This is a genomic window from Nonomuraea bangladeshensis, from assembly GCF_039529455.1.
GTDB classification, from domain to species: domain Bacteria; phylum Actinomycetota; class Actinomycetes; order Streptosporangiales; family Streptosporangiaceae; genus Nonomuraea; species Nonomuraea bangladeshensis.
Window position 1 is genome coordinate 105976 of record NZ_BAAAMV010000005.1, and the last position, 55998, is coordinate 161973.

A 55998-nucleotide genomic window follows, 5' to 3' on the forward strand; every position below is an offset into this window, starting at 1 on the left:
CGCGCAGATCCGCGGCTGGGCCCCGGACCCGCTGCTGGACACCTACGAGGCCGAACGCCGTCCGGTCGCCGAGGACGTCCTGGACAACACCCGCGCCCAGACGGAACTGCTGTCCCCCGAGCCCGGCCCGCAGGCCGTACGCAGGCTGCTCACCGAACTGATGGACTTCGAGGAGGTGAACCGCCATCTGATCGAGAAGATCATCGCGACCGCCGTCCGCTACGACCTCGGCCCGGGCCCCGACCTCCTCGGCCGTCGCCTGCCCGACCTCGCCGTGCGACAGGGCCACCTCTACGACCTGCTGCACCGCGGCCGCGGCCTGCTGCTGGACCGCACCGGACACCTGACCGCCGGCGACTGGTCCGACCGGGTCGACCACCTCACGGACCCCTCTGCGGAACTGGACGTCCCGTGCGTCCTGCTCCGCCCCGACGGCCACGTCGCCTGGATCGGCGACGACCAGCAGGACCTGGACGACCATCTCTTCCGCTGGTACGGCAAGCCCGCCGCCCAGGCGCCCACGATCAGTTGAGGCCGGTGAGATCGTACGCGACGTCGGCCAGCCTGATCGCGCGGATTCGAGGGTCGTCGATCAGGGCGCGGAGGTCGGCGACGCGGACGTGCTGGGTGACATAGGCGTACGCCAGGCCGGCCAGCCCGTTCCGGGGGAGCTCGGCGGCGGCGAGCTTCGGGACGTCGCCTTGTGGCGCGTCGGGCAGACGGGTGTCCAAACGCCAAGCTGATGGGGGTCCCACCGGCCCGATAGATCGCTATCTCCGGTGGGACCCTTCCCTGTCGCTGGGCGAACGCCGAGAACTCACGCTCCCCCAACGGCTCGGCGAACTCGACCACCGCCAGGGCGTACATCGACTCGGGCAGCCGGGCGGCGCGGGCCCGCCACTAGGGCGGTCTTGACCGACGAGACGGAACAGCCGGGGACTCGCCGCGCCGGCCGAGCATCGCGCGGGTGGCCTTGACTAACGTCTCCTGAGCGAGGTCCTCGGCGAGGTGCGGGTCACAGGTCCGGCGCACGAGATATCCGCAGACCACATGCCAGTGCTCGCGGTAGAGCTGCTCGATACGGCTGCCGTCGCCGGACCTATTGACGGCCGCGCAGCAATGTCACAGTCAGCCAGATGATGGTGGGGAGGAGCAGCAGCACTACGGCGATGCCGCTCCCGACGAGAAGGGCGTCATCGCTCAACGGCGAGGAGATGAAGGCGTCATCGTCGTCCACGTGCGTGACGGTATCGGAGGAACACCCGCTGGTGCGGACTGAGCGGCGCTGAAAAGATCATCCCGTGTCCCAGCTGCGCCAGCGCGTCACAGCCCTCCTCTCCGAAGCCGGTTACCGCGGTGACGAACCGCTTGCGGTCGGGCTGGAACGTCGCGGCGTTCCTCCCTTCTCCCTCACCCGGGGGCTGACCGCCACGACGCCCGTCTACGCGGCATCACTGTCCAAGCAGATGACCGCGGCCTGCGCAGCCCTGCTCGTCCGGCAGGGCGCGCTGGACGTGGAAGCGCCTCTGTCGTCCTGGTTGCCTCAGCTACCGGCATGGTCCGGCACCATCAGCCTGCGCCACCTGATCCATCACACGGCGGGCCTCCCCGCCGACCACAAGATCGACGCCATCACCACCGGCGACCCCGATCGGACCAGCTCGGGCATCATCCAGGCACTCACCCAGTTCCCGACCCTTGACCACCGACCGGGCACCGCCCATGTCTATTCCAACGCCGGATACGTCTGCCTCGCCGCAGCGGTGGAACGAGCGGCGAGCCGGCCGCTGCCCGATTTCGCGCAACGCCACCTTTTCGCCCCGCTGGCGATGCCGGACACCCGCTACTGGGTCGGGCCTGACCCTGCGCCCCCGGGTGCCGCACCGCTTGCCCGGCCGCGCCCGGCCCCGCTGTCCTTGGGCGACGGAGGGGTATGGACGACCCTCAACGATCTGCTGCGCTGGGGCCAGGCGCTCAACGCCGACGAACTCGGCATCTCGGAGCTCCTGCAGACCCCAGGCCACCTCGATGACGGAACACCACTCGACTACGCCTGGGGCATCGGCGTCCGCGCCCACGGCGCGTACCGCGTCCATCGGCACGGAGGAGGCTGGACGGGCCTGCGCAACCTGCACGCCCGAGTCCCGGAGCTGGACCTGACCATGGCCGTCATCGCGACCAAAGACCACACCGAACGCCGAGTCCCGGTCATCAACGGCCTCCTCGACGAGGTCACCTCTTCCCCATGACCGTCGCGAGCACGCCGTGCCGCCACGACCGATACCGGCGAAGAACCAGGCCGCTACGAGGAGACAGTCAGAGGACCGCACCGGCAGGCAAGCGAAGTCTGGGCGGCACTCCTGGCATTCCACGCCCTCCAGCATCAGAACCAGCACGCAGTCCGCGCCGCCGAGCAGAAACACCGCTTTCATAGACCTCGCAATGGGCAGGCCGCGTGACTCGTGACCGCCGTACCTCTGCAACGCCCTACCGCAGCCATATGGGAGGCTCGCGACCGTGACCGAACCAGAAGATCCCAAGACGGACTGGCGCCGCCACGAGACTCCCGAGGCCATCGGACTGGCGGGCCTCATCGCCATCGTCCTGGGCGTACTGCTGGCCATCGTCCAGGTGAACACCAAATCGAGTGATTCGCCTTTGTGGGTGACCGTCTTCATCGGGATCGCCCTCATAGGCGTTGGCCTTCGCATCGAGGCCGCGATCCGTGACCGGTCCCGACGCTGAACCAAGGGAGGACGTCGTCGGCCCGCTCTCGTGTGCGATCATCGTGATCATGTCATCGATCAGAAAGGGCCATGCCGCGTAGGCGCCCTTCCGAGGTCCGTGCACCGGGATCGGCGTGCGGGACCCACAGAGCTGTGATCCATCATGTTCCCGGGCTTGGCCGTCGTCCCATGGCCGCGGTGATCGCCCTCGAACACACCCGCATGTGGCCCGGCGCGGTGGCGGCCGCCCTGGTGGCTTGGCAGGAGGCGGCCCTGGTCGGGACCGCTGACCGCGTCTTCGCCAGGTGCGCGTGCTGTGAGTGCAGCGGTGAGGCTCCCCGCCGGCGGCTGCAACAGGCTCTCATCGGCCTACCACCCTGGGCCAGGGGGCATTTGCATGCCTTGGTCCTGCCCGTCGACCTGTATTACCTCCGCCGGATCCATGGCCAGGATCGACGTCAGCGCTCGTGGATGGTCTGGTCGCGGCCGGACTGGTAGACGCTGCCGTGACCGCTCGCGGTCGCCTTCATCACCAGTGAGCCGATCCGGTCCTGGTCGGCGGGCTGCAGCGCCGGGGTGAGCACCTCGTCCAGCACCCGCCGCAGCTCGCCCGCCAGTGACGGGTCGGTGCGCAGCAGCTGCTGCAGCCGGACCTGCCAGGAGCCGGTCAGCGCCTGCTCGGTGTCGGCGTCGCCCTCACCGCGGGCCCGCAGCACCTGCTCGCGTACCTCGGTCAGCTCGGCCTCGACCACCTCGGCCTGCTCGGGGCGGGCGCGGCGCCACAACGCCACCGCGCCGTCGCGGGCCGACTGCCAGGCGTCGGAGGCCATGGCCGTCACGAGGGCGGTGCCCGCGGCCAGGACGATCGGATCCATGTGAACCCCTCTCGCGCCGGAGGAACAGTCCCTCAGGGTAGAGGGAACCGTACGAGCGGGCGAAAGGGAGCACACCGGCTCAGAGTTGCTCGCCGAGCTTGAAGCCGTGCTCGACGTCGCCCTTGCGGGTGTAGGAGAAGCCGTCCGCGCCGACCGTCACCTCCATCTCCTTGGCGTCCGTGCGCTCGACGAGCGGCACCGGGTCGCCGTCCAGGTCGAGCACCGCCGAGGCGTCGGTGTACCAGCTCGGGACGACCGGGTTGCCCCACCAGTCGCGGCGCTGGTTGTCGTGGACGTCCCACGTCACGAGCGGGTTGTCGGGGTCGCCGGTCCAGTAGTCCTGCGTGTAGATCTCCACGCGGTGACCGTCGGGGTCGAGGATGTAGAGGTAGAACGCGTTCGAGACGCCGTGGCGGCCCGGCCCGCGCTCGATCCGGTCGGAGACCCGCAGGGCGCCCATCTTGTCGCAGATGGCGAGGATGTTGTGCTTCTCGTGGGCGGCGAAGGCGACGTGGTGCAGGCGGGGGCCGTCGCCGCCGGTCATGGCGGTGTCGTGGACGCTCGGCTTGCGGCGCATCCACGCGGCGTAGACGGTGCCCTCGGCGTCCTCGATGTCCTCGGTCACCCGGAAGCCGAGGTCCACCATGTGCTTCGCGGCGCGCGGGACGTCCGGCACGACCTGGTTGAAGTGGTCGAGCCGGGCCAGCGCCCCCGACGGCTGCAGGTCGTAGCGCCAGGTGAGGCGTTCGACGTGCTCGACCTCGTAGAAGTACTCGATCGGGAAGCCGAGCGGGTCCTGGACGCGGACCGCGTCGCCGACGCCCCTGACGAAGCCTTCCTTGCGGCGTTCGACCCGGCAGCCGAGCTCGGTGTAGAACGCGACCGCGTGGTCGAGCTCCTCAGGGGAGCGCACCCGGTACGCCAGCGCGGCCACGGCGGGCACCGGCCCCTGGCGCAGGACCAGGTTGTGGTGGATGAACTCCTCGAACGTCCGCAGGTAGAGCTCGTTCTCGGTCTCCTCGGTGACGACGAGGCCGAGCAGGTCGACGTAGAACTCACGCGACTTCTGCAGGTCGGTGACGACCAGCTCCAGGTACGCGCACCGCACGATGTCGGGCGCCGGAGCCTTGGGGGTGGGGATGTCGGTGGTCACGGTGCTTGCCTTTCTCATTGGGCCCGGCCGAACCGCGGGGTGTGGGCGTCGTTCAGGGTGATGTGGACCGCCTGCTGGTCGGTGTAGAAGTCGATGGACCGGTAGCCGCCCTCGTGGCCGAGACCGGACGCCTTCACGCCGCCGAACGGGGTGCGCAGGTCGCGTACGTTGTTGGAGTTGAGCCAGACCATGCCGGCGTCGATGCTCTGCGAGAACGTGTGGGCGCGCCTGAGATCGTTCGTCCAGACGTAGGCCGCGAGGCCGTACCTGACCCCGTTGGCGAGCCGGAGCGCCTCCTCCTCGCTGTCGAACGGCGTCAGCGCGACGACCGGGCCGAAGATCTCCTCCTGGAAGATCCGGGCGTCCGGCCGGACGTCGGCGAAGACGGTAGGGGCGACGTAGTTGCCCTCGGGCAGCCCCTCAGGGCGGCCGCCGCCCGCGACCAGCCGGGCCTCCTCCTTGCCGAGCTCGACGTAGCTCATGACCTTGGCGAAGTGCTCGGGGTGGACGAGCGCGCCGACCTCGGTCGCGGGGTCGTGCGGGTCGCCGACGACGATGTTGCGGGCGCGCTCGGCATAACGCGCCACGAACTCGTCGTAGATGGAACGCTCCACGAGGACGCGGCTGCCGGCCGTGCATCGTTCGCCGTTGAGCGAGAACACCCCGAACACGGTCGCGTCCAGCGCCGCCTCCAGGTCCGCGTCGGCGAAGACCACGGCCGGCGACTTGCCGCCGAGCTCCATGGAGAGCCCCTTGAGGTACGGCGCCGCGTTGCCGAAGATGATCTGCCCGGTGCCGCTCTCCCCCGTGAACGAGATCAGCGGCACGTCGGGATGCTTCACCAGCGCGTCCCCGGCGTCCTCGCCGAACCCGTTGACCAGGTTGAAGACGCCGTCGGGCAGGCCCGCCTCGCGGAAGATCTCGGCCCAGAGCGAGGCCGACAGCGGGGTGAACTCGGCGGGCTTGAGCACGACGGTGTTGCCGGTGGCCAGCGCCGGGGCCAGCTTCCACGACTCCAGCATGAAGGGGGTGTTCCACGGCGTGATGAGGCCCGCGACGCCCTTGGGCTTGCGGTTCACGTAGTTCACCTGGCGGCCGGGCACCTTGTACGTGTCGTCGCGCTGGGCGACGATCAGGTCCGCGAAGAACCGGAAGTTCTCGGCGGCGCGCTGGGCCTGGCCGAGCGCCTGCGTGATCGGCAGGCCGGTGTCCCACGTCTCCAGCTCGGCGAGCCGCTTGTCCTCGGCCTCGACCAGGTCGGCCACCCGGTGCAGGATCCGCGCGCGCCGGCGGGGCGGCAGCGTCGGCCAGGGCCCGTCGAAGGCCCGCCGCGCGGCGGCCACCGCGCGGTCGATGTCGGCCTTCTTGCCGGCCGCCGCTTCGATGTAGACCTGGTTGGTGGCGGGGTTGAGCACCTCGAAGGTGTCGCCGTCGGCGCTGTCGACGAACGTCCCGTCGATGAAGTGCCGGAGGCGGTCCGGCAGCCCCTCGGGGGCGGGTCTCATGGATTCTCCTGGGTCGGGGTGAGGTCGGTGGATCGGCGGTCGGCCTGGTAGGCCAGCACCGCGTTCAGGGTGCCGAGCCGGTGGTCGCGGGCCGCGAGTTCGATGGTCAGCGGGGTTTCCTCGGCCTCGATCAGCCGCAGCAGCGCCTCGTGCTCGGCCACGGACTCGTGCGCCCGCCCGGGTACGAACCCGAAGACGGACTCGCGCAGCACCGTGAGCCGCTTCCAGCCGCGGTGGACCAGGTCGACGAGGTGCGGGTTGGGGCACTCCGCGAAGAGCACCGCGTGGAAGTCGCGGTTGAGCTCGGTGAACCGGCGCGGGTCCAGGCTTTCCAAGGACTCGGCCAGCCGGTCGTTGATCGCCCGGGCCCGGGCGAGGTGGTCGCCGCCGATCCTGGGCGAAGACAGCGCGGTCGCGGCTCCCTCCACGAGGGCGAGCGTCTGCATGGTGTGCAGGTACTCCTGCTCGTGCATGAAGGCGACCTGGGCCCCGATGTTGCGTTCGAAGGTCACCAGGCCCTCCGCTTCGAGCAGGCGGATCGCCTCCCGCACCGGGACCGGGCTGACTCCGGTCCGCCGCGCGATGGCGTCGAGGACCAGGCGGTGGCCGGGCGGGAACTCGCCGTTCTCGATGCGCTCGCGGATCCAGGCGTAGACGATCTGGGACTTGCTCCGGGTCACCGGCGCTCCTCCTGGTAGCGCCGGCGCCACTCGCCGCTGAGCGGGAAGAGACCGTCGACGGGGTGGCCCTCGGCCACCCGTTCGGCGACCCACGCGTCCTCCGCCTCCTGGGCGGCGGCCGCGTCGGCGACCTGCGCGACGAGCTGCCGCGGGATGACGACCACGCCGTCGTCGTCGCCGACGATCACGTCACCGGGCAGCACGGCCGCGCCGCCGCAGGTGATGGCGGTGTCGGTCTCCCACGGGACATGCCGGCGGCCGAGCACGGAGGGGTGGACGCCCTTGGCGAAGGCCGGGATGCCGATGGCGGCCACGGCGGAAGAGTCGCGCGCGGCCCCGTCCGTGACGATCCCGGCCGCGCCCAGCACCTTCGCGCGCAGCGCGAGGACGTCGCCGACGGTGCCGGCGCTCGCGTCGCCGCGCGCCTCGATCACCAGCACCTCGCCCTCGGCGAGCGAGTCGAAGGCCCGCTTCTGGGCGTTGTAGCCGCCGCCGTGCGACTCGAACAGGTCGGGCCGGTGCGCGACGAAACGCAGGGTCCGGGCGGTCCCGATCATCTTCGTGCCGGGGACCAGCGGGTGGACGCCGTCGATGGAGGCGTGCGGGTGGCCCAGTTTGCGCAGTTGCGCGCTGATCGTCGCCACGGCGGCCGACGCGAGCTTCGCGCGCAGCTCCTCGGTCAGGACGGACGGCGCGACCCCCGCCGCCTCGGCGTCGCCCCACGCCTCGATCCGTTGCCGGTCGTCGACCCGGGGCTGGGCGCCGTACGGGGCGAGCGGCGTCGTCCCCTGCACCACCCTGGTGACCAGGCGGCCGGTGCTGGGCGCGCCGGGAGCCGTCGGAGCGTCCACCTCGACCTCGACCACGTCGCCGGGGGCCGCGACGGAGGAGCCGGCCGGCGTGCCGGTCAGGATGACGTCGCCGGGCTCAAGGGTGATGAGCTGGGAGAGGTCGGCCACGAGCGTGCCGAACGGGAAGGCCAGGTCCGCGGTCGTGTCGTCCTGCTTGAGCACCCCGTTGACCCAGGTGCGCACGCGCAACGCCGCGGGGTCCACCGACGCCGCCGGAATCACCTCCGGACCCAGCGGGGTGAACCCGTCTCCTCCCTTGTTGCGCAGGTTCGAGCCCTTGTCCACGTGGCGGAGGTCGTAGACGCCCCAGTCGTTGGCGGCGGTGATCCCCGAGATCGACGCCCACCCCTCCTCGGGCGTGACCCGGCGGGTCCGGGTGCCGACGATCAGCGCGATCTCGCCCTCGTACGCCAGCAGCTCCGTGCCGGCCGGCCGCTCGATGACGTCGCCGCTCGCGGCCACCGACGAGGGCGGCTTGAGGAAGAACGACGGGAACTCCGGCACGCGCCCGCGCTGCGCGATGCGGGACGGATAGTTGAGGTGCAGCGCGATGATCTTGCCGGGCCTCGGGAGCGCGCTCACCAGACCTCCTCGATGAAGTCGGCGGCGAGCCTCTCGCTCCCGCGGGCGAGCAGTTGCACGTCGGCGCCGACGAGGACGAAGTCGGCGCCGGCGGTCAGGTAGCGCCGGGCGAGCGCCGGCGCGAAGGCGTTGAGCCCGGCCTTGACCCCGGCCGCCCTGGCCGCCCGCAGGCAGTGCTCGACCGCGGCCACGACCTCGGGGTGGTCCTGCTCGCCGAGCACGCCCATCGAGGCCGCCAGGTCGGCCGGTCCGACGAAGACGCCGTCCACTCCGGGAGTGGAGACGATGGCCTCGACGTTCTCCACCGCCGCCGCGGACTCGATCTGCAGGTAGAGCGAGAGGGTCGTACGGGCGGTGCGCAGGTAGTCGGGCACCCGGCTCCAGCGGGACGCGCGCGCCAGGGCGCTGCCCACTCCCCTGACCCCGTGCGGCGGGTACGCGACCGCCCGCACCATCGCCGCGGCCTGCTCGGCGGTGTCGACCATCGGGATCAGCAGGTTCTGCGCGCCCAGGTCGAGGTACTGCTTGATGACGACGGGATCACCCACCGGCGGGCGCACCATCGGGGTCACCGGATAACCGTGGACGGCCTGCAGCTGGGCGAGCAGGGACTCCGGGCCGTTCGGGCTGTGCTCGGCGTCGATGAGCAGCCAGTCGAGCCCGCTGCCCGCGCAGATCTCGGCGACCAGCGGGCTGCCGCTGCACACCCACATGCCGACCAGCGGCCGGCGGGCCGCGGCGAGGGCGTCGCGGAAGGTGGGCGCTACTTGAAGCGGCACGTGATCGCTCCCAGGTCGCCGTAGTCCGCGTGGACGGTGTCGCCGCGCTCCAGCCACATCGGACGCGTGAACGAGCCCGACAGGATGATCTCCCCGGCTGCGAGCGACGTCCCGTGCTGGGCGAGCTTGTTGGCGAGCCAGGCCACGCCCGCGGCCGGGTGGTTGAGCACGCCCGCGGCGACCCCGGTCTCCTCGATGGTCTCGTTCCTGTAGAGCAGGGCGCTCACCCGGCGCAGGTCCACCGCGTCGGCCGCGACGGGGCGGCCCCCGACGACCATGACGCCCATGGCCGCGTTGTCGCTGATCGTGTCGACGACGGTCCGGCCCCGCAGCTCGACGTGCGAGTTGAGGATCTCCAGGGCCGGGACGACGTACCTGGTGGCGTCGAGGACGTCGAACAGGGTGCAGGACGGGCCGGTGAGCGGCTTGTCCAGCACGAAGGCCAGCTCGACCTCGACCCGTACGTTGGAGAAGTCGTCGTAGGCGAGGACGGCGCCGTTCTCGAGGACCATGTCGTCGAAGATCACGCCGTAGTCGGGCTCGGTGATCCCGGTGGCGGCCTGCATGGCCTTCGAGGTCAGTCCGATCTTGTGGCCGACGATCCGGTGGCCCGCCTCGACCCGGCGCTCGGCCCACAGGGCCTGGACGGCGTAGGCGTCCTCGATGTCCATCCCGGGGTGGCGGGCGGTCAGGAGCGGTACGACGCGCCGCTCGCGGTCGGCGGCGAGCAGGTCGTCCACGATCCGCTCGATCTCTTCTCTATGGAGCACCGGCTTCACTCTCCGTTCGCGGTCGATCGCGACGAGACCATATACGATTTCGCACCCCTATGGAACCTATTAAACATGTTTAATATGCAGTATCGTCTCTCGCTACTTGCAGGAGGGGAGCCGCTTTGATGACCGCGACGCAACTCGACCGGCCGCTGGACACCCGGGCCGAGGCGCCGTACCTGACGCTTCGCGTCGTGACCCTGCACTGGGAGGCGGCCGGGATCGTCTCCGTCGTGCTGGGCGCGGACGACGGCGCGGCTCTGCCCGCCTGGACGCCGGGCGCGCACCTCGACGTCGAGCTGGCGCCGGGCCTGGTCCGGCAGTACTCGCTCAGCGGCGACCCCGACGACGGCTCGGCCTACCGGATCACCGTCGCCCTTCAGCAGGACGGCCGCGGCGGCTCGAAGCACGTGCACGAGCGGCTGCGGATCGGCGAGCTGCTCAAGGTGAGCGCGCCGCGCAGCACCTTCCCCTTCGTCGACGCCCCCCGCTACGTCTTCCTGGCGGGCGGCATCGGCGTCACCCCGCTGCTGCCGATGATGCGGCGGGCCACCGCCGAGGGAAGGCCCTGGGTCCTGCACCTCGCCGCGCGTTCGCGCCGGTCCGTCCCGTTCCGCGACGAGCTCGGCGGCGGCACCGGGACCGTCCGGCTGTGCCTCTCGGACGAGGGACAGCGCCTCGACCTGCGTGACGCCGTGGCGAGCGCGGACCCGTCGGCCGCGGTCTACTGCTGCGGCCCCGAACGCATGCTGACCGAGGTGGAGCGGCACGCCCGCGACCTCGGGCGCGAGGTCAGGGTCGAGCGCTTCCAGGCCAGGACGCTGAGCGCGCCGAAGCGCCAGGGAGCCTTCGTGGTGCGGTGCGCGCGCTCGCAGCGGGCCGTCACGGTCGAGCCCGAGCAGTCGATCCTCGACGCCCTCGCGACCGCCGGCGTCGAGGTGCCGTCCTCCTGCCGCGAGGGCGTCTGCGGCACCTGTGAGCTGCCCGTGCTGAGCGGCGCGGTCGAGCACCGCGACTCGATCCTCACCGACGCCGAGAAGCAGGCGAACGAAACGATGCTGGTCTGCGTCTCGCGGGCCCTGACAGAGGAGCTGGAACTCGATGTCTGATGCGATGACGTCTGATGCGATGACGACCCCCGCCGGCGACACGGGGACCGCGTACGGGCTGAGACTCGGCGGCCCGCTGAACGATCTCGCCCAGGTCGGCCCCGGCACCCCCTTCGGCGAGGTGCTGCGCCGCTACTGGCACCCGATCTCGAAGGCGGAGAAGGTCACCACCACCCCGCGCCGGGTCAAGGTGCTGGGCGAGGAGCTCATCCTCTTCCGCACCGGCCGCGGCGTGCCCTCCCTGCTGCACCCGCGCTGCATCCACCGCGGCGCCTCGCTCTACTACGGCGGCGTGGAGGAGGACGGCATCCGCTGCTGCTACCACGGCTGGCTCTTCGACCCGCAGGGCCACTGCCTGGAGCAGCCGTGCGAGCCCGACCTCGGCCGCCACCGCGACAAGGTCCGTCAGCCCTGGTACCCCGTGCAGGAGCGGTATGGGCTGGTCTGGGCCTACATGGGCCCCGCGGACAAGAAGCCCGTCCTGCCGCGTTACGACGTCTTCGAGGACGTCCCCGAGGGCCGGCACCTCATCGTCAACGACGCGGGCGTGGGCGGCGGCGGGCCGGAGGTGCTGGACTTCAACTGGCTGCAGCACTGGGAGAACGTGATGGACCCGTTCCACGTGCCGATCCTGCACGCCCGGTTCAGCGGTGAGCAGTTCACCCCGGAGATGGGCGTGATCCCCGAGGTCACGTTCGAGTACACCCCGGTCGGGGTCAGCTCCACCCAGATCAGGGTGCTCGACGGCAGGAGGGCGCTGCGCCGGCGGACCGAGGTCATGTTCCCCAACCTGCGCGTCGTGCCCAGCCCCCGGCTCACGCCCGGCCAGACCAACCTCATCGGGTGGGTGGTGCCCGAGGACGACACCACGTTCCGCATCTTCACCCTCGCGGTCCACGAGGACCCCGACTTCCTGGGCAAGCTCCGCTCCACCTTCGGCGGCAAGCGGTGGGCCGAGCTCACCGAGGAGGAGCACCGGCGCATGCCCGGCGACTACGAGGCGCAGAAGAGCCAGGGGCCGATCTCGCTGCACTCCGAGGACCACCTCACCACCACCGACCAGGGCGTGGCGATGCTGCGCCGGCTGATGGCCAAGCAGGTCCGCGCCGTCGCCGCCGGTCAGGACCCGATCGGCGTGATCCGCGACCCCGCCGACGAGGTGGTCACCATCACCGGCGGCAACTTCTTCCTCGACGAGGAGGAAGCGGTGGCGGAGGGGCTCGTCGATGCCTAGCTCGCTGCTGGCGAAGTACACGCCGGCGGCCGTCGCCCCCGACGCGCCGCTGGCCGTGCTCGGCGTGGACGGCGTCGTCGTCCTCGAAGGCGGGGCGCGCGTCCCCGCCCGGCTGGTGCGTCTCTCCGCGCGCGGGAAGTGGACGCGCGACCTGCGGGTGCCCGAGGGCACCCGCGAGGCCGTCGCCCACCTCGCGAGCCGCTACAGCGTCGTGTGGGCCTCGGAGTGGGGGCCGAACGCGCACGTCGCGCTGGCCGGCGTGCTCGGGCTGCCCGCCACGCCGTGGCCCTATCTGCCGGTGCAGTTCGACAAGCTGGCCGCCATCCGGCAGTACGCCGGCGACCGGCCCTGGGTGTGGATCGACGACCCGGTGGTGGACCTGACCCCGCTGCCCGACGACCCGGGCGGCGTCGTCGTCCGGGTCGACCCGGAACGGGGCCTGGCAGGACTCGACCTCGCCGCGATCGACGAGGCGGTCTCAGCTCACGGAGCCTCGACGACCAGGAAGTCGTCGTAGACCGTCTGGTGACGCCGGACGGCCTCCGCCGTGGCGGTCCGGTCGCCCGAGACGATGGCCCCGACCAGCTCCTCGTGGATCTCCAGCCGGACCCGGGAGTTGGGCGGGATGCCGTCGTCGGCGACGTAGAAGTCGTCGTGCGACTCGACGTAGGCCAGCAGGCTCAAATAGACCGTCTTCAGCACCGGGTTGGGGACGATCTCCGCGATCCGGCGATGCAGCCGCCAATTGGCGCGCAGCCCGGCCACCCGGTCGCTCCAGGTCGCCCGCAGCTCGTCGAGCAGCCGGCCGAGGTCTTCGACGTCGGCCTCGGAACGGTGCTCCGCCGCCGCCTGCGCGACGGCGGGCTCCAGGGCGTCGATCACGCGGACGCAGTCGATCGCGGTGCTCGTCACGTCCTGGAGGTTGAGGAACCCGTTGCCGATCACGGCCTGCGCCGTGGGCTGGGCGACGAAGACGCCGCCCTGGGGGCCGGTGCGCGTCGTGATCAGGCCCTTGGCCTCAAGGACGCGCACCGCCTCGGCCACGGTCGCCGGCGCCACGCCGTATTTGCCGGCCAGCTCGGTGCGGGTGCCGAGCCGGCTGCCCACGCGGAGCCGCCCCTCGACGATGCCGTCCTCGATCTCGGAGGCGACGGCGTCGACGGCCGAGCGGCGGCGGGGAACAGCTCGTGCGACAGACATGGTGCCTCCAGTATCTCAGGCCGGCGGCACCCTGGCAGCACGAGCTCATCCTCCGGGCAGGCCGACCACCGTCTTGGTCTCCAGGAACTCCTCGATGCCGTAGCGGCCGCCCTCCCGGCCGATGCCCGAGCGCTTGTAGCCGCCGAAGGGCGCCGCCACGTTGAGCCCCGCGCCGTTGATGCTCACCATCCCCGTACGCAGGCGGCGGGCCACCGCCAGGGCCCGCGCCGGGTCGCTCGACCACACGCCGCCCGACAGGCCGTAGTCGGAGTCGTTGGCGATGGCGACCGCCTCGTCCTCCGTGGTGTAGCTCATGATCGACAGGACGGGGCCGAAGATCTCCTCGCGGGCGATCGTCATCTCCGGGCGCACGTCCGAGAAGATCGTCGGGGTGACGTACGCGCCCGGCCCCTCCGCCTCCTCGCCGCCCGCGATGAGCCGCGCGCCTTCCGCGCGGCCGGCGCGGATGTAGTCCTGGACGATCCCCTGCTGCCGCCGCGACGCCTGCGGGCCGAGCCTGGTCGCGGGGTCGGACGGCGGTCCCGGCACCCACCCGGACGCCGCCTCGATCGCCAGCCGCTCGACCTCGCCGAGCAGGTGCGCGGGGACGAGCAGCCGGGTCAGCGCGGCGCAGATCTGCCCCGCGTTCGCGAAGCACCCGCCGACCGCCTGCGGAATGACGGACTGGAGGTCGGCGTCGTCGAGCACGATGCCGGCCGACTTGCCGCCGAGCTCCAGGGTGACCTTCTTGATCGTGGGGGCGGCCAGCTCGGCCACCCGTGCTCCCGCCCGTACGGACCCGGTGAGGGTCACCACGTCCACCAGGGGATGGGTGACCAGCGCCTCGCCGGTGCCGGGCCCGTCGCCCGGCAGCAGGTTGAACACGCCGGCGGGCGCGCCCGCCGCCTGCACGATCTCGGCGAAGACGTAGGCGTCCAGCGGGGTCAGCTCGCTCGGCTTCAGCACCACCGTGCAGCCCGCCACCAGGGCCGCGCCCACCTTGAGCGCGATCTGGTGCAGCGGGAAGTTCCACGGCGTGATCGCGGCGACCACGCCGGCCGGCTCGCGCAGCACGAGAGCGCCGCCGACGACCTCCTCGGCCGCGTAGGCGCGGCCGGCCTTGACGATCTCGTCGAGGTCGGCCAGCGCGACGCCGAGCTGCGCCTGCCTGGCGAACGTGATCGGGGTCCCCATCTGGAGCGTGAGCAGCCCGGCCAGCTCCTCCCGCCGCTCCTCGACGCCGGCCCTGATCCGCTCGACCAGGGCGATCCGCTCCGTCCAGGGGACCTGGGACCAGGCGGGGAACGCCGCCGCGGCGGCCCTGACCGCGGCGTCGACGTCCTCGGCCGAGGCGACCGGCACCCGTCCCGCCACCTGGCCGGTGGCCGGGTCGATCACCTCGATCGGCCGGGCGTCGCCGCGCGCGGCCAGCCACTCGCCGCCGATCAGCAGGTCGGTGCGTTCGATCATGACTGCTCCTGCGGTACGGGACGCGGCACGCCCTCGTGGATCAGGTGCCAAGGTCCGGGGAACTCGCCGACGGGCGCCTCCACGAGCACCGGCTCACCGGCGGCCAGCGCCTCCTTCAGCACCGTCTCCAGCTCCTCGGGGCCGTTCGCCCGGGCGGCGGCCACGCCGAAGGCGTCGGCGAGCTTGGCGTAGTCGGGATTGACCAGGTCGCTGGCGAAGTAGCGGGCGCCGAAGCGGTTGCGCTGGATCCGCCGGACGTTGCCGAAGAAGCCGTCGTGGAAGACCACCGTCACCGTGGCCAGGCCGTACTTCTTGGCGGTGGAGAGCTCCTGGAGCGTCCAGGAGAAGCCGCCGTCGCCGGTGATGGAGACGACCGGCCGGGCGGGGTCGGCCGCCTTGACGCCGAGCGCGGTGGCGAAGCCGTAGCCGAGCGTGCCCTGGTAGCCGGGCGTCAGGTACGTACGCGGCTGATAGGTCGGATAGCAGGCGTTGGCCGCGTAGCCGACCTGGGTCAGCTCGCTGACCAGCACGCCGTCGTCCGGCAGCGCGGCGCGGATCGCCCGCAGGTAGGCCCGCTGCGGCTCGATGTCGGCGTACTGCTCCTCCAGCCACTCCCGCGCCGCCGCGAACTCGGCCGTACGGGACTCGCGCTCCACCCCGCGCAGCTCCTCAGCGAGCGCCGCGAGGGCCAGCCGGGCGTCGCCGTGCACGGCGAGGTCGGGGGTGCGGGGGTCGCCGAGGTCGGCGGCCTCGGCGTTGATCAGGACCAGCCGGGCCCCCGCCGTGTTCACCTGGGAGCTGAACGCGGTCACGAACCGGGTGCCGACCGCGAGCACCACGTCGGCGTCCTCGCGCAGCCGCCGGAACGCGAGCGCGTCGAACGCGAGCGGATGCCGGGCCGAGATGGCGCCGCGGCCGTTCTCGCTCACCACGACCGGCGCCTGGAGGATCTCCGCCAGCTCGCGCAGCTCCTCAGAGGCGCCGGCGGCGATCACGCCGCCGCCCGCGTAGATGAGCGGCCGGCGGGAGCCGCGGAGCAGCTCGGCGACGCCGTCGATCAGCTTGTGGTCCGGCACGACGGGCGCGGCCTCGGCGGCGCCGGGAATCCGCACGTCGGCCCGCGCGGCGAGCACGTCCGGCGGGATCTCCAGGGCGACCGGGCGGGGCCGCCCGGAACGCATCTCGGCGAAGGCGCGGTGGACCAGGCCCGGGATGTCCCCGGGACGCGCGGCGAAGCCGTTCCACTTGGTGAGGGTGCGCAGGATGCCGCTCTGGTCGGGGATCTCGTGCAGCGCGCCGAGCCCTCTGCCGATCGCCGCCGAGTCGATCTGGCCGCTGAGGTAGAGCATCGGGGACGAGCAGGCGTACGCGGTGGCGAGGCCGGCCAGGCCGTTGAGCATGCCCGGCCCCGGCACGACCATCGCGACGCCGGGCCGGCCCGTGGAGCGGGCGTAGCCGTCGGCCATGTACGTGGCGGCCTGCTCGTTGCGCACACAGGTGAAGGCGATGTCATCGCTCGCGTGGTAAAGCGCGTCGGCCGCGTGATCGAGTTGCACGCCGGGGATGCCGAATATCTGGCTGACGCCATTGGCCACCAGCGAGCGGGCGAGAGCCTCGCCGCCCGTCATGTCCATGAAGCTCCTTAGATCAAGTAAACCATGTATATGGTTATGGCAGTTGGAGGATAGTGTCAACCATTTGTATGGTTCTTATGGATCCAGGACGCGTGACGAGACTCCACAGGCGCGGCGGAAGATCTACAGTTGACAGGTCGCCGTCCAGAGGGAAGCCGGAATGCCCAACGCAGACAAGGTCACCCAGGTGGCCTTCGATCGCAGCGATGCGCGATCGTCGATCGCCGAGACGCTGGTGGAGCGCCTCGAGAACGCGATCCGCCGCAACCACCTCGCCCCGGGCCACCGTCTGGGCACCAAGGACGAGCTGCGCCAGCAGTTCGGGGTCGCGCCCGCCACGCTGGCCGAGGCGATCCGCGTGCTGCGGCTGCGCGGCGTCCTGGACGTGCGGCCGGGGCCCGGCGGCGGCCTCTTCGTCGCCGAGCAGTCGCCTTTGGTGCGGCTCGGCCACGACATGCTGCAACTCGGCGCCGACGGCGCGTCGGCCAAGCACTGCCTGGCCGTCCTGGACGTGCTCGACCAGGAGGTGGCGCTCGACGCGGCCGCCCACCGCACCGAGCAGGACATCAACGAGCTGACCGAGCTGGTCGAGCAGCTGCGGCGGTCCTGGCCGGACCCGGCCGAGGCCCAGCGCTGCGTCTGGGACCTGCACCGCAGGCTCGCCATGATCTCGCCCAACGTGCTGCTGCGCACCATGTACATCCGGCTGGTCGACTACATCACCGGCGACCTGTCCTCCGCGATCACCGCCGAGGACTTCCGCGTCGGCTCGGCCGACCGGCTGCAGGTGCACGTGGACCTGGCCGACGCGGTCATCCGGGGCGACCAGCGCGGCGCCGAGGCGATGGCGCTGCGCCACCGTGGGCTGGAGCGCGACGACCGCTGACCCCGAAACCTGGAAGGAGGGCCGGCGCCGGAAGGGCGCCGGCCCTCTGCATGTTGTGCGAAAGCTGAAACCATTATATAGATTTACCTGATTATTGCGCACAGGAGGAGTGAGATGACCGTCAAGCACCGTGCCGCCATCGACACGTTGGTCGCCTACAAGCCGGGCAGGGCTCCCGCGGCCGGCCGTCCCAAGGTCAAGCTCTCTTCCAACGAGATGCCGTTCGGGCCCCTGCCGTCCGTGCTGGACGCCATCGCGCGGGCCGCCACGACGCTGAACCGCTACCCCGACTTCCACCGTCTGGACCTGACCGAGGCGCTGGCGGCCCGGCACGGCGTGGATCCCTCGCAGGTGGTCGTGGACAACGGCTCGGGCGCGCTGCTCCAGGTGCTGGCCTCGGTGATCGCCGGTCCCGGCGACGAGATCCTCTACGCGTGGCGGGCCTTCGAGAGCTACCCGATCGTCACCACGGTCGCGGGGGCCACCGGGGTCACCGTGCCGCTCGACGGCCGCCACACCCACGACCTGCCTGCGATGGCGGCCGCGGCGACCGACCGGACCCGGATGGTCGTGGTCTGCAACCCGAACAACCCGACCGGCACCGTCGTGTCCCGCGCCGAGCTGAACCGGCTGCTGGACGCGCTGCCCGACGACGTGCTGGTGGTACTGGACGAGGCCTATTGGGACTTCGTCACCGACCCGGACGCGCCGTGCGGCCTCGACCTCGTCGCCGAGCGGCCCAACGTCGCCGTGCTGCGCACCTTCTCCAAGGCGTACGGGCTCGCCGGGCTGCGCGTGGGCTACTGCGTGACCAGGCCGGAGACGGCCGACCTGATCAGGAAGTCGATCGTCGGCTTCTCGGTCTCCACCCTGGCCCAGGCCGGCGCCCTCGCCTCGCTGACCCCGGAGGCCGACGTCGAGCTCAAGCAGCGCGTCGCGCACGTCGTCGAGGAGCGCGCCAGGCTGACCGGCGAGCTGGCCCGCCTGGGCGTCCCCGCGGTGCCCAGCCAGGCCAACTTCGTGTTCATGCCCATGTCGGACGGTCCCGCCAGGTTCACCGCGTTCGAGGAGCGCGGGGTGATCCTGCGGGCGTACGGCACGGACGGGCTGCGCGTCACCGTCGGCACGGCCGAGGAGAACGACCGCTTCCTCGCCCTGGCCGCGGAGCTGCTGCGGCGGTCCTGACCCCGGCGCCCCGGTCTTCCCGGGGCGCGGGCTCAGCCCCCTACGTGGCGCAGCGCCAGCGCGGCGAGCGCCACGGCCTGGTCGGCGAGCACGCCGTCGTCGAACTCGGCGCGGGGCGAATGGTTCATCTCGGCCCGCTCCGGGTCGAGGTGGGCGGGGGTCGCCCCCAGGAACACGAAGGCTCCCGGCACCTCGTCGAGCACGAACGAGAAGTCCTCCGACGCCATCACGGGCGATTCGAGCCGCTGCGCGCGCTCGTCCCCGAAGGCCGCGGCCAGCGTGCTCAGTGCGCCTTCCGCGCACTCCGCGTCGTTGACCGTGACGGGGTACACGACCTCGAACTCCGTCTCGGCCCGGCAGCCGTGGCCCTCCGCGATCCGCGACGCGAGCGCGGGCAGCTCCACGGCCAGCCGTTCCGACGACGCCTTCGACATCGTGCGTACCGTTCCGGCGAGCTCCGCCCGTTCCGGGATCACGTTCAGCACGTCGCCGGCCGAGAGCTTGGCCACCGAGATGACGACCGGGTCGAACACGGGGACGCGCCGGGTCACGTACGTCTGGAACGCCAGCACGATCTCCGCGAGCACCGGCACCGGGTCCACCGCCTCGTGCGGGCGCGAGCCGTGCCCGCCGCGGCCGGTCACCCGTACGCGCAGCACGTTCGCGCCGGCCATGAGCGCGGCCGGGCGGGTGGAGAACGTGCCGGGCGTCCCGGGGAAGACGTGGATGCCGTACGCGGCCTCGACGCGCTGCCCGGCGGCGTCGAGGACGCCCTCCTCGATCATCAGGGGCGCGCCCCCGCCCGCCTCCTCTCCCGGCTGGAACATGAGGACGACGGACCCGCGCAGCTCGGACCGGCGCGCCGCGAGCAGCCGCGCCGCGCCGACGAGACCCGCGACATGCAGATCGTGGCCGCAGGCGTGCATCGCGCCGTTCCGGGAGGCGAACTCCAGCCCGGTCTCCTCGTGGATCGCGAGCGCGTCCATGTCCGCCCGCAGCAGCACCGACGGGCCGGGACGGCCGCCGCGCAGCACGGCGGTCACCGAGCTGAGGCGCTCGCCCAGGCGGATCTCCAGGTCGAGCGGCTTGAGCGCCTCGACGATCGCCGCCTGGGTGCGCGGCAGGTCGAAGCCCACCTCGGGTTCGCGGTGCAGCCGCCGCCGGAGCGCGACGAGGTCCGCCGCGATCTCGGCGGCGTCGGCGCGCAGCGACTCCGGCGTCGGCGCGCTCACCGGCCCCACCGATCCGCCACGACCCGCACGCCGCCCTCGGCGCGGTAGACCTCGCGTCCCGAGATGTGCACGCGTTCGACGGACGAGCCGAGTTCGAGCGGATCGCCGCTCCACACCACGACGTCACCGTCGCGGCCGGGCTCCAGAGCGCCGACCCGCTCGCCGAGCCCGGCGATCCCGGCCGCCGAAGAGCTGATCGCCGCGATGGCCTCGTCCCAGGTCAAGCCGGCTCTCCTGGCCACGGCCGCCTGGATGACGAGGGCGTCGACCGGCACCACCGGGTGGTCGGTGCAGATCGCGGTGCGCACGCCGGCCCGGGTCAGCGTGACCAGGTTGTCCACGGACGCCTCGCGGGTCTCGACCTTGCCCCGGGTGCAGAGCACGGGGCCGAAGATGACCGGCACGTCGCGCTCGGCCAGGACATCGGCGAGCCGGTGGGCCTCGGTGCCGTGGTTGAGCACGAGGCGGAGGCCGAACTCGTCGGCGATCCGCAGCGCGGTCGCGATGTCGTCGTGCCGATGGACGTGCTGGTCCCACACGAGGTCGCCCGCCAGCGCGGCGGCCAGCGCCTCCTGGCCGAGGTCGCGGGCGAAGAACTCGCCCTTCTCCTGGGCGGCGGCCCGGCGGGCGGCGTACTCGCCGGCCGCGACGAGCGCGCGGCGGATGACGAGCGCGACGCCGAGCCGGGTGCGCGGCAGCTGGCCGCGTTCCCCGTAGGAGTTCTTGGGGTTCTCGCCCAGCGCCGACTTCATGCCGACCGGGTGCTTGACGACCTGCTCGTCCACGGTCCGGCCGCCCCAGGTCTTCATGGCCACGCTCGTCCCGCCGATCGGGTTGCCCGATCCGGGCTTCACCACGACGGTGGTGACGCCGCCGGCGAGCGCGTCGCGGAAGGCGCGGTCGTCGATGTTGATCGCGTCGATGGCCCGCACGGCGGACATGTCGGGCGCGCTGACCTCGCTGGCGTCCGCTCCCGCCGATCCTTCGCCGTCCTCGTGGGCGCCGATGTGGGTGTGCGCGTCCACGAACCCGGGGAGCACCCAGCGCCCGTCCGCCTCGACGACGGGGACGCCTTCGGGCACGTACGGATCGTCGTCGACCCGCTCGATCACCCCGTTCCGCACCAGGACCGTGCCGCGGTCGACGATGCGGCCGGTGCCGGTCACCACCCGTCCGCCGACGAATGCGACCTCCGCCATGCTCACTTCCCTTCGCTGCCGTCGCCCCCGCGCACGAAGGCGCCGAGGTCGTCCGAGAGCTTGGTCAGGCTCCCGGGGTCGGTGTACATCATGTGTCCCGCCGGATAGCGGCTCTCGCTCACGCGCCCGGCCGGAAGGCCGTACTGCGCGAGCAGGTGTTCGAGCGAGCCGACGGTCGTCAGGGTGTCGAAGTGCCCGGTGCCGAAGAACAGGCGCGCTCGGGCGTTGGCCCGCAGCAGCGCGGCCAGGTGCGCCGGGTAGTCGAACAGCGCGAAGGGCGAGGGCATCGTGCTGCCGCCGAACCGCAGGGCGGCGGCGTCCTCCAGGTAGTTCCAGCGTTCGTGCGCGGGGCGGGCCACGCGGTAGCGGCACTCGCGGGGGATGCCCAGGTGCTCGGCGAACAGCCGGCGGGCGGCCGCGTAGAAGACGGGGTCGAGCCGTACGGACGTGGCGTCGACCCGGGGCTCGACCGCGCCGGGGGGCGGGGCGGGCAGGGTGTAGCGGGCGTCGGTCAGCCCGAGGACGAGCCCGCGGTCGGCCAGGAGCAGCGTGCGGAACTCCTCCTTGTCGACGCGCAGCCGACGGGCCCGCAGTTCCTCGACGCCGAGGCCGGTGAAGCCGGCCAGCCTCTCGACGAGCGCGTCCGGCATCTCCCCGGTGAGCAGCGCCGAGGCGTACTCGCGCACGGCGAAGGCGTGCGCCTGCCGCACCACCTCGTCCAGGTCGAGCGCGGCGTGGGCGCCCTTGCCGTGGTACCACGCGGTGGCGGCGAGCAGCGGGAGCGCGGCGACGAAGCCGACGGGGTTGCCGGGCCGCTGCGTGGTCTCCTGCGCGTTCAGGCACTGGCCGAGCATGGCGACGCCGGCGACCGCGACCGGCTCGTCGGCGGTGAGGAGGTCCGTCGCGGTGAGCGCGGCCCGGATCGTGCCGTAGCTCTCGCCCAGCAGGTAGACGGGCGATTCGAGGCGGTCGTGGCGCTCCAGCCACGACCGTACGAGCTGCGCGGTGAGCGCGGCGTCCCGTCCCGCGCCCGAGATGGCAGCGGGTTCGACGCCGTCGGCGAGCCGCCCGAAACCGGTCTCGATCGGGTCGACGAACACCAGGTCGGCGACGGCGAGGAGGGTGTCGGGGCTCGGCTCCAGCGTGTCCTTCGCGACGGGCGCGGCGTCGAGCTCGCGGGGCACCGCCGCGCGCCAGGGGCCGAGGCCGCCGAGGTGCAGCCAGAGGGAGGAGCACCCCGGCCCGCCGTTGAAGAGGAAGAGAACCGGACGGTCCTCCGGGGCCGCGTCCTTGACGTACGCGAACGTCCACGCGTCACCGAGTGTGCGCCCGGACTCGTCGGCCAGCGGCAGGCATTCCGCCTCCGCCGTGAACGCGATCGGCGCGTCACCGATCAGCGCGGAGTGCCGGCTTGTGTGGCGCTGGGGCATCTCTTGATCCTCGCGAGGAAACTATCGCACAAATGTTTATAATGATTTAGGATCATATGAGGCCCCGGTTGCGGGAGTCAATGATTGAAATCGTATAGACCGATGGGAGCAGGATGAGCGATCCCGGAACCGAGATCGGCGCGGAGGAGCGCGTCGAGACCCGGCACCAGATCCGATTCGGCGAGCGCACGCTCGACTACACCGCGGCCGCGGGAACCGTCCTGGTCCGTGACGACCACGGGCGCCCGAAGACGAGCATGTTCTACGTCGCGTACTCCGCCCCCCACCAGGAAGGCGGCCCGAGGCGGCCGGTCACCTTCCTGTTCAACGGCGGTCCCGGCTCGGCCAGCCTGTGGCTGAACATCGGCGGGTTCGGGCCGAAGCGCACGCCGACCGCGACGCCGTCCGCGACCCCGCCCCCTCCGTACACCGTGGGCGACAACCCGCACAGCCTGCTCGAGTTCAGCGACCTCGTCTTCCTCGACGCCCCCGGCACCGGCTACTCGCGGCTGATCGGCGACACCCCGGCCGCCGAGGTCTGGGGCGTCGACCAGGACGTGGACATGTTCGCCCGGGCGATCACCCGCTACCTCACCCTCACCAACAACTGGAACGCCCCCCGCTTCCTGTTCGGGGAGTCGTACGGCACGACCCGCGCGGCCGCGCTCGTGCACCGGCTGCAGAACCAGGGGCTCGACTTCAACGGCGTCGTCCTGCTCTCCACCATGCTCAACTGGGCGGAGAACCACCTGGGCCTCGACCAGGAGCACATCAACCTGCTGCCGTCGTTCGCCGCGACCGCGTGGTACCACGGCCGCTCCCGCGTCGCCGCGGCCGGCCTCGACGAGCTGCTGGAGCAGGCGCGCGAGTTCGCCCAGGGCGAGTACGCCACCGCGCTCCAGCTCGGCGACCGGCTGCCCGCCGACCGCGAGCAGGCGGTCGCCGAGCGGTTCAGCGCGTTCACCGGCCTCGACGCCGACCTCGTGCGCCGCAGCCGCTTCCGGATCGGCATGGAGCCGTTCCGCGACGCCCTCCTCGCCGACAAGGGACAGGTCGTCGGCCGCTTCGACACCCGCTTCGTGGCCGACCACCAGTACGTCGTCGGCACCGGCTCGCACGACCCCGCCACCAACGACGCGGCGACCGCCGGCGTGAACAGCGCGCACCTGTCGGCGTTCAGGGAACACCTCGCCGGCGACCTCGGCTGGACCAGCGAGCTGCACTACCGCCACCTCTACAACATGGTGATCTCGCGCGCCTGGGACTGGCACCACAAGGCCCCCGGCATCGACGAGCCGATGCCGGTGCCCGTCGTGAGCCTCGACCTGTCGGCGGCGCTGCGCCGCAACCCCGGGCTGCGGGTCGCGGTGATGGGCGGCGTCTACGACCTCGCGACCCCGTTCTTCGGGGCCGAGGTGGACATCGCCAAGCTCTACCTCGCCCCGCACCTGCGGGAGAACGTCGAGTTCCGCTTCTACGAGTCGGGTCACATGACGTTCGTGGACGAGGTCGTGGTGGCGCGGATGAAGGCCGACCTCGCGGCCTTCTACGCCCGCGCGACCGACCACAAGCCGGTCGATCCCTCCTGACGCCGTACCGCGGCCGGGTGCCTCAGCCTCAGCCTCAGCCTCAGCCGAGGTGCCCGGCCGCCAGCGACGCGAGCGCGACGGCCTGGTCCGCGAGCACGGCGTCGTCGAAGACGACGTGCGGCGAGTGGTTCGGCGCGGCCGTCTCGTGATCGACGTCGCGCGGCGTCGCGCGCAGGAAGACGAAGACCCCGGGCACCTCGCGCAGAACGTGGCTGAAGTCCTCCGACCCCATGACGGGAGCGGGCGAGACGCGGACCCGTTCGTCGCCGAAGGCCGCCGACAGCGTGGCCAGCGCGCCGGCCGCGAGCGCCGGGTCGTTGACGGTCGGCGGGCACAGCACGCGGAGGTCGACGTCGGCCGCGCACCCGTGGGCGGCGGCGACGCCCTTGACCAGCTCGGGCAGCCCCGCCTGCAACCGGTCGAGCGCGGTCTCGGACAACATCCTGATCGTCGCGCCCAGCCCGGCCTCGTCGGAGATGATGTTCCTGGCCGCGCCGCCCGCGTTCAGCTGCGTCGTGGTGAGCACCACGGGGTCGAAGACGTCGAACCGGCGCGTCACGAACGTCTGCAACGCCTGGACCAGCTCGGCGAGCGCGGGCACGGGGTCGATCGTGAGGTGCGGGGCGGAGGCGTGGCCGCCTCTCCCCCGTACGACGACGTCCAGCTCGGCGCATCCCGCCATGAGCGGCCCCGGGCGCGTGGAGAAGACGCCGTACTCGCCCGGCACCACGTGGATGCCGTAGGCCGCGACCGGGCGCTCGCCGGCCGCGTCGAACACCCCCTCGGCGATCATGCGAGCGGCCCCGTCCGCGACCTCCTCACCGGGCTGGAACATGAACACGACGTCCCCGGCGAGCTCCTCCCGCCGCCCGTGCAGGAGCATCGCGGCGCCGACGAGCCCGGCCACGTGCAGGTCGTGCCCGCACGCGTGCATGGCCTCGCCACGCGCCCGGTAGGGCACGTCGGTCTGCTCGCGCATGGGCAGCGCGTCCATGTCGGCGCGCAGCAGCACGACCGGCCCGGGACGGCCGCCCCGCAGCACCGCCACGACCGAGTCCAGCTCCTTCCCGAGCGTGATCTCCAGGTCGAGCCCCTGGAGCGCGGCGACGACCCGCTGCTGGGTCCTGGGCAGCCGCAGCCCGAGCTCGGGGTCGGCGTGGATCTCGCGGCGCAGGCGGACCAGCTCGGGCAGGATCCGCCGTGCTTCCTCGCGCATCAGGCCACACCTTCCTCTTCGGGGATTTCGGCTTCGGGGATTTCAGCTTCGGGGAATTCGGCTTCGGGGAATTCGGCGAATCGCAGCAGGCGGTCGGCGCCGGCGTTCTCGATGCGCGGGATCGCCGACACGAGTGACCGCGTGTAGGGCTCGCGCGGGTTCGCCACGATCTCCTCGGCGTCGCCGTACTCGACCACGCGTCCGCGGCTCATCACCGCCGTGGTGTCGGCGATGTAGCGGACGGCGGCGAGGTTGTGGGTGATGAAGATCATCGACAGTTCGAGCTCGCGCTGCAGGTCACGGATGAGGTTGAGCACCGCGCCCTGGACCGAGGCGTCGAGCGCCGAGGTGATCTCGTCGGCGACGATGAGCCGCGGGCGCACCGCGAGGCAGCGGGCGATGGCCACCCGCTGCCGCATGCCGCCCGAGATCCGCGACGGGTACTGGTCGGCGACCGCCGGCTTCAGCCGTACGAGGTCCAGCAGCTCGCGCACGGACGCGGCGCGCTGCTTCGCGTCGAGGTCGCGGTGCGTCGTCAGGGCCTCCTCGATCGTCTCGCCGACCGTCATCCGCGGGTTCAGCGACGAGTAGGGGTCCTGGAAGATCATCTGTACGTCCCGCGCCCTCCGGCGGCGGTCGACGCCGCGCGTACGCAGCAGGTCGTCGCCGTCGAGCGTGACGCGTCCCGAGGTCGCCCGTTGCAGGCCGGCCACCGCACGCGCGACGGTGGACTTGCCAGAGCCGGACTCCCCGACCAGCCCCACGATCGTGCCGTGCGGGACGGTCAGCGAGACCCCGTCCACGGCGTTGAAGGTCTGCCGGCCGCGCCCGAAGGTCACGACCAGGTCCTCGATGACGAGCTCGGCCATCAGGCTCCTCCCTCCTCGTGCCCGGCGGTGACGTCCTGGGGATGCCAGCACGCGACCCTGCCGCCGTGGCGGTGCGGCGCCAGCACGGGCGTCTCGCTCTCGCAGCGGCTGGTCGCGAACGCGCAGCGGGCCGCGAAAGCGCACCCCGTGATGGGCTGGGACAGGTCGGGCGGCTCGCCGGGGATCGTCACCAGCGGCTCGCCGCGGTCGGTGTCGAGGTCGGGAAGCGAGGCCACGAGCGCCCTGGTGTAGGGGTGCGCGAGCCGCTCCGGGGTCGGCAGGAGCGCGATGTCGACGTCCTCGACGACCCGGCCCGCGTACATCACCAGAATGCGCCCGCACAGCTCGGCCAGGACGGCGACGTCGTGCGACACGACGACGGCGGCCGCGCCGGACTCGGCGCACTTGTTGCGCAGCAGCGCGAGCACGCGACGCTGCACGGTCACGTCGAGCGCCGTGGTGGGCTCGTCGGCGATGATGAGCGACGGCGAGCCGATCTGCGCCATCGCGATGAGCGCGCGCTGGCGCATCCCTCCGGAGAACTCGTGCGGGAACTGCTGGGCGCGGCGCCCGGCCTCGGGGATCCGTACGTCGTCGAGCGCCCGCACCGCCTGCGCCTGCGCCTGCTTGCGGCCGGCGTCGAGGTGGACGCGCGGGACCTCGGCGAGCTGCGTGCCCACGCGCAGCGCCGGGTTGAGCGCCGTGAGCGAGTCCTGGAACACCACGCCCACCCGGGTCCCGAGCAGCTTGCCGGCCTCGGCCTGGATGAGGCCGGTCAGGTCGTCGCCGTCGAACCGGAGCCGGCGCGCGGTCACGGCGGCGCCCGCGGGGGCGAGCTGCGCGACCGACATCATGGTGACGCTCTTGCCGCTGCCGGACTCCCCGACGACGCCCACGATCTCGCCCGGATGAATGCTGAAAGAAACGTCCTGGACGGGACGGATCCAGCCGTCCGGCCCGGGGAAGGACACCGACAGCCCGTCGACCTCCAGGAGCGGGGCGGGCCCCTGCTGGGGCGTCTCCGCCTGCCCCGCGGCGACCGGCGCCGGGCCGAGTTTGCGGGGGGCCAGCGCCTTCCTGTTCTCCCGGTTGCGCAGCTGCCCGGCGAGCGACTCGCCGAGCATGCTGAACGCGAGCCCCGCGAAGACCACGGCGACCCCGGGGCCGATGGCCGCCACGGGAGAGTTGTAGACCTGGCCGAACCCCTCGCTGAGCAGGCGGCCCCAGTCGAAGTCCGGCGGCTGCACACCGACGCCGAGGAAGCTCAGGCTGGACAGCGCGAGCAGGCCGCCGCCGATCGAGGAGGTCACGTTGACGATGACGGGCTCGGCGATGTTCGGGAGCACGTACCGCGTGAACTGGCGCCGCCGGGAGACGCCGAGCATGCGCGCGGCGGCCAGGTACTCCGAACCGCCGACCCGCGAGGAGAGCGTCTGCGCGAGCCGCGCGAACGACGGCGTCATGGTGAGCGCGAGGGCGATCACCGCCGTCGTCGCCCCCGTGCCGAGGAGGATCACCGTGAGCATGGCCACCAGGAGCACGGGGAACGCGAGCCAGGTGTTGATCACGCCGGCGAACCACCGTTGGGCGCGCGCCCCGAGCACCGCGGGCACGGCCCCGAGCAGCAGGCCGGCGCACAGGCCCATGAGCGTCGCCGCGACGGCCATCACCAGCGAGAGCCGCGAGGCCACGAGGGTGCGCAGGAGGATGTCCCGGCCGAGCTTGTCGGTGCCGAGCAGGTGCTCGGCGGACGGGGGCAGCGCGATGGCGTCGGGATTCGCCTTCACGGCCGCCTCGCCCCACAGGACCGGGGCGAGCACCGCGAGCAGGACGAGCACCCCGAGCATGCACAGGGCGATGATCGCCATCGGCTGCCCGGACAGTCCGGAGCGGCGGGTCGTCATGAGGTCTCCAGGAGCGAGGTACGCCGGTCAAGCACGGAGAGCACGAGGTCGACGAGCAGGTTGACGACGAGGATCATCGCGGCGTACACGAGCGCGAGACCCTGGACGATGCCGTAGTCCTTCGTGGTGATGGCCCCCACGAACGCCGTGCCGAGGCCCGGCCAGTTGAACACCTGCTCGACCAGCACGCTGCCCGCCATCATCGTCCCGAGCAGCGTGCCGCCGATCGTGAGCGTCGCGGTGAGCATGTTCGGCAGCGCGTGCCGGAAGTAGACCATCCAGGCCGGCAGCCGCTTGGAGCGGGCCGTGCGCACGTAGTCGTCCTTGAGCGTGTTGAGCGCCTCGATGCGGGCGATGCGCGAGATGGACGCCGCCGCCGACACGGACAGGGCTATCACCGGCAGCACGTACGACGCCGCTCCCGTCCGCCCGGCGACGGGGAACGCGTGCAGCGTGACGGCGAAGACGATGACGAGGACGACGCCCAGCAGGTATTCGGGGATGGCCGCGATGAACGCCGTGACCCCGGTGAACACCGTCTCGGCGCCGCGCCGCCCGCTGTGCTGGGTGATGATCGCGACGCCGAGGCCCACGGGCACGGCGACGAGCAGCACCACGAGGAAGGCGATGCCGGCCAGCTCGACCGTCGCCGGCAGCCGGTGCGAGACGAGCTCCGTCACGGAGCGGCCCGTGATGATCGAGACGCCGAGGTCGCCGCGGAACAGCCCCGTGAGGTAGTCGAAATACTGGACGATGAGGGGATCGTCGAGGCCCAGCTGCTCCCGCCGGGCCTGCACCACGCTCTCGGCGGCGGTCGCGCCGAGCGCGGACCGCACGGGATCGCCCCCGGCCATCCGCAGCACGAGGAACGCGACCGTGACGATCATCCACATCGCGACGAGCATGCGCCCGGTGCGCCGGAGCAGGAAGCCGAGCCACCGGTTGCCGCCGTGGCGGCCACCGGTGACGGATTTCGAGCGTGCCATCAGGCTACTTCGACACGCGCAGGCTGGTGGGCACCACGAGGGTGTTCGAGTTCAGGCTGAACGTGACGCCGTTGCCGTAGACGGTCTCGGTCGCCTCGTACAGCGGCAGCAGCTCCAGGTCCTTGACCAGCGAGCTCTGCGCGGCCTGCCAGCCCTCGCAGCTCTGCTCCCCGGCCTGGCTCTGCGCCTTCGCCGCCAGGTCGAAGAACTCCTTGTTGGTGTTGTACGTCCAGTTGCCGCCCTTCGGGGGGAAGTCGCCCGAGAGGATGCCCTGCCAGGTGCTCGGCAGGGTCGTCGAGATGGGCGCCCACACCAGGTCCCAGTCGCCGCCCTGGAAGATGACGTCGGTGTACGACGGCGACGGCGTCGGGGTGGCCTTCACGCCGATCTCGGCGAGCTGCTGCTGGATGAGCTCGATGCCCGACACCACCGACTTATCGGAGTTAGCGGGATAAAGCAGGATGAGCGCGAGCTCCTTGCCGTCCTTCTCCCTGGTGCCGTTCGCGCCCTTCGCCCAGCCGGCCTCGTCCAGCTTGGCCGCCGCGGCCGTCTTGTCGAACGCCGTGAGCGCCGGGGTGATGTCGGTCGTCTTGCAGACGTTGCTGTACGACGTCGTCAGGCTCTTCATCGGCGTGCCGCGGCCGCCCGTCGTCACCTTGCCGACCGCGTCGCGGTCGATCGCGCCCGCGATCGCCTGGCGCACGGCGAGGTCGTTGGTCGCGCGCCCCTTGGCCTGGTTGAAGAACACCAGACCCGGGCGGGCCGGCACGTCGATCTTCTGCAACCCGGCCGAGTCGAGCCGCTGCCGGTCGTCGCCGGCGACGAGCCCGAGGTCCACCTCGCCCGACTGGAGCATGTTGGCGACCGTCGACTCGTTCTCCACGACCTGGACCGTCACGGACGAGGGCAGGCCCTCCGTCTTGCCGGTCACGCCGCCGGCGCCCCAGGCGTACTCGGGGCGGAGCGTGAGCTTGTAGCTCTGGCCGGGCGACGACTCGGCCAGCTTGTACGGGCCGGTGCCGAGCCACTCCTTGTCCAGCCGTCCCGGGTCGGCCGAGCCGGCCTTGCACACGACCGGCATGAGGCCGATCGTGGCGAACAGGAAACTCTGCGCGTTCTCGCTCTGGAACGTGACAGTGCGGGTCGCGTCATCGGCGTCGATCTTCAGCCCGGTGGCGGGGAAGTACACCCCACGGAACGGGGACCCGGTCTCCTTGAGCCCCGCGTAGTCGAAGCTGGCCTTGACGTCGCTCGCGGTCAACGGGGAACCGTCGACGCAGGTGACCCCCTCCTTGAGGGTGAAGCTGACCTTGGTGGCCGACTCCTCCCACTTCTCGGCGAGCAACCCCTGAGGCTCGGCGCCGGCGGCGAAGGACACGAGAGACTCGTAGCCGAACGCGGCGAGGCTCTGTGCCGCCACCGTCGCGTTCTTGATCGGGTTGAGCTGACCCGGGTCGGCGGCCAGCGCGTACGTCACGCCGCCGTCGCCCGACGCCGCGCCGCCGTCGCCATCGCCCGTCGCGCCGCAGCCGGTGAGCGCGAGCGTGGTCGCTCCCACAGCCCCGAGGAGGGTAACAAAGCTTCGTTTCATGGTGGTCCTTCAACACGCACGCGTAGGGACACGTCCGGGGTTAATTAATTATTATGATTATGCAGAAACGGATGTTTCGGCGGTGTAACAATTCGGCCATGAGGTGCGATACACCCCAGCGAACCACTCAAGCCCGCCGCCCCCTTGCGGCCGTTCGCGCCCATCAAGCCGGACCGGATCACGGGGATCTTCGAGCGCGCGAGCGACATCGAGGCGGCCACCCGGGTTCCGATGACGCGTGAGCCCGTCGACGTCGGGCACATCCCGCAGCGAGATCATCACTGACTCGTCCCTCCATCGGCTCCCTCCCCCGATGGCGGAACACTGTATTCGTTACAATGATTCATGGCAACCATCTCTGAACTGCGAGGACACCGTGCCCGACCTGAAGTGGGACGACGTGAAGGTCCTCTTCGACCCTGAGGTCAACGGAGTCCTGCCGGACGTCGTCGTCGAGCGGACCACCGTCGAGGACTGGCAGCTACTTCTGGACCTCGTCCGGGAGCAGGGCTGGCAGTACGCCTCTTCGGTGGATGGAGGTGAGCCGACGGAGCTCCCATCCGCTGCCGGCATGGCCGAAGCCGCCAATGCCGGCGAGACGCCCGAGCTGCATGTCCGGCCGATCACCGACATGCTGCTCATCTTCCGCATGTATCAGGTCACGTCGATCGACTTCGATGTCGATCTGAGAGAGCTGCAGGGCCAGGAACGGCTGGACGTCCTCATGGACGTCTTCCGCCTGATCGGACGACGCCTCGGGAAGTCGGTGCTGCTGAGCGCGGAAGGAGACCTTGGCCATCCGGACCTGGGGTTCGACGTCGACGCCGACCGCGTGGTGCTGATGGTGAACCCGAACGACCCACGCATGTGACCACGGTCAGAGGTCTCCCAGCCGAACCGGCTTTTTCGTCGGACTCGCCTGCCATCCTCTTCCTCTCATCTGTCCCGAGAGAACAGGACCCCCCTGGTGAGCGACTACGACTGGCTCGATGACGAGGCGTTCTGCGCGACCTTCGTCCGCGGCCTCACCCCGCACGAGGCACTGGCCCGCCTCGGCATCGACGTGTTCGACGGGGACGACGAGAAAGGCGAGTTCGACGAAGGGCTCATCTGCGCCCGGCCCGCCGAGGGCGGGACCATCCTGAGCGAGTGGAACGGCTTCGTCGGCACCCTGCCCGAGGTGCTGCAGCGCTTGTCGGCCGGTACGGTCACGGCGAGCGTCTTCGTCAACGTGAACCTGGTCGCGGCCTTCGAGCATTACGCCGACGGCCGCAACATCCTGACCTTCGACCCGATATTCGACGGCGACGAGGACGGCCTCCCGGAGGACTTCCTGGCCGACCGGGCCGAGCTCGAACTGTTCGGCAACAAGCCGGATGCCGGCCTCGCCGCTGCCCTGCTGCTGGCCGAGCGCATCACCGAGGTGCACCCGAACGCGTCGAGCGACAAAGTGGCCGCCCATGGCGTCCGCGAATACTGAGGCCCCCTCGCACACGCAGCAGACCGAGGCCCGTCCCTCACCCCTCCCGGCTCCTGTAGGTGGCCCGCAGCTCGACCAGCTTGTCCCTGGCCACCTCGTCCAAGGCCCGGCGCTGCTCCGGGTCCTCCTCCCAAGTGGCCTCCGCGCACAAGACCCTGGCCGCCTCGTGCGGCTCGGCGTCGCGCACCACGTACCAGACGGTGTCGCCGTAGCCGCGCCTGTCGCGATCGCGGCGCAGCACCGTCACGATGCCGGAGACGAGAATCTGCCTGGTCCACGGATTCCTGGCCAGAAGCTGCCGATCCACTGTCAGCCCCTCGTCCATGAGCTCGCCGCCGAGCATGTCGTCCTCCCACCGCCACACCCGGCAGCTGACGCCCGGGCGTACGTGCAGGGCGCCACGGCTTTCGAGCAGCACCGAGAACGTATGCGTGCCCCCACGGCACAACTCCTTGGCGATGCGCTCGCTGTCGGCGTACTCGCGCAGCCGATCATGGTCCAGGTCCTGCCCGGACCACAAGCTCCACCGCGCCTGCTCGACGTAGTAGCGGTCGACCAGCGGATCCTTGAACCGCCCCGGACGCGCCTGCGGCGGACTGCAGGAGGCCGGGGTGAGATCCACGCCGTCCTCGATGTCGACCCCCGCGGCGCGCAGCAACTCGTGAACAGAGACGCCCTTGTCCTCCGCCTTGCCGCGCAACCTACGCAGCCAGCCGTCGAACGTGTCCAGTTCCGGGTCCGCACGCAGCGACGCCCAGTCCTCCACCGCCGAGACCGGCACCGGCACCTCCCGCCGCGCTGGCGGCTGCACGAGCTGTTCGGGCGCGAGATCGATCGAGTAGTACAGAACGCCCCGCGCGATATAGGAGAACGGCGCCGCGTGCGTGATCGGATCGAAGACATCCCGGATCGGCCAGAACCGCAGCAGCCACGCCTCCTCGCACTCCCCCGTGGCATGCCCGTCCCCCGGCTGAGGCTCACGCAGGTACATGTCCACGCCGTACTCGAAATGCGGCGGCCCGATCAGGAAGTCATGCCCACTGCCGTCCATCATCGTCACGATCGCGACCACGCCACTCTCCGCGACGAACGTCGTCGAACTGACCGGCGTCCACGAGGCATCCGCGGCCCCCGGCTCGGCGTCCCAGGCCTCCAGCCGCACACCCGCGATGAAGTGGAAGATCTCGTCGGTGGGAGAACTCCACGCCGGCAGGTCGGCGCCCTCCAGCCCGAACGTGTTGTACTCGACGTAGACCTCGTCGTCGAGCCTCCGCAGCAACTGTGCCATGTCAACGCCTTCGCCCTATCGATGATCATCCTGGCTCGGCGGAGTATGACCCACTACACCGACAGGGTGACCCAGGTCAGCGGTCGAACCAGCGGGCTGCCGTGGGCGTGAGCAATCCAATGACGATCGCCAATGGCAGGAGGGTGGCCGGGTAGACCAGCGTCACCCAATCGAACTCTCTGTCGACGACGGCCAAGATGAGGTTGCTCCCCACCACGACCACCTCGAAGGCGATGGCAAACCACCGCACCCACTTCCTGCGGGACGACCATCGGGCCACCAGCCACCCCATGAGCACCACGACCACGACGGTTTGCAGCAGCAGGGCGAAAAGCCTCGGATCACTGAAGGCCGCGAGGAAAACCGGCGTCATAATCGCTGCACCGAAAAGCCCGAAGGCCAGCTGCACAATCAAGATGAACCTGAGGGTCCGTACGACGCCCGGCATCTGCTCGGTCTGGATGGCCTCATTCATGTGATCATTCTGCTCTATACGGGCAGCCGCCAACAGACGCCAACCAACTTGCCTTCATACCGTAACCATGTTGTTCGGCGGCCCAGCAGGCATGACGGCCAGCCATGCGGTGGCGATGAGGCAGGCTGCATCTACGGGGCAGCACCGCAATCCCGGCACGAGCGTTCGGGCCAGAGGTGCTGGGCCAAGCCAGTCGAAGGCGATCGCTCACAGCCGTTGCCGCAGGCCCGACTGCCGCGCTTTGCTGCTGCTGGGGATGATGACAGTAGTGCGACAGCGTGCCAGTCACTTTCTCGCTATAGAGATCGTCCTCCGCGAGAAGAAAGCAGCGATCAGCGTGGCCGCCCCTGCGGCGATCAGGACGGTAGCGGGAATCCGAACAAGATTTCGAAGATCCTCACATCTGTTCCTGTACTCCATTTCTTCTGCTATCCAGTTACGAGTCTCGTCCATCAAGTAATCAGGAAGAGAGGCAGCCACGTATGCGGAACCACACGCCTCACCTTCTGCGGTAACAGGCATCAGGCCGGCAAGTACACCTGAGCCGATCAGCAAGAAGGCGACGAACACGAGGAGCTTGGTAGCCATAGGTACTCCTTGAGCAGGCTCATCCGAGCCTGATCATTCCAGGTCCATTCTTGGCTCGGAAGCCTCGGCAGTGGGGAGGCGTAGAAGGGATTCCCTGTGCGAACTTCAAGGCCGATTGCGGACTGGTTGTGGCGAGTGGATGCACGGTTGGGTGGTGATGCCGAGCCGAATCGCGGTCAGCGGTTCTCTGCGGCCCATCCTGTGCGCTCAGGGCTGGTCGCCGGCGCTGCTGCCGGCGCCTTCCTCCTCCTCTTCTTGTTGATCGGTGCCGCAAGTGGATATGAATACGCCTTCGCGCTGCCTACCTTGCTCTTCTGCCTCTGCGTAGCCGCCTTCGCCGGGGGGAGCATGATGGGCATCGGCTACTTCGAACGCCGGCGTCAACGGCACTACGGTCACTACCCGCATGAGGTTCAGGGTGAGCGCAGCAACCATCCGTATCACTGACGGATGGCGCCGACGAGTAGGAGCCCATCGAGGATGCTCGGAGTGAACACCACGCCAGTGATCTCGGCCGCCAGCAAAAACGCCACAACCTCCTTTGAGGTTTTCACAGCAGGCTGACTTTTCTCACCGCATCCGGCCTCTGACCTTGGTGCATGGCTCTCACCTTCTCCCTACCGAGGAAGATCATCCCGCGGATGTCCCGCGAGGGCGAGCCAGCCGGCGAGCGGTTCCTGGCACCTGCTGAGTGAAGCAGGTCAACGCCCACACTCAGTCCACGCTGAATGGCTCGAACGACGTCGCCATGCCACCCAACACCCACGCGCAATCTCTGATCAGGAATAGGGCGAGCCCGGCCTTCAGCGGCCTTGGTCCATTGCCTGACCGGGGCGAAGACCGACCGCGGCTGCGGAGACTGCGGTAAATCCGTGGACAACCCATGCGCCCGTTGGCAACCTTGCCGACATGCAACAGGAGGACATCTGGGACGCCGAGACCGCCGAGCGCTATGACACGCCGGGCGTCGGCATGTTCGCTCCTGAGGTCTTGGAGCCGACCGTGGACCGCCTCGCCGAACTCGCAGGCGAGGGTCGTGCGCTTGAGTTCGCCATCGGAACAGGCCGGGTAGCTGTGCCGCTGGCCGAGCGCGGGGTGCCCGTCACCGGCATCGAGCTGTCAACTCCGATGATCGACCAACTTCGCGCGAAGGTGGACGAGGCGACGATCCCGGTGATCGCCGGCGATATGGCAACCGCGACGGCTCCGGGGAAATACACGCTCGTGTACCTCGTCTTCAACACGATCTCCAACCTGCTCACCCAAGCCGAGCAGGTCGCCTGCTTCCGTAACGCTGCCCGTCATCTCCTGCCCGGCGGCCGCTTCGTGATCGAGCTCTGGGTCCCTGAGCTGCGCAAGCTCCCCACGGGTCAGCAGGCCGTGGTCTTCCAGAGCGAGCCCGGATACATCGGCTTGGACACCTACGACATCGTGCGGCAGCACGTCGTGTCACACCACTTCACGTTCGATGCGAGCAAAGAGGCCCGTCTGTTCCGTAGCCCCCACCGCTACATCTGGCCGTCCGAGCTCGATCTCATGGCCCAGCTGGCCGGATTCGAGCTGGAGAGCCGGCACGCCGACTGGTCCGGAGCAGACTTCACCGCGGAGTCCCGCTCCCACGTGTCCGTCTACCGCATCCCACCGGGCGACCAGCTCCCCGAAGTGGACCGACCCAGGTGACGCTCACGAGCTACGCGGCCTGTCCCTCCGGAGCTGGTCAAGATCCTTCGGCAGCACATCTCAGCGTCTGGTGTCCCCCGGCCGCATGGGGGCACGACGCCTCGATCGCGGTCGCCCACGGCAACGAGGGTGTCCAGGTCATAAGCGCCCTGGGCGGCAGCCGTACCAATGAGGACCAGCTCCGCGCAGGGGCCGCCGGTGAAGTGGTAGGCGTTCACCGCCGTGATGATCCGGCCATCCTGGTTGCGAGCGGCGGCCGCCATGGTGTGGTTGTCGCCCCGGCAGCGTGCGGCCGCGACATGCGCCGCAGCCCGAATCAATTCATGATCGACGTGGTTGATCTGGGTAGTCATCTTCTCTGCTCTCATGTGGTGTCAGCCGGCGTTCGCTGAGGCGAGCAGCCGGTACGGCACCAACGGGGCGGAAAGCGCCGAAATCACTGCACGTAGATCTCCGTCAAATACTCTGTCCCTGTGTGCACATATGCGGAGGTCACCTACAAGGTCCACTATGTATGCGTTTCCTGCCGCAAGAGTCACAAACTGCCATGGGATGGCGCAGAGCACCTTTGCACCCGCTGCCGGCGGCCGATGCTCTTCGCCGGCCATGACTTCGCTGCCCCGCGCAAGACCAAGAACCGCAACTGGGCAGCCGTCGCGGCCGTTCTGAGAGTAGGACTCCGCTACGAGGGATTCGAGCCCTGCGGCTGCGGCAGGGAGCCTGAATACCGTCCGCGCACGAGCGCACAGGTACGGGCACGACGCAGAATCGCAGCACGCAAGGGACTGACCGACACCGAAGCACTCGCCCTACGCGACCCTGCCGACGCATAGCGCCCTCCTGACCATCCCGAAAGGGCCCCAAGAAGAGGCTCGAACAGGGTGGAGCGCTGTGCGTACGCTACCGTCGTGGACAGAGAGACGCTCGTCCAACTCCTCGCCACCGCAGGGGAAGCCGGCCATGCATGCCGCCAGGCGCTCGCGGCCGATGCGTACTTCGAAATATGGCCGGAACTGGTCGAGACGCTCCCCCTGATCAGGACTTACCAGCGTCGCGCACGTCTCACCCGCCGAAAGAACGTCCCACCCCTAGGGTTCGACGAGGCGGTCACGCAGCTCGAAGCCTGCGAACTGCAGCATCTCATCCTCGGCATCGTAAGAAGCACCGAGCCTGCCTACCACTTCCAACTCTTCCTGTCTCCCGACGCGTCACGCGTGGTGGCTTGTCTCGGGTGTCAGCTGCAACCACCAGTGGCGCACCGATCTCCAGAACATCCTCAGGAAGTGGCAGTGGGAAGGCTGATCACGTCTGCCGAAGGCGTCCAAGCGCCTTTGACGTTTTCGCGAGGGCACTGATCTACTCCCTGCCGTGACGACTCTGACGCATCTTCAGCCGGCCCCTGTCATCAACGAGACAGCCCGACTCCTGACCGAGCACTACGTCTTCCCTGAGATCGCCGAGCAGCTCACCGACCTGCTGCGACGACGCCTCGCCGAGGGCGCGTACGACGCCGGCACTGCCGAGGAACTCGCCCGTCTGGTCACTGCGGACCTGCAGTCCGTCAACGGCGACAAGCATCTGAGACTGAAACACCACGCTGACCCGGTGTCCCCCGAGCAGGGCGCGGCGACCTTGGAATCCATCCGCCGGGACTTCGACACCTCGCTGGGCGGTGCGCCTCGGGTGGAGTTGCTCGACGGAGGAGTCGCCGTGGTGGAGCTGGCGCCGATGCTGTTCCCGCTGGAGTGGGCCGCCGAACCGCTGAGCGCCGCGCTCACCTTGGCCTCCCGCGCCCAAGCGCTGATCGTGGACCTTCGCAACAACCGGGGCGGCGACCCGAACACCGTCGCCTTCGTCTGCAGCTACCTGCTGGACGAGCGCACCCACCTCAACAGCATGTACTGGCGTAGCGGCGAACGCAGCGAGCAGTCCTGGAGTCTGCCCCACGTTCCCGGCGCGCGTTTCGGCGGCAGCAAACCGTTGTACGTGTTGTCCAGTGACAGCACCTTCTCCGCCGCCGAGGAACTGGCCTACGACCTCCAGCAGCTCGGCCGCGCCGTCGTCGTAGGCGAGCCCACCCGCGGCGGCGCGCACCCGTGCAAGGGCTGGACCGTGCACCCCCATCTGGAGGTCACCGTCCCCACGGGCCGCGCCATCAACCCCGTCTCCGGCACGAACTGGGAGGGCACCGGTGTGCAGCCGGACATCCCTTGCGCTGCCGCGGAATCCCTCGACCAGGCACACGCACTGGCACTCGCCCGACTGGCAGGCTGACGCAGACTCCGGGCCTGGTACCGAACCGCGTCCGAGCGAACCATGGGCCTTCGACGTTCTACGGCTCTGCCAACGCTGACCGCTCAGCCCCAGGCCACCCCTACCGAGGAGATTTGCGCTGAGGGCGCGCGGAAAATGATCGCCGTCGACACCGGCCGCTCGTGTCCGCCGCACTCGCCTGACGACGCCCATCACGAACGCGCGCACACTCACACAGGTCGAGGCTCCCGCGTTCCGCCCCGGAGGGTCATCAAAAGCGCGGGAAGACCAAGCAGCAAGTGGGTAGCTGCGATCCACGTGAGCAGGCATGCCAGAAAGTTTCGGAGAGCATCCCGGGCAAAGCTGCAAGATCATCGCGATGCCCGCCGGACGTAAGGATTCCGTGAGAAACATCGGCCTGGGCCGTGCCTACGCTGATCACGACATCGCCCCGTGCGTGCCCTCGAAGGGAATCCTCAACATGCGTCGATCCCTCCGCCGTGCCATGGCCATGGCCATCGCCCTGATCACGACCGCGTCGTTAGCCCCGCTCGCCTCGCCGCCGGCCGCCGCGGCGAGTCCGAAGCGCCTCCGCATCGTCCACCTCGGCACCCTCGGCGGCACATGGAGCATCGCCCGAGGGATCAACAACCGCGGCCACGTCGTCGGCGACAGCCCGCTGGAGTCAGGGGTCAGCCACGCGTTCCTGTGGAAGAACGGCACGATGACCGACCTCGGCACGCTCGGTGGCGAGACCAGCTTCGCCTCGGGAATCGACGACGACGGGCGCGTCGTCGGCTGCAGCGAGCTGCCCTCGGGCCAGTGGACTCCCTTCCTCTGGCACAACGGCAAGATGACAGACCTCGGCGCGCACGGCGCCCCCGGCTTCTGCGCCGCAGCGGTCGCCAACGGGCACGTCGTCGTCACTTACGCGCCCACGCCCGGATTCGCCGAATATCGCGCCTTCCTGCTGTCCGGTGACGTACGAACCGCCATCGACCGCCGCCCTGGCCTGACCGCCAACGCCGTCAACGACCGCGGCCAGGTGGTCGGCGCCGACAACTACACCGTCAACGACGAGGGCTTGCCGCTGTCGACCTACCAGGCGTACCTGTGGCACAACGGCACCGGCCGCGAGCTCGGCACGCTCGGCGGGATGAGCGCACCCAACTCGATCAACAACTTCGGCCAGGTGGTCGGCAACTCCGACACGGCCGACGGCCGCCGTCGCGGCTTCTTCTGGAACGGCTCCTCCATGACGGCCCTTCCCCTGCCCGCCGACGCCTCCGACTACGCCGGTGCCGACGCCATCAACGACCGCGGCCAGATCGTCGGCGGCTACAGCAAGGCTGGCGACTGGTACAGCTTCGCCGCCCTGTGGGACTCCCCCACCGCCCAGCCCCGCCTCCTGCCGCTGCCCACGGACGCGCGGGTCACCAGCACTCAAGCCTTCGACATCAACAACTCAGGCTGGATCGCCGGCTCCGTCACCTACTACTGGAGCACCGGCCGCGGCACCCAGGCCGTCATCTGGCGCTGACCACGTGGGCTGCTTTCGTACGGCGGCGCGGCTCGCGGTAGGAGCGTCCGCTTGGTACGGCGAGGCTGGCGTGGGGTGCCCGCCCCGGTGTCCCGCCGCCGTCCGGGAGCGGCCCTCAGGCCGCATCCCTCGGACGACGAGCGGACGGATGGCCGGCGGCACGGCGGCGACCCTCTGGCTGGGGTTACGCCAAGTGCATCGACACCCAACAGGAGATCGCCAACAGCGGATCGAAGAGGCACTGGCGTCGTGACACGCAGCCAACCCACAGGGCTCCGAGCGCCGGCCAGGGCTCGCTGACAAGCTGTACTTCTCATCTGCACCGTGCGCCCCTTCCTCGGGTAGCCCAGAGCACGGGCCGATCCGAGGGGGTGCTCAGCGCCTGGTCTCGTATCTGGTCAGGAGTACGCCGCCGGGGAACGTCCGGGTCTCCACCAGGGTCAGGTTCACCCAGTTGTCCAGGGCTGTGAAGAACGGCTTGCCGCCGCCCAGCAAGACCGGTGCGGTGACCAGCACGTACTCGTCGATCAGTCCGGCCCGTGCGGCCGCTGCGGCAAGTGTGGCGCCGCACATGTCCATGGGGGCACCGTCCTCGGCCTTGAGCCGGGTGATCTCGGTGACCGCGTCGCCGGTGACCAGGCGGGTGTTCCAGTCGACCTTGATGGTCTTCGAGGAGAACACCACCTTCGGCATGTCCCGCCAGCGGCGGGCGTACTCTTTCTGCGCCGGCGTGGCGCCAGGCTGCTGGTCGGCGGTCGGCCAGTGGGAGCTCATCGTCTCCCACAACCTGCGCCCGTACAGCGCCAGGTCCGTCGCGCCCACCCGGTCGGACCACCACTGGAACAGCTCGTCACTCGGTACGCTCCAGCCGAGATCGTCGCCGGGTGCAGCGACATAGCCGTCCAGGCTCAGGTTCATGCCGAAGGTCAGTTTCCGCATGGCGTCAGCCTCCTGTAAGTCGGTACTAGGCGTAAAGACCAGCACGGCGCGGAAAAATCATCGGTCAGGCCACACCGATCTATGCCGAAATCCGGAGCAGGCGGGACAGGGCGCGCGGACAAGCGTACGCGCGGGCCTCGAGTCCCCGAGGTGGATAACCGACCCTCGGCCCAGACAGGTGGGACAGCCGGGCAGGTCGCGCGCACCGACCTGATCCCATCGCACGTACATTCGTCACGCCATCCCTGCTTGTCGCGCATCTCGACGGGCGGCTCGAGGCCGAGAGCGGAGACGCGACCGGAGCGGCATCTGGCCGCACACCCCTGAAACGCACAAGAGGCCCCGCAGGGCCTCTGAGCTGCTGTTACTGCTGGTGGTGCAGACTGACCGAACGGATCGAATGGGAGTTCTGGACCGTCATGGCGGCGAGCAGCACGCCGCCACCCGGGCCGGGACAGCGCCCTACTTGGTCAGGGATTCGGCGACGAGTCGCCAGATGTCCGCGGCCAGGTTCATGTTGCCGCCTTGCTGGGCCTGCTTAGCGAGCTTGCGCAGCCCGGCGAGCGCGGTGTCCTGCTCGCCCTCCAGGAGCAAAACGCGGTTGCGCAAGACGTCGAGCCGCATCCGCTCCTGGTAGGTGAGCAGGTCGTCGAAGCCGGTCAGCCGGTCCAGGACCGTACGGGCCTCGTCGAGGTCGCCGGTGAGGACGGCGATCCGGGCGCGCACGGCCAGCAGTTGCTGCTCGATGGTGGGGGCGCCCGCGAACGGCAACGCGGCCTGGACCTCCGCAACACGCTGCCGGGCGGAATCCGTTCTGGGCGGATCGGCCCTGAGGTCGAACCGGGCCGCCCCGAGGCGCAGGCGCAGGCGCATCCAGAGCGTCAGGTCGTCACGGCCGTCTCGCTGGTCACGGGATATACGCGGTGGACGGCCATGATCCGGAGTATGCGCGGAAGAAGCGGCCCCGCAACGCCGAAAGACTTCGGGGCAAACCGGAGCCCTTCGAGCAGCGTCGTTCGTGATCGATCGCCACAACGTGGCCGGCCGCCATACGTGGTGGGGGCGATCGACGATCCAAAGTTCGCTCCTCGCCCTGGCTCACCGAGTGGCCGCTCAGAGCTGCATCTGGCTGCACACCCCTGAAACGCACAAGAGGCCCCCATAGGGCCATTGAGCTGCACTTACTGCTGGTGGCAGGTGCAAGGTTCGAACTTGCGTAGGCTGAGCCGACGGTTTTCCAGGGCGTCGCCGGGCCCGGCTACGCATAAGGCAGCTCGACCTCGGTGCCATAGGCGTCGCGCGTCTCCAGGTGGTTGGCCTCGTGCTCGAAGTCAGTCAGGAGCTTTTCGAACTCCGCGCCGGAGACGCTGCCCCTAACCGGTCATCCAGAGCAGGAATGGAGAACTACCCACATATTGGGACATAGGGCATCTATGCCACTTCGGGCGACTCGGTGATTTGGGAGAAGAACCTGCGCTACCCTGTCGCCGTGAATCAGAATCCGCCCGCCCCTTCCAATCAATCAACAGAGGGGACAGAACGGCAAAAGACTCGTCTAGCGTATTGGACGCTAGGACTTGGATTTGCGAGTACCGTGGTCACGGCAATGGGTGGAATGGCTACGGGATGGATACAAGTTGGAGCCCAGGATGCAACTCCAACTGCCACGATAACAGTCACCGCACCAGCCTTGAACGACGCCACCCCGAGCAGTAAGTCGAATTTCCTTACAGAGGATCATTCAAATAAACCCGCTAGCACTACTTCTGCAGGCCCTGAGACTAGCGAGCCTTCTTCACCAACCATGCCCCTCTTAGGACTTACCCCCGTACAGGAGACCCTCACAGTCGGATCGGCCAATCTAAACGCCCGCTCATATAAGCAAGCCCTACTCGTCCCGTTCTGCTTCGAATTAGGCCGACCCGTATCGCAAGCTTATGTCATAGGTCGCAAGTATGATCGACTTCGCGCACTGGCAGGCCTTGCCGATGATTCCCCTGAAGAGATTCCCTTGACATTTGCCATATACGGCGACGGGAAGCGCTTATTCACCAAAGAAGCCAGGCAGGCCGGAGAAGCGATCCCCATTGACATATCTGTTAAGAACATCCTCCGAGTGGAGCTGGTAATTCTTGCCCCTGAAGGCAATGAGCAGGTTTGCAATCCAGACCTGGAGACATTTGTATGGGCAGCGGCGAGATTAGAGTAACATCTCGCCAAATCCACACCGCAGGGATAGGGGAAAGCATGGCGGACCCTAAAGCAAAAGGTTCCACATTAGGCAGTTGATGGCTGGCTTGCGAAGCAAAGAAGTCCTTCTCCGACGTTTCCATGCGTTGAGATCTGCCGTAGACGTCTTGTCTGCCCCGGTGATTGAGGCCGCGTTCCTCGCGAGCGTCCCCCACCGAGTACGGAACGGACAAGGACGGCCGGATCATCCGTAGCGAGCGAGGCGGTGTTGTCGCCTCAACGGCGTACACAGAGGTGTGGCAGGCCGCTCGGCTCCTGGCCTTAATGCCCGCCCAGGTGGCCTCTCCGCTCGTCAAGCGTCCCTACGATCTCCGGCACGCGGCGGTGTCCCTCTGGCTCAACGCGGGGGTGCCAGCTCCGAACGTCGCCGAACGAGCCGACCACAGCGTTGATGTCCTCTGAGGGTCTACGCCAAGTGCATCGACGGCCAACAAGCGGATCGACGAAGCCCTCGCCGCATGACTCACAGCCCAACCCCATCCAGAGCCCCGGCCACCAGCGGGGCTCCGGGCCGCGCATTGGCCGCAAACCATGGACTGACCAGCGGAAACGCCGCCAAGGTCATTGCACGTTTATTGGTGGACCAGCGACAACAGGCCGCTCAGAGCAGCTCTGGCTGCACACCCCTGAAACGCAGAAGAGGCCCCGTAGGGCCTCTGACCTGCTGTTACTGCTGGCGGCAGGTCAAGGTTCGAACTTGCGTAGGCTGAGCCGACGGTTTACAGGGCGTCACCCGTTCCGGCTGGATGCAGCTTCTGACCTGCGTGACGACCGCCTGGCAAGACGCTGGTCCTGAAGATCATTCCGTGCATGTTCCGGATCATGAGAGATGCCTTGAAACGGCTGCAGCAGGCCTCAGATTGGACACTGACCGCAACCGCCTTTTTCGGTGAGCCGTGCTGAGGAACGAAGCACGGATCGTCGATCGCCCCCAGCGATCTACGGCGACCCGCCATGCCGTGGCGATCGTAAGGGCCGCATGTGTGCGACGGCGCCGGTCGGGTGTCGTACGCTCACTCGGTCCGGATCAGGCACTGTCAGTCGTCCCAGCGTTGGGCATTGTGCTCGTTCAGGGAACCCGAGGGCTGGGGGATGACGCAGAAGGGCAGCCCGGCGGGGTCCTCCATAACCCACCAATGGTCGTTCACCAGCCGCAGACGTCGGGCGCCGAGGGCCTCCAGGCGCGCGGTCTCCGCCTCCAGGTCGTCGGTGTGGATGTCGAGATGGACACGCGCAGGGCCTGTCCCGAGTCGCTGGATGAGCAGGGCGAAGACGTCACCGGATAAGAGGGCGCCGTGGTATTCCGGGTACCGCTGGAAGGGGGTCAACGCCTGGCCGGTTGCTTCCTGCCAGAACGTCAGTTCCTTGTCGTGATCGCCCTCCGGCACATCAATCACGATCTTGTGGAGCCTGCTGTAGTGCGTCATGTCCCCCATCCTCCCGTGGCCGGGTCTTGCACGGGGGTGTCATCACCGGGACCGAGTGATCTCCGGGTCCTTACCGTTGGGAAAAAGCATCCGCGCTTCAATCCCACAGAAGCGGCGATAGCCGCCGAGGGTGTGGTGGCCGGTCAGGCGGCCGGACCGCAAGACGATCTCCTACACCGTGCGCTGGACCGTGGCCGGCCGGGAGAAGTCCAAGACCTTCCGCACCTCGGCGCAGGCGAACAACTGGCTCTCTGACCCGCGCCAGGCGGCCAAGAAGGGTGAGCTGTTCGACCTGGAGACGGGCCTCCCTCAGTCGGTGCTCAAGGCGAAGGAGGCCCGTACCGTCTACGCCTTCGTCAGTGCGTATGTCGGCATGAAGCGGCCGCACGCGGCGGCCAAGACGCGCGACAGCATCTCTGACGCTCTCGCCACGGTCCTGCCCGCTCTCACGAAGGAGCGCCCCGGCCGTCCGGACGCCGGGATTTTGCGCGCGGCTCTGCGCAAGTACGCTCTCCTGCCTGAGGCCAGGCGTCGCCTTGATGTGCCGTTGGAGAGCAAGCAGGCGCTTCGGTGGCTGGAAGCTGCCTCGCTCAACCTGACCGATCTGAACGAGACCAAGACGGTACGCCTGGCGCCCGACGCCCTCGCCCTCCGCCTCGACGGCAAGACCGCGAGCGCGAATACGATCCGCCGCAAGCGCGCGGTCCTTCACGCCGTTCTGGAGTACGCGGTGGAGCTGAAGGAGCTGCCCGCCCACCCCGTGCACAAGGTCAAGTGAAAGCCGCCCAAGACCACGGAGACGGTGGATCCGCGGGTGGTGGTGAATCCTCGTCAGGCTGAGGCGTTTGCTGGCCGCAGTTGCCTCCGTGGGCGGGCGGGGCCGCGAGCGCCGACTTCAGGCCATGTTCGCATGCATGTACTACGCCGCCCTCCGCCCCGGCGAGACGCTGGCGCTCCGACAGCAGGACTGCCAACCTCCGGCAACTCGCTGGGGCCGTATCCTCGTGGATGTCTCCCGCCCGGAGGTCAACGTCCAGTGGACCGACACCGGGGACGCCCACGAGGAACGCGGCCTCAAGGCACCGGGGCCGCGACGATGTCCGCCCGGTGCCCATCCCGCCCAAGCTGGTTCGGATTCTTCGGCAACACATCGAGGAGTTCGGCGTCGCTGAGGATGGCCGGCTGTTCCGCAGCGAGCGTGATGGAGTCGTCGCCTCGACGGCCTACACCGAGGTCTGGCGAGAGGCCCGGAAGCTGGCCCTGACGCCCGCCCAGTTCGCCTCACCGCTCGCTCGCCGCCCGTAAGACCTGTGAGGCACGCTGCGGTGTCCCTCTGGCTGAACGTGGGCGTGGCCGCTCCGGACGTGGCCGAGCGAGCCGGACACGGTGTGGACGTGCTGCTAAGGGTCTACGTCAAGTGCCTCGACGGCCAACAGGAGATCGCCAACAAGCGGATCGAGGACGCCCACCCTGCGTGATCAACCAGCACCACCCAGAAGGGTCCCGGAACGCCACCCGGGCCCTTCGCCGTTCCCACTGCGTTCCCACGCCCGAGCATTCCGCGAATCCTCCGGATCACGGCCTCCGACCAGGGAAAACGCTCCATGATCCATTCCGGACATATCCGGGACCTGCGACCACAGGCCGTTCACGGCGGCATCCGGCTGCATGACGTCTGAAACGCAGAAGAGGCCCCGTAGGGCCTCTGATCTGCTGTTACTGCTGGTGGCAGGTGCAAGGTTCGAACTTGCGTAGGCTGAGCCGACGGTTTTACAGCGGGCCGACGTTCTTGACTGCATCAGGCCCCTGACCTCTGGGAATGCCTCACAGACGTCGCCTACAGGAAGCACGATCCCGCGTATATCCCGCGAGGCGGAGTCAGCCAATCGGCCATCGTTCGTGGCCGTTACTGTCACAGCTCCAGCGGCGGCAGCCCCCGCATTTCTCGGTAGCGCCGCCGCTCTTCGGTCAAGCTGGCCTCCCCGTTGGGGCCACCCATGACGACATCAGCGTTGTGATCATCCTGTCCGTCGTCCTCCCACCAGCATTCTTCGCAGAACCCGAAACCCCCGCGGTACTGAAGGGTCGGATGAAAGCAGCATGGGCACATGTACGGCTGATCGCGAGGCGGTAGCCGGAGGAAGTCTCCGCCCTGTTCCGCCATCACGGACAAGACCCATCGCTTGCGCTCGCGGATCTCCTCGATGCTGAGATGGGTCATATCCGTCATGATGCCGTACGGCTCCGAACATCTTCATCTCAATCGGCAACTCTGTACCTACTCCCGCCTCGTGCCCGGAAAGCTGCCAGAGATCCGCGACTCGCGCCCGCGGTACCGCCTGGCTTGCCTCCTACCGCCTGATGACCACTACCCGCACACGGGAATACGGTGGGCCAGGGCTGAGGAACGAAGCCCTGGACCTTCGATCGCCCCCAAGCGCATACGGGGGCCAGCCATGCAGTGGCGATCGTAGGGCTGCATCTGTGCGGCGGCGCGGCAACCCCAGTCGGTGCGTTCGGTCCCTACGGCGGGGGCGGCGTGCGGTGGCCGGCCCGGTGTCCCGCCGCCGTCCGGGACCGGCCCCCAGGCCGCACGCCCGGACGGCGGGCGGGCGGAGGGCCGGGGGTACGGCGGCGCGCCGCGCCGCCGCTTGATACCCCATAAGCTCAATTCAGCAGTGGAACGACTAGTCTGCGCCTGATGTGCGCGCCTTCAGCACAGCCTTGACAAACTCGACACGTCCTCGGATTTGGGCAGCGAAGGCTTCGGCGCTTGCGGTGGCGAGCGGCTCGTTGTAAACGATCCCCTCCTCTACGACCTTCGTCGTTAAGAACCATCCCGCATGGTAGACTTCCTCTCCTATGAAGCGCTTTACCATTTCCTGGTAGCGCTCATTATAGGACAAGTTTGCGAATACTGGATCAATCGGAAAAAGCGCCTTTGTTTCGAGGTTTTTCTTTTCCGTTTCATCTGTCTCTTGCAGGACGAACACGTACCCCAACCACGGTGGCACGTCGCCGTAGGGCCGGTTCTTTTGCTGCGCTGCGTGGGTGTCGGTCGCCGTCCCGAGAGCTTCTTCAAACCTGTTGTTGATGTTCTTGGCGACGCTGCCAACTTGAGATTTGAACTCGATGGCTGCTACTAGAATGCCGTCTAGGATCACGACTAAGTCCCACTGTTTGCGGATTCTGAAGTATCCAGGCAAGTACGGCCTGCCCCTTTTGATGCACTTGGCCGGAATGCCCGCATCGCGAAACTCTTTGGCAACGATTTTCTCGATTTCGCCCATGTGGCCATTAGCCCGAGCTGCTCCGCCTGACTTGCCTTGATCCTCAAGCAGCGCCCGCTGCGCTTCTCGTTTCGACCAGAACGACTCGATCGCTCGCTGAACGTCGTCGCTGTGCACCGCTGGTGCTCCCCTCGACCCTGACTCAGGTCCCCGAATCTGATCAAGGTTACGTCATCACCTCTGCTCGTGCGCCAGCAAAGCTCAAGCATGCGGTGCGACCCCCCATCCCTCCTCCCCGTAAGGTGGCGCCTGTGGAAACGCTCGCTCTTAACGGCAGCCCTGTCCCTCGTGCTTCGCTGCAGAAGATCTCTGACGAGGCCGTTGAGCACGGCGAGGTCTTCACTCGTCGTTGGATCGTGGAGATGATCCTCGACCTTCTCAACTACCAGTCAACCGAGGACCTTGCATCGCTCCGCCTCATGGAGCCCGCATGCGGGACAGGGGCATTTCTAGAGGTCATCGCAGAGAGGGTAAGTGCCTCCTGCCGCGCTCATGACCGCAGCATCATCGATGCAACGTACGCGGTGTCAGCCTGCGATCTCCTGCCCCAGCACGTGGCAGCGGCTCGCGCTCGCGTCGAGCGTGTACTTGCCGCCGACGGTTGGACGTCCGACGAGGCGTCTGCGGTCGCAACCGCGTGGGTACGTCGTGGTGACTACCTCCTGGAGCAGGCGGCGCATCGTGGGGTGGATGTCGTTGTGGGTAATCCGCCGTACATCCGCCTTGAGGATGTTCCAGAGGATCGGACCAACCTGTACCGCTCTCTCTGGCGGACCATGGTAGGTCGCGCTGACATCTACATCGGCTTCTTTGAAGCTGGCCTTAGATCTCTGCGCGAGGGAGGGCGTCTCGGGTTCATCTGTGCTGATCGGTGGATGCGTAACCAGTATGGCCGAGAGCTGCGTAAGCTCGTGAGCTCGGAATTCGCCCTAGACGCCTGCGTGTCGATGCACGACGTCGATGCATTCGAGGAACAGGTGGCCGCGTACCCTGCCGTTACCATCCTGCGTCGCGGCAAGCAGGGCTCGGCTGTCGTTGTGGACGCTAATCGCGGCTTCGACAAGGCGGCATCTCAGCAACTGCTGAGATGGGTGGCTCACGACCCTGGTCAGTCGTCGCAAAGTGGGTCATATGAAGCTGCGCGAATGCCACACTGGTTTCCAGGTGACGACCTCTGGCCGACCGGATCGCCAGCCCGCTTGGCGGCGCTAGAAGATCTAGCGGAGCGCTTCACTCCTCTAGGCGATAAGGCATCAGGGGTACGAGTGGGGATCGGTATTGCCACCGGAGCAGACAAGGTCTTCATCACAACTGATGAGGGTCTTGTCGAGTCGGATCGGCTTCTGCCACTAGCAATGGTCCGTGACACAATCAGTGGCACTCTAGAATGGTCGGGCAACTACCTCGTCAACCCGTGGGATGAACACGGACAACTTGTTGATCTCAATAAATTTCCGAAGCTTGCTGAGCACTTCAAGCGACATCGGCTGGCGCTCGCAGGGCGGTACGTAGCCAAAAAGGCCCCCGACAAGTGGTACAAGACCATTGACAAAGTTGAGCATGGATTGAATGCCCGAACCAAGCTCTTGTTTCCAGACATGAAGTTGAGCAGTCATCCGGTCCTCGACAAGGGCGGCTTTTACCCGCATCACAACCTATACTTCATCACCTCGGAAATCTGGGACCTGGAGGTGCTGGGCGGGCTCCTTCTGTCAAAGGTCGCAGAAGCTTTCGTAGAGGCCTATGCTGTGAAAATGCGAGGGAAAACTCTGCGCTTCCAAGCGCAGTACCTCCGCCGCATCCCGGTGCCCATGACCCAGGAGATCGCTCCTGAGCAACGTGCCCAACTTGTCGCCGCCTTTCGCGCTCGCGATGTCACTGCCGCAACGCAAGCCGCGCTGGCGGTGTACGGGCTGACCGAGTGGCCAGACTAACCAAGCACCTAGAGGAGCGATACGAGGAGTACGTCGTAAGGTAGACGCACCGCGTCGAACGTGGCTGAGACTGTAGGACGACGCTCTTTTCTGAGCGCATCAAGTGACGCTCAGTCGAGCAGGTCCGGACGACGGCTGGTCAAGGCTCGGCGGGCCGTGACGAATCGCTCATGGAACTCATCGGCAAGTGCTTCCCGTCGGTAGCGCTGACGCAAGACACGATCGAGGTCCCCCGCGCGATTGACTAGGTCGGTGAGGGATCTTCGGTCAATGTCGAAAGCGGCCATGCCATGCTCTACGGCTGCATCGAGGTCGCCACATCGGGCCTTCACGATACCGAGGTCTATGTACGCGTCGGCAATCCGCATGGGAGCGTTGGAGGTGCCATCGGGGCGGGTGTGCATCTGAATGGTTTCGCGGGCGTGCTCTTCGGCGCGGTCGTCGTCGGCGAGCCAGGTGTAGCAGGTAGCCGCGTAGAAAACCCACTTGGCGTGGTCGAAGACGAAGTGGTGGTCCGGGTGGTCGGGCATGGGCAGGCTGTTGAGAACTTCGGCTCCCCGGGTTAGTGCGCGGTCGGCTTCGCGGCGGTCGCCGATGCGGGCGAGGCCGCGAGCTTCTTGGAGGGTGAGTTGGACCATGGCGCTGCTGGTGCCGGCGACGGCTTGGCCCATCCGGGCGGCGGTGACGACATCTTCATAACGGCCTTCGACGAGGGCGAACCAGGCTGACATTTCGTGTGCCCAGCCCATGAGTTCGCCGTGTCCGACCTGGCGGCCCATCTCGAAGGCTGCGCGTCGAGCCGTTTCAGCCTCCTCCCTCTCGCCCAGGTCGTAGTGGACACAGCCCAGCAGGGCAGTAAGCCATCCCGTGATCACGAGCAGTTCGCGGTGCTGGTTCAAGGTGAGGCGACCAGCGAGCAGACGGTTGATCTGCGCCAGGCGCTTTTGGGTGCGGTCGCGTAGTGTGCCTGCGGGCACGACCGGATAGGCGCGGCACAGCAGATCGACGGCCTCGGCAAGGGCCTCCAGGGTTCCGGCTCCCACGTCGGATGCCTGAAGCTGCTGGGCGAGCTCCATGGTGCCGTACAGGTCGGCCTCGGCGCGGAGGGCGTCGGCGGGGATTACGTGGGCCTCGATGAGGCGGCTGCCGGTTTGCTTGGTCTGGGTGAACCCGAGTGCTTCCGGCTCCAGGCCGGTCAGTTGCGTGAGCGCCAGTCGGTATGGCGTGCGTGGCCATCGGACCTCTCCGGCTTCCCAACGGCGTACGCGCTCCTCGTCACACGTCAGCCTTTCGGCGATGCCGATGGGTGTGGCGTTGACCTGGTCGGCCATCTGGGCGCGGGAGAGGTGCCTTCGTTGCGCCAGGCGCGGAGGCGAACGTTCGGGATGTAGTCGGGCATCTTCGGGTCTTCCTCCCGGCTGGGGGCTCGAAAGGGGAAACAAGGGGGCCGTTCAGGGGTCCTGCTCGAACGCGGTTGCCGGTGGACTTGTCATCAATCAACCACGGTACGTCACGCGGCCTCCCGCCACAGGGAACGCCGGATGAACGAGGAGATTGGCGACGGTGACCCGGCCAGACGAGACATGCAAGACGTCGCCCTGCCCCGCTTGCCGGGGACGCGGGATCAAGCTGCGCGACTCGCGCCGTGCGCTCCTCATCGGCGACGACAGCGGAGATCAGCTTTCGAGTGAGGAGCGGCAGTGTCTCGACTGCCTCGGCGGCGGCCAGGCCGAAGGGAGCGGAAGATGAATTCGATCATGCAGGCGGCTGCGGCCGGCTTTATGCAGGCTCAGGACGAGGGGGACATGCTCGTCCGGCTGCGTGACCGGCTCGTGGCTCTCGGCGTCAATGCCGAGCTGCGCGACAACAACAGTGCGCTCATGGTGCACAAGCCGGAGCCGGGTCTGCCGGTGTGGGTGTTCGTCGGGTACGGCGGGGCCTACTACTCCTGGCAGAACGCCGAGCGACGGCATCCGACCAACGATCCGGCGGGTGCGGCGAACGTCCTGGCCGAGTACATCGCCAGGTGATGACGGGGCGCGGCGGGAGAGGCACGGTTCTTCTCGGAGGGGGGGGGAGCCGTTGCTGTGTCTCGTCGCGTCTCTCTCCGGCAGGCAGTCGCAGGGACCGCCACCGCGGCAACCTTCCCAGCCGCCGCTGCGCTGCCTGCCGGATCTGGCGTTCGCGGCTCCGGTGTCGCCAACCGCATGGACAGAGAGTGGCGAGCCGGATACGCTCAAACTTGGTAAGACAACTTGTCGGCTGTTGGACGGTCATGATGTCGCTAGAGTCCGTGCCGCCTAAGTATGCGCAGCTTGTGCAGACTCTCCAGAGGCGCATCGAGTCGGGAGACTACCCACCGGGCACGCTCCTCCCGAGCGAGAACCAGCTCATTCAGGAGTTCAGCGTCTCCCGTCCTACTGTGGTCGCCGCGCTGCGGGTGCTGCGCGAGCAGGGCTGGATCGAGTCGCAGCAGGGCAAGGGCCGGTTCGTGCGCGGGCGGCCGGCGATGGCGTCAATCGAGCAGAAACGTCCGGGGCAGGCGTACCTGACCAAGCCGGAGGCCGCCACCGCGGGCGAAATGGTCGGAGTGGGCGCGGTCGCCGCGCCGAATCGCATCGCCGTGCTGCTCAACGTGCAGCCTCAGAGCAAGGTATTCGTGCGGCGACGGCTGATCGTGCGCGAGGGTGAGCCGACCGAACTGGTGGCGTTGTGGCTGCCGTTGGAGCTTTCCGAGGGGACGGACCTGACCAGCGGAGAACCATTGCGGCAGGGGTTTCGGGAGCATCTTCACGCGCGCAAAGGCGTGCGTTTCGATCACATCGTGGAGCAGATCACCGCACGCATGCCCACGGCCGCAGAGGCCGAACAGCTCGCCATGCCCAAGAACACTCCGCTTCTGGCCGTGTTCGGCGCGGTGCGTGAGGCGTCAGGGCGGCCCTTGGCCGTCGTCGAGGTGCTCCTCCCTGCCGACCGACACGAGCTGGAGGACGCCTACCCGGTCGCCTAGCATCCGGGCACTCCCGCCGCTCTTTCCGGTGGTGCCGTGCAGATCGGCGGGTCCTGCTCGTACACGTGGTTGCTGCGGCCTTTGGACATCGTGACGAGAACGAGGGCCACCAGCCCGAGCACGATGAGCCCATAGACCACGATGCCGGCCTTGTTGCGCAGATGCATGGCGACGAGCAGGCCAACGACGGGCGCGCCGAACCCGAGCGCGAGCGCCGCGTAGATCAGCACCTGGGCCAGTTCGCCGTTTCTCGATGAGGCTCCCATGAGGGCGAATCCGTAAAAGAGAGCCGCGTAAGCCAGCGACACCGTTCCGCAGAACCAGACCACACCGAGCACGGCAAGTCCCATGCCGCCCCGCGATCCACCACGCTCCGGCTTCATGATCGTCATTATTCGTCCCGGTTCGCCCCCTGAGACAGCACGGCAAGTTCACGGTCTCGCGCCGAAATACTGCTTGGGCACTTGACGTAGCAAGCTACGCAGAGTTACCGTCTGAACACTTGATAGGTCGAGTGCCTGTCATCCAAGAGAGGAAGCTGTTATGGCTCTGCAAGGTCCCGTCCCCGTCACCTTCGACATGGTCTTCCCGCACGGTTGCTACGTCGTCGGTGAGGTCGAGCCCGTCAAGGACTTCGACGCCTCCGCCGGCGGCCGGTTCGTGCAGGCCCGCGACAAGCAGACCGGTGAGCTGGTCTGGCAGGTCGCGGTCATGGACGGTGACCCGACCCTCAAGCCCGCCCAGAAGACGGTGGCGGTCAAGATCCTCGCCCCGGTCCAGCCGGTGCCCCCTCAGCCGATGCCGGGGCTGCCGTTCACGCCGGTCGAGTTCGACGGCATGTCCGTCACGCCGTACGTCAACGCCGCCGGCCGTCTCGCGTACTCGATCAAGGTCCGCGAGATGCACGCACCCCGCCCGACCGCTCAGCCCACTGCCAAGGCAGGAAAGGACGCCGCCTGATGACCCGACGCCGTACCCCGCGCAACAGCGTGATCCGGCTGACCACTGGGCACGCCGCCCGCACCCTCAACCACCCGTTCCCACGTCGTGAGCCCGTTCTGGCGCTCGACTTCGGCGCCACCTCCGTCCTGGTCACCACCAGCGGGCCGGTCACGGTGAAGGACCTGGAGTTCGCGCGCCAGCTCGCCCGCGAGGCATCGCGCTTCGCCCGCTCGTTGGAGCGCAGCTTCTACGGGCTGCCCGACGGTAAGGGGGTCGCGGCGTGACGCTCGGTCCCTACACCTACCTGACCCTGTCCATGCGGCCGGAGTCCGCGCCGCAGGTCGGCGTCTCCTTCCACACGCCGCACCTGAAGGTCCGCGCCGGACTGCTGCTCAGCGACCCGCGCCCGTACCTGGAGTTCAGCTCCCACGAGGCGAACGTGCACATCTCCACCACCGGGGCCGGGCCGGTCACCGACGCCGACCTGGCCACCGCCCGCGAGATCTTCACCGCTGCTGCTCGCTACCTGGCCGACTGCGAGCAGTTGCACGCCGAACAGACGGCCGACGACAAGGACGCCACCCCGGACACCACCGACCCGGCGGCCTGACACATGAGGCGGGGCCGCTGGAAGCGGCAACTTCCGGCGGCCCCTCAGTTCTCCCACGACTTGCTCAATCACGAGAGGTAACCAAGCTTATGTTAAAGCGGCTGCCTGGCGACGAGGCGCGCAACCTCGTCTCCACCACGCCCGACACGGCCGTCGTCTTCCGCCCGGCCGTGCTCAAGACACCCGCCATCATCACCTTCATCGTCTACGGCTGGCGCTTCCTGGCCGCCCTCGTCCGCATCACCTGGCGTCATCCCGTCGCGGTCGCCGTCCCGATCGCCCTCGGCGTCGTCTGGAACGGCTACGGCTGGCCCGCTGCGGCATCCATGCTCGGCTTCGCCGTGCTGTCCCTGCTCGCCTGGGCCTGCGCCGCGCCCGGCTCCTTCGCCCGGCTCGTCGGCTGGCGACTGCTGGCCTGGTGGCGGCTCATGTCCGTTTACCGCCGACACTGGCAGTCCGTCATGGACGTCTCCGGCTTGGCCAAGCGCGTCAACGGACACGTCTACATGCCGCGCCTGCTCCGCGTCACCTGTGACGGCTGGGCCGACCGGGTCACCGTCCGGATGCTCGGCGGCCAGGCGGTCAAGGACTGGACCGACCGCATCGACAACCTCGCCCAAGGCTTCGGTGCGGCCTCCTGCCGCATCGCGCTTCTCAAGGGCGGCAGGCTCCTGGTCACCTTCCCACGCACCGACCCACTCGCCGCACCCCTGCCGGCACTGCCCATCCCCGACGAACCAACCGTGGGGCCGGTCGAGATCGGCAGGCAGGAGGACGGCAAGCCACTCCGGCTCAAGGTGCACGGCACGCACGTCCTGATCGCGGGCGCGACCGGGGCAGGCAAGGGCTCCTTCCTCTGGGACACGATCCGCGGACTGCTCCCCGCCATGCGCGCGGGCCTGTGCGAGGTCTGGGCGCTCGATCCCAAGCTGATGGAGCTGTCCTTCGGGCGGGAGCTGTTCCAAGGCCGCTACGCCGCCGACCCGGCCGAGTGCGCCGACCTGCTGGACGAGGCGGTCAGCGTCATGCAGAAGCGCGCCACCCGCTTCGCCGGCCTCCAGCGCTCCCACACCCCGACCGTGGAGGACCCGTTCGTCCTGGTGATCGTCGACGAGGTGGCGTTCCTGACCGCCTATCAGCCTGACCGTCAGCTCCGCCAGCGGACCTCCGCCGCCTTGGCCACGCTCGCCACGCAAGGCCGCTCGGTCGGCGTCGGCGTCATGGCCGCACTTCAGGACCCGCGCAAGGAGGTCATGAACATCCGCAACCTGTTCCCCGACAAGATCGCCTTGCGGCTGGACGAGTCCGAGCAGGTGGACATGGTCCTCGGCGACGGCGCACGCGACCGAGGCGCCCTGGCCGATCACATCTCACCAGTGCCCGAGTTGGGCGCGGGCGTCGCCTACATGCGTCTGGAGACCTCGCCCGAACCCATCCGCGTCCGCGCCGCCTACGTCTCCGACACCGACATCCACGCCATGGTCGCCTACCACGGGCAGGCCGCATGACTCATGCCCACGACCGCGCCCTTCCCCGCGCCGTCCGTCAGGCCATGCCGATGGCCCGGGATGTGCTCGTGGAGGTCGCCAAGCAGCACGGCGTCTGCATCCGGCCCATCCCGCTCAAGCGCCTCG

At 68.9% G+C, this 55998-nt stretch carries 58 protein-coding genes (2 of these 58 cut by a window edge); 26 read left to right on the forward strand and 32 right to left on the reverse strand.

All coding sequences use genetic code 11. From position 1 onward, the window contains the following. Window positions 1-532, forward strand: partial view of a rifampin monooxygenase gene (rox, locus tag ABD292_RS16300; RefSeq protein ID WP_344208088.1) — the end only. Its footprint begins 923 nt before the window's first position; the window shows 532 of its 1455 coding nt (coding positions 924-1455); its start codon lies beyond the left edge, outside the window; it ends in the stop codon at window positions 530-532. Here rox and ABD292_RS16305 read toward each other — a convergent pair. The 3 genes from ABD292_RS16305 to ABD292_RS16310 form a co-directional block, all read right to left on the reverse strand. Beyond that, complete coding sequence (locus ABD292_RS16305; RefSeq protein ID WP_344208089.1) at window positions 525-731, reverse strand: hypothetical protein; 207 nt, start codon at window positions 729-731, stop codon at window positions 525-527. The genes rox and ABD292_RS16305 overlap by 8 nt on opposite strands. A gap of 169 nt (window positions 732-900) precedes the next feature. Next, window positions 901-1080 carry a sigma factor gene (locus tag ABD292_RS48970; RefSeq protein ID WP_425565128.1) on the reverse strand — a complete coding sequence of 60 codons (180 nt, stop codon included), beginning with the start codon at window positions 1078-1080 and terminating at the stop codon, window positions 901-903. A gap of 19 nt (window positions 1081-1099) precedes the next feature. Then, window positions 1100-1237, reverse strand: a complete 138-nt coding sequence (locus ABD292_RS16310) for a hypothetical protein (RefSeq protein ID WP_344208090.1) — start codon at window positions 1235-1237, stop codon at window positions 1100-1102. A 64-nt stretch (window positions 1238-1301) separates the two neighbouring features. Between ABD292_RS16310 and ABD292_RS16315 the strand changes: the two genes are divergently transcribed. Continuing rightward, a complete protein-coding gene (locus ABD292_RS16315; protein WP_344208091.1) occupies window positions 1302-2249 on the forward strand; it encodes a serine hydrolase domain-containing protein in 948 nt (315 codons plus the stop codon). Between the two features lie 268 nt (window positions 2250-2517). Beyond that, window positions 2518-2745 carry a hypothetical protein gene (locus ABD292_RS16320; RefSeq protein ID WP_344208092.1) on the forward strand — a complete coding sequence of 76 codons (228 nt, stop codon included), beginning with the start codon at window positions 2518-2520 and terminating at the stop codon, window positions 2743-2745. 439 nt (window positions 2746-3184) lie between these two features. Here ABD292_RS16320 and ABD292_RS16325 read toward each other — a convergent pair whose 3' ends face one another. The 7 genes from ABD292_RS16325 to hpaH form a co-directional block, all read right to left on the reverse strand. Next, entirely contained in the window at window positions 3185-3601 is a 417-nt protein-coding gene (locus tag ABD292_RS16325) for a hypothetical protein (RefSeq protein WP_344208093.1), read from the reverse strand. 79 nt (window positions 3602-3680) lie between these two features. Next, a complete protein-coding gene (gene hpaD, locus ABD292_RS16330) occupies window positions 3681-4754 on the reverse strand; it encodes a 3,4-dihydroxyphenylacetate 2,3-dioxygenase (RefSeq protein WP_344208094.1) in 1074 nt (357 codons plus the stop codon). A gap of 14 nt (window positions 4755-4768) precedes the next feature. Next, complete coding sequence (gene hpaE, locus ABD292_RS16335; protein WP_344208095.1) at window positions 4769-6259, reverse strand: 5-carboxymethyl-2-hydroxymuconate semialdehyde dehydrogenase; 1491 nt, start codon at window positions 6257-6259, stop codon at window positions 4769-4771. Further along, window positions 6256-6939 (reverse strand): GntR family transcriptional regulator, encoded by a 684-nt coding sequence (locus ABD292_RS16340; RefSeq protein ID WP_344208096.1) that lies wholly within the window; start codon window positions 6937-6939, stop codon window positions 6256-6258. The genes hpaE and ABD292_RS16340 overlap by 4 nt, the downstream gene beginning before the upstream one ends. Further along, window positions 6936-8372 (reverse strand): fumarylacetoacetate hydrolase family protein, encoded by a 1437-nt coding sequence (locus ABD292_RS16345; RefSeq protein WP_344208097.1) that lies wholly within the window; start codon window positions 8370-8372, stop codon window positions 6936-6938. The genes ABD292_RS16340 and ABD292_RS16345 overlap by 4 nt, the downstream gene beginning before the upstream one ends. Next, window positions 8369-9151, reverse strand: coding sequence for an HpcH/HpaI aldolase family protein (locus ABD292_RS16350; RefSeq protein WP_344208098.1), 783 nt, complete (start codon window positions 9149-9151; stop codon window positions 8369-8371). Before ABD292_RS16350 ends, ABD292_RS16345 begins: the two co-directional genes overlap by 4 nt. Continuing rightward, the gene (gene hpaH, locus ABD292_RS16355) at window positions 9136-9921 is read right to left on the reverse strand and encodes a 2-oxo-hept-4-ene-1,7-dioate hydratase (protein ID WP_344208099.1); all 786 of its coding nucleotides are present in this window, start codon (window positions 9919-9921) and stop codon (window positions 9136-9138) included. Before hpaH ends, ABD292_RS16350 begins: the two co-directional genes overlap by 16 nt. A gap of 128 nt (window positions 9922-10049) precedes the next feature. Here hpaH and ABD292_RS16360 point away from each other — a divergent pair, with 128 nt between their 5' ends. From ABD292_RS16360 to ABD292_RS16370, 3 genes are read left to right on the forward strand one after another with little or no spacing between them, the layout of a single operon-like run. Continuing rightward, window positions 10050-11033 carry a PDR/VanB family oxidoreductase gene (locus tag ABD292_RS16360; protein ID WP_344208100.1) on the forward strand — a complete coding sequence of 328 codons (984 nt, stop codon included), beginning with the start codon at window positions 10050-10052 and terminating at the stop codon, window positions 11031-11033. Window positions 11034-11052: 19 nt separating this feature from the next. Next, window positions 11053-12267 (forward strand): Rieske 2Fe-2S domain-containing protein, encoded by a 1215-nt coding sequence (locus ABD292_RS16365; protein ID WP_344208101.1) that lies wholly within the window; start codon window positions 11053-11055, stop codon window positions 12265-12267. After that, window positions 12260-12784, forward strand: a complete 525-nt coding sequence (locus tag ABD292_RS16370) for a hypothetical protein (RefSeq protein ID WP_344208102.1) — start codon at window positions 12260-12262, stop codon at window positions 12782-12784. Before ABD292_RS16365 ends, ABD292_RS16370 begins: the two co-directional genes overlap by 8 nt. Here ABD292_RS16370 and ABD292_RS16375 read toward each other — a convergent pair. The 3 genes from ABD292_RS16375 to ABD292_RS16385 are packed head-to-tail and all read right to left on the reverse strand — an operon-like array spanning window position 12751 to window position 16571. Next, window positions 12751-13467 (reverse strand): FadR/GntR family transcriptional regulator, encoded by a 717-nt coding sequence (locus ABD292_RS16375; protein WP_344208103.1) that lies wholly within the window; start codon window positions 13465-13467, stop codon window positions 12751-12753. The two genes, ABD292_RS16370 and ABD292_RS16375, sit on opposite strands and share 34 nt — an antisense overlap. A gap of 45 nt (window positions 13468-13512) precedes the next feature. Next, the gene (locus ABD292_RS16380; protein ID WP_344208104.1) at window positions 13513-14937 is read right to left on the reverse strand and encodes an aldehyde dehydrogenase family protein; all 1425 of its coding nucleotides are present in this window, start codon (window positions 14935-14937) and stop codon (window positions 13513-13515) included. Beyond that, window positions 14934-16571: a thiamine pyrophosphate-dependent enzyme gene (locus tag ABD292_RS16385; protein ID WP_344208105.1), complete on the reverse strand. Its 1638-nt coding sequence runs from the start codon at window positions 16569-16571 to the stop codon at window positions 14934-14936. Before ABD292_RS16385 ends, ABD292_RS16380 begins: the two co-directional genes overlap by 4 nt. 160 nt (window positions 16572-16731) lie before the next feature. Here ABD292_RS16385 and ABD292_RS16390 point away from each other — a divergent pair, with 160 nt between their 5' ends. Both ABD292_RS16390 and hisC read left to right on the forward strand, forming a co-directional pair. Then, the gene (locus ABD292_RS16390; protein WP_344208106.1) at window positions 16732-17457 is read left to right on the forward strand and encodes a FadR/GntR family transcriptional regulator; all 726 of its coding nucleotides are present in this window, start codon (window positions 16732-16734) and stop codon (window positions 17455-17457) included. Between the two features lie 114 nt (window positions 17458-17571). Beyond that, on the forward strand, window positions 17572-18642 hold the full coding sequence (hisC, locus tag ABD292_RS16395; RefSeq protein WP_344208107.1) for a histidinol-phosphate transaminase: 1071 nt from the start codon (window positions 17572-17574) through the stop codon (window positions 18640-18642). Window positions 18643-18674: 32 nt separating this feature from the next. Here the strand turns inward: hisC and ABD292_RS16400 are convergent, their stop codons facing one another. Genes ABD292_RS16400 through ABD292_RS16410 form a run of 3 tightly spaced genes read right to left on the reverse strand, consistent with a single transcriptional unit; the run spans window position 18675 to window position 22503 of the window. Next, complete coding sequence (locus ABD292_RS16400) at window positions 18675-19874, reverse strand: M20 metallopeptidase family protein (RefSeq protein WP_344208108.1); 1200 nt, start codon at window positions 19872-19874, stop codon at window positions 18675-18677. Beyond that, window positions 19871-21073, reverse strand: a complete 1203-nt coding sequence (locus ABD292_RS16405; protein ID WP_344208109.1) for an amidohydrolase family protein — start codon at window positions 21071-21073, stop codon at window positions 19871-19873. The genes ABD292_RS16400 and ABD292_RS16405 overlap by 4 nt, the downstream gene beginning before the upstream one ends. A gap of 2 nt (window positions 21074-21075) precedes the next feature. After that, window positions 21076-22503, reverse strand: coding sequence for a S10 family serine carboxypeptidase-like protein (locus ABD292_RS16410; RefSeq protein WP_344208110.1), 1428 nt, complete (start codon window positions 22501-22503; stop codon window positions 21076-21078). Between the two features lie 113 nt (window positions 22504-22616). Between ABD292_RS16410 and ABD292_RS16415 the strand changes: the two genes are divergently transcribed. After that, window positions 22617-24092 (forward strand): S10 family peptidase, encoded by a 1476-nt coding sequence (locus ABD292_RS16415; RefSeq protein WP_344208111.1) that lies wholly within the window; start codon window positions 22617-22619, stop codon window positions 24090-24092. A 40-nt stretch (window positions 24093-24132) separates the two neighbouring features. On the opposite strand, the gene ABD292_RS16420 is transcribed toward ABD292_RS16415, so the two are convergent. Genes ABD292_RS16420 through ABD292_RS16440 form a run of 5 tightly spaced genes read right to left on the reverse strand, consistent with a single transcriptional unit; the run spans window position 24133 to window position 30625 of the window. Beyond that, on the reverse strand, window positions 24133-25308 hold the full coding sequence (locus ABD292_RS16420; protein ID WP_344208112.1) for a M20 metallopeptidase family protein: 1176 nt from the start codon (window positions 25306-25308) through the stop codon (window positions 24133-24135). Then, on the reverse strand, window positions 25308-26177 hold the full coding sequence (locus tag ABD292_RS16425) for an ABC transporter ATP-binding protein (RefSeq protein ID WP_344208113.1): 870 nt from the start codon (window positions 26175-26177) through the stop codon (window positions 25308-25310). Before ABD292_RS16425 ends, ABD292_RS16420 begins: the two co-directional genes overlap by 1 nt. Continuing rightward, entirely contained in the window at window positions 26177-28081 is a 1905-nt protein-coding gene (locus tag ABD292_RS16430) for a dipeptide/oligopeptide/nickel ABC transporter permease/ATP-binding protein (RefSeq protein ID WP_344208114.1), read from the reverse strand. Before ABD292_RS16430 ends, ABD292_RS16425 begins: the two co-directional genes overlap by 1 nt. After that, window positions 28078-29067, reverse strand: coding sequence for an ABC transporter permease (locus tag ABD292_RS16435; RefSeq protein ID WP_344208115.1), 990 nt, complete (start codon window positions 29065-29067; stop codon window positions 28078-28080). The genes ABD292_RS16430 and ABD292_RS16435 overlap by 4 nt, the downstream gene beginning before the upstream one ends. 4 nt (window positions 29068-29071) lie before the next feature. Next, the gene (locus ABD292_RS16440; protein WP_344208116.1) at window positions 29072-30625 is read right to left on the reverse strand and encodes an ABC transporter substrate-binding protein; all 1554 of its coding nucleotides are present in this window, start codon (window positions 30623-30625) and stop codon (window positions 29072-29074) included. A gap of 409 nt (window positions 30626-31034) precedes the next feature. Between ABD292_RS16440 and ABD292_RS16445 the strand changes: the two genes are divergently transcribed. Next, window positions 31035-31529 carry a hypothetical protein gene (locus ABD292_RS16445; RefSeq protein ID WP_344208117.1) on the forward strand — a complete coding sequence of 165 codons (495 nt, stop codon included), beginning with the start codon at window positions 31035-31037 and terminating at the stop codon, window positions 31527-31529. Window positions 31530-31625: 96 nt separating this feature from the next. Continuing rightward, a complete protein-coding gene (locus ABD292_RS16450) occupies window positions 31626-32138 on the forward strand; it encodes a DUF6461 domain-containing protein (protein WP_344208118.1) in 513 nt (170 codons plus the stop codon). 37 nt (window positions 32139-32175) lie between these two features. Here the strand turns inward: ABD292_RS16450 and ABD292_RS16455 are convergent, their stop codons facing one another. The 4 genes from ABD292_RS16455 to ABD292_RS16470 form a co-directional block, all read right to left on the reverse strand. Next, entirely contained in the window at window positions 32176-33426 is a 1251-nt protein-coding gene (locus tag ABD292_RS16455; protein WP_344208119.1) for a hypothetical protein, read from the reverse strand. A gap of 76 nt (window positions 33427-33502) precedes the next feature. Continuing rightward, the gene (locus ABD292_RS16460) at window positions 33503-33901 is read right to left on the reverse strand and encodes a hypothetical protein (RefSeq protein ID WP_344208120.1); all 399 of its coding nucleotides are present in this window, start codon (window positions 33899-33901) and stop codon (window positions 33503-33505) included. A 285-nt stretch (window positions 33902-34186) separates the two neighbouring features. Further along, window positions 34187-34489 (reverse strand): hypothetical protein, encoded by a 303-nt coding sequence (locus tag ABD292_RS16465; protein ID WP_344208121.1) that lies wholly within the window; start codon window positions 34487-34489, stop codon window positions 34187-34189. Between the two features lie 207 nt (window positions 34490-34696). Then, window positions 34697-34924 (reverse strand): hypothetical protein, encoded by a 228-nt coding sequence (locus tag ABD292_RS16470; protein WP_344208122.1) that lies wholly within the window; start codon window positions 34922-34924, stop codon window positions 34697-34699. 474 nt (window positions 34925-35398) lie between these two features. Here ABD292_RS16470 and ABD292_RS16475 point away from each other — a divergent pair, with 474 nt between their 5' ends. The 4 genes from ABD292_RS16475 (at window position 35399) to ABD292_RS16490 (ending at window position 39962) form a co-directional block, all read left to right on the forward strand. Continuing rightward, entirely contained in the window at window positions 35399-36169 is a 771-nt protein-coding gene (locus tag ABD292_RS16475) for a class I SAM-dependent DNA methyltransferase (RefSeq protein ID WP_344208123.1), read from the forward strand. Window positions 36170-37077: 908 nt separating this feature from the next. After that, window positions 37078-37524, forward strand: a complete 447-nt coding sequence (locus tag ABD292_RS16480; protein WP_344208124.1) for a hypothetical protein — start codon at window positions 37078-37080, stop codon at window positions 37522-37524. 13 nt (window positions 37525-37537) lie between these two features. After that, window positions 37538-38443, forward strand: a complete 906-nt coding sequence (locus ABD292_RS16485) for a S41 family peptidase (RefSeq protein WP_344208125.1) — start codon at window positions 37538-37540, stop codon at window positions 38441-38443. A 460-nt stretch (window positions 38444-38903) separates the two neighbouring features. Continuing rightward, a complete protein-coding gene (locus tag ABD292_RS16490; protein WP_344208126.1) occupies window positions 38904-39962 on the forward strand; it encodes a hypothetical protein in 1059 nt (352 codons plus the stop codon). Between the two features lie 375 nt (window positions 39963-40337). Here the strand turns inward: ABD292_RS16490 and ABD292_RS16495 are convergent, their stop codons facing one another. Beyond that, window positions 40338-40901, reverse strand: coding sequence for a dihydrofolate reductase family protein (locus ABD292_RS16495; protein WP_344208127.1), 564 nt, complete (start codon window positions 40899-40901; stop codon window positions 40338-40340). A 462-nt stretch (window positions 40902-41363) separates the two neighbouring features. After that, window positions 41364-41774 carry a hypothetical protein gene (locus tag ABD292_RS16500; protein WP_344208128.1) on the reverse strand — a complete coding sequence of 137 codons (411 nt, stop codon included), beginning with the start codon at window positions 41772-41774 and terminating at the stop codon, window positions 41364-41366. A gap of 931 nt (window positions 41775-42705) precedes the next feature. Here ABD292_RS16500 and ABD292_RS48975 point away from each other — a divergent pair. Further along, window positions 42706-43110 (forward strand): NPCBM/NEW2 domain-containing protein, encoded by a 405-nt coding sequence (locus ABD292_RS48975; RefSeq protein WP_425565129.1) that lies wholly within the window; start codon window positions 42706-42708, stop codon window positions 43108-43110. Between the two features lie 1078 nt (window positions 43111-44188). Here the strand turns inward: ABD292_RS48975 and ABD292_RS16505 are convergent. After that, window positions 44189-44578, reverse strand: a complete 390-nt coding sequence (locus tag ABD292_RS16505; RefSeq protein WP_344208129.1) for a VOC family protein — start codon at window positions 44576-44578, stop codon at window positions 44189-44191. 178 nt (window positions 44579-44756) lie between these two features. On the opposite strand from ABD292_RS16505, the gene ABD292_RS16510 reads away from it, so the two are divergent. Together ABD292_RS16510 and ABD292_RS16515 are read left to right on the forward strand one after the other, a co-directional pair. Beyond that, the gene (locus ABD292_RS16510) at window positions 44757-45356 is read left to right on the forward strand and encodes a hypothetical protein (protein ID WP_344208130.1); all 600 of its coding nucleotides are present in this window, start codon (window positions 44757-44759) and stop codon (window positions 45354-45356) included. A gap of 547 nt (window positions 45357-45903) precedes the next feature. Then, on the forward strand, window positions 45904-46056 hold the full coding sequence (locus tag ABD292_RS16515; RefSeq protein WP_344208131.1) for a hypothetical protein: 153 nt from the start codon (window positions 45904-45906) through the stop codon (window positions 46054-46056). Window positions 46057-46490: 434 nt separating this feature from the next. Here ABD292_RS16515 and ABD292_RS16520 read toward each other — a convergent pair whose 3' ends face one another. Next, window positions 46491-46799, reverse strand: a complete 309-nt coding sequence (locus tag ABD292_RS16520) for a CPCC family cysteine-rich protein (RefSeq protein WP_344208133.1) — start codon at window positions 46797-46799, stop codon at window positions 46491-46493. A gap of 466 nt (window positions 46800-47265) precedes the next feature. Further along, entirely contained in the window at window positions 47266-47985 is a 720-nt protein-coding gene (locus ABD292_RS16525; RefSeq protein WP_344208134.1) for a PaeR7I family type II restriction endonuclease, read from the reverse strand. A 134-nt stretch (window positions 47986-48119) separates the two neighbouring features. On the opposite strand from ABD292_RS16525, the gene ABD292_RS16530 reads away from it, so the two are divergent. Further along, window positions 48120-49802: an Eco57I restriction-modification methylase domain-containing protein gene (locus ABD292_RS16530; protein ID WP_344208135.1), complete on the forward strand. Its 1683-nt coding sequence runs from the start codon at window positions 48120-48122 to the stop codon at window positions 49800-49802. Window positions 49803-49912: 110 nt separating this feature from the next. Here the strand turns inward: ABD292_RS16530 and ABD292_RS16535 are convergent, their stop codons facing one another. Further along, complete coding sequence (locus ABD292_RS16535) at window positions 49913-51244, reverse strand: NsdA family TPR-like regulatory protein (protein ID WP_486348467.1); 1332 nt, start codon at window positions 51242-51244, stop codon at window positions 49913-49915. Between the two features lie 303 nt (window positions 51245-51547). On the opposite strand from ABD292_RS16535, the gene ABD292_RS16540 reads away from it, so the two are divergent. Continuing rightward, entirely contained in the window at window positions 51548-51832 is a 285-nt protein-coding gene (locus tag ABD292_RS16540; RefSeq protein WP_143082197.1) for a hypothetical protein, read from the forward strand. Between the two features lie 248 nt (window positions 51833-52080). Next, window positions 52081-52812: a GntR family transcriptional regulator gene (locus ABD292_RS16545; protein WP_344209068.1), complete on the forward strand. Its 732-nt coding sequence runs from the start codon at window positions 52081-52083 to the stop codon at window positions 52810-52812. Here ABD292_RS16545 and ABD292_RS16550 read toward each other — a convergent pair. Next, the gene (locus tag ABD292_RS16550) at window positions 52809-53204 is read right to left on the reverse strand and encodes a hypothetical protein (protein WP_344208137.1); all 396 of its coding nucleotides are present in this window, start codon (window positions 53202-53204) and stop codon (window positions 52809-52811) included. The genes ABD292_RS16545 and ABD292_RS16550 overlap by 4 nt on opposite strands. Window positions 53205-53355: 151 nt before the next feature. On the opposite strand from ABD292_RS16550, the gene ABD292_RS16555 reads away from it, so the two are divergent. The 5 genes from ABD292_RS16555 to ABD292_RS16575 form a co-directional block, all read left to right on the forward strand. Beyond that, complete coding sequence (locus ABD292_RS16555; protein ID WP_344208138.1) at window positions 53356-53772, forward strand: plasmid replication, integration and excision activator; 417 nt, start codon at window positions 53356-53358, stop codon at window positions 53770-53772. Further along, on the forward strand, window positions 53772-54038 hold the full coding sequence (locus ABD292_RS16560; RefSeq protein ID WP_344208139.1) for a hypothetical protein: 267 nt from the start codon (window positions 53772-53774) through the stop codon (window positions 54036-54038). The genes ABD292_RS16555 and ABD292_RS16560 overlap by 1 nt, the downstream gene beginning before the upstream one ends. Then, window positions 54035-54364, forward strand: a complete 330-nt coding sequence (locus tag ABD292_RS16565; RefSeq protein WP_344208140.1) for a hypothetical protein — start codon at window positions 54035-54037, stop codon at window positions 54362-54364. The genes ABD292_RS16560 and ABD292_RS16565 overlap by 4 nt, the downstream gene beginning before the upstream one ends. A gap of 89 nt (window positions 54365-54453) precedes the next feature. After that, complete coding sequence (locus ABD292_RS16570; protein ID WP_344208141.1) at window positions 54454-55872, forward strand: FtsK/SpoIIIE domain-containing protein; 1419 nt, start codon at window positions 54454-54456, stop codon at window positions 55870-55872. Beyond that, window positions 55869-55998, forward strand: the 5' end (the start) of a protein-coding gene (locus ABD292_RS16575; protein WP_344208142.1) for a replication initiator. The gene runs 1484 nt beyond the window's last position; 130 of the gene's 1614 nt are visible here — the first part of the coding sequence; it begins with the start codon at window positions 55869-55871; its stop codon lies off the right edge, out of view. The genes ABD292_RS16570 and ABD292_RS16575 overlap by 4 nt, the downstream gene beginning before the upstream one ends.

Coding starts and splice junctions, on each gene's coding strand:
- ABD292_RS16325 (WP_344208093.1), bottom strand. CDS start 3,601: ATGGATCCGATCGTCCTGGCCGCGGGCACCGCCCTCGTGACGGCCATG.
- hpaE (WP_344208095.1), bottom strand. CDS start 6,259: ATGAGACCCGCCCCCGAGGGGCTGCCGGACCGCCTCCGGCACTTCATC.
- ABD292_RS16360 (WP_344208100.1), top strand. CDS start 10,050: ATGACCGCGACGCAACTCGACCGGCCGCTGGACACCCGGGCCGAGGCG.
- ABD292_RS16365 (WP_344208101.1), top strand. CDS start 11,053: ATGACGACCCCCGCCGGCGACACGGGGACCGCGTACGGGCTGAGACTC.
- ABD292_RS16370 (WP_344208102.1), top strand. CDS start 12,260: ATGCCTAGCTCGCTGCTGGCGAAGTACACGCCGGCGGCCGTCGCCCCC.
- ABD292_RS16375 (WP_344208103.1), bottom strand. CDS start 13,467: ATGTCTGTCGCACGAGCTGTTCCCCGCCGCCGCTCGGCCGTCGACGCC.
- ABD292_RS16380 (WP_344208104.1), bottom strand. CDS start 14,937: ATGATCGAACGCACCGACCTGCTGATCGGCGGCGAGTGGCTGGCCGCG.
- ABD292_RS16385 (WP_344208105.1), bottom strand. CDS start 16,571: ATGGACATGACGGGCGGCGAGGCTCTCGCCCGCTCGCTGGTGGCCAAT.
- ABD292_RS16390 (WP_344208106.1), top strand. CDS start 16,732: ATGCCCAACGCAGACAAGGTCACCCAGGTGGCCTTCGATCGCAGCGAT.
- hisC (WP_344208107.1), top strand. CDS start 17,572: ATGACCGTCAAGCACCGTGCCGCCATCGACACGTTGGTCGCCTACAAG.
- ABD292_RS16405 (WP_344208109.1), bottom strand. CDS start 21,073: ATGGCGGAGGTCGCATTCGTCGGCGGACGGGTGGTGACCGGCACCGGC.
- ABD292_RS16410 (WP_344208110.1), bottom strand. CDS start 22,503: ATGCCCCAGCGCCACACAAGCCGGCACTCCGCGCTGATCGGTGACGCG.
- ABD292_RS16415 (WP_344208111.1), top strand. CDS start 22,617: ATGAGCGATCCCGGAACCGAGATCGGCGCGGAGGAGCGCGTCGAGACC.
- ABD292_RS16420 (WP_344208112.1), bottom strand. CDS start 25,308: ATGCGCGAGGAAGCACGGCGGATCCTGCCCGAGCTGGTCCGCCTGCGC.
- ABD292_RS16425 (WP_344208113.1), bottom strand. CDS start 26,177: ATGGCCGAGCTCGTCATCGAGGACCTGGTCGTGACCTTCGGGCGCGGC.
- ABD292_RS16430 (WP_344208114.1), bottom strand. CDS start 28,081: ATGACGACCCGCCGCTCCGGACTGTCCGGGCAGCCGATGGCGATCATC.
- ABD292_RS16435 (WP_344208115.1), bottom strand. CDS start 29,067: ATGGCACGCTCGAAATCCGTCACCGGTGGCCGCCACGGCGGCAACCGG.
- ABD292_RS16455 (WP_344208119.1), bottom strand. CDS start 33,426: ATGGCACAGTTGCTGCGGAGGCTCGACGACGAGGTCTACGTCGAGTAC.
- ABD292_RS16460 (WP_344208120.1), bottom strand. CDS start 33,901: ATGAATGAGGCCATCCAGACCGAGCAGATGCCGGGCGTCGTACGGACC.
- ABD292_RS16465 (WP_344208121.1), bottom strand. CDS start 34,489: ATGGCTACCAAGCTCCTCGTGTTCGTCGCCTTCTTGCTGATCGGCTCA.
- ABD292_RS16470 (WP_344208122.1), bottom strand. CDS start 34,924: ATGGTTGCTGCGCTCACCCTGAACCTCATGCGGGTAGTGACCGTAGTG.
- ABD292_RS16475 (WP_344208123.1), top strand. CDS start 35,399: ATGCAACAGGAGGACATCTGGGACGCCGAGACCGCCGAGCGCTATGAC.
- ABD292_RS16490 (WP_344208126.1), top strand. CDS start 38,904: ATGCGTCGATCCCTCCGCCGTGCCATGGCCATGGCCATCGCCCTGATC.
- ABD292_RS16495 (WP_344208127.1), bottom strand. CDS start 40,901: ATGCGGAAACTGACCTTCGGCATGAACCTGAGCCTGGACGGCTATGTC.
- ABD292_RS16500 (WP_344208128.1), bottom strand. CDS start 41,774: ATGCGCCTGCGCCTGCGCCTCGGGGCGGCCCGGTTCGACCTCAGGGCC.
- ABD292_RS48975 (WP_425565129.1), top strand. CDS start 42,706: ATGCCCCTCTTAGGACTTACCCCCGTACAGGAGACCCTCACAGTCGGA.
- ABD292_RS16505 (WP_344208129.1), bottom strand. CDS start 44,578: ATGACGCACTACAGCAGGCTCCACAAGATCGTGATTGATGTGCCGGAG.
- ABD292_RS16520 (WP_344208133.1), bottom strand. CDS start 46,799: ATGACCCATCTCAGCATCGAGGAGATCCGCGAGCGCAAGCGATGGGTC.
- ABD292_RS16540 (WP_143082197.1), top strand. CDS start 51,548: ATGAATTCGATCATGCAGGCGGCTGCGGCCGGCTTTATGCAGGCTCAG.
- ABD292_RS16545 (WP_344209068.1), top strand. CDS start 52,081: ATGTCGCTAGAGTCCGTGCCGCCTAAGTATGCGCAGCTTGTGCAGACT.
- ABD292_RS16550 (WP_344208137.1), bottom strand. CDS start 53,204: ATGACGATCATGAAGCCGGAGCGTGGTGGATCGCGGGGCGGCATGGGA.
- ABD292_RS16555 (WP_344208138.1), top strand. CDS start 53,356: ATGGCTCTGCAAGGTCCCGTCCCCGTCACCTTCGACATGGTCTTCCCG.
- ABD292_RS16560 (WP_344208139.1), top strand. CDS start 53,772: ATGACCCGACGCCGTACCCCGCGCAACAGCGTGATCCGGCTGACCACT.
- ABD292_RS16570 (WP_344208141.1), top strand. CDS start 54,454: ATGTTAAAGCGGCTGCCTGGCGACGAGGCGCGCAACCTCGTCTCCACC.